Here is a 57277-nt window from a genome sequence, read left to right as displayed (position 1 = left end):
CGGCGTTCTCGACGACGAGGAGGTTCCGGTACGCGGGCTCGGCGAGGTCGTCGAAGGTCTGCGGCGGGGCGAGCTTCCTGTCGGCGAAGTATTTCTTGTCGTAGTTGACGCAGATGTCGCCGCTGTCGACCGGCGTGACCCGGTGCTTGTCCTTGTCGAGCCGGACGGCCTCGGGGACCCGCTCCAGGCCCTCGGCCTCGTACGGGGTGAACAGGTCGTTGTCGAGGGCCCGGGAGAGCGTGGTGTTGTCGACGCCGAAGAACACGTCGCCCTGCGGGGAGCCCTTGGTGAGGATCTCCTTGTTGAGCGCCTCGACTGCGTCCCCGCTCTTCAGCACCTTGACCGTGTACCCGGTCTCCTCGGTGAACTCCTTGAGCACGGCCGGCGAGGCGTTGAAGGAGTCGTGGCTGACGAGCGTCACGGTCTTGGAGCCGCCGGCGCCGGTTCCGGCGGAGTCGTCCCCGGACGACCCGCCGCAGGCCGCGAGCGTGCTCACACCGAGGGCCGCGGCCAGCGCGGTGACGGTGATCTTCTTGGTGGTGCTCACTGATTCCTCCTGGGCATGACCAGGAAGAGACGCGGCCCTGCCCGGCTGCGGAATCTCTCGATCCGGTAGCCGGGCAGGGCGCAACAGCTTGAGTCTCGTCCGAACTTCCTACCCGGAATGACCCGGGCGAGGTTCAGAGGGTCTGCGGTCTGACGGTCACCGCACTCTCAGCGCTGTGGCGCTCCCCTGTCGGAATATGCAGATGTTCGGGCCAGCGTACAGGGACCCGTCGGACGCACCGCAGGGACCGGGGCGGTTCCTGCGGAGGGCGGCCCGGCACTAACGCTCGGAGGCTGCGAGCTGGCCGCAGGCCCCGTCGATCTCCTGACCACGGGTGTCCCGGACGGTGACCGGGACGCCGTGGGCGGCGATGGCATCGATGAAGGCCTTCTCGTCCTCGGGCCGGGAGGCCGTCCACTTGGAGCCCGGGGTCGGGTTCAGCGGGATCAGGTTGACGTGCACCCGCTTGCCCTTCAGGAGCCGCCCGAGCAGGTCACCGCGCCATGCCTGGTCGTTGATGTCCCGGATCAGGGCGTACTCGATCGAGATGCGGCGGCCGGACTTCTCCGCGTACTCCCAGGCCGCGTCCAGGACCTCCCGGACCTTCCAGCGGGTGTTGACGGGGACGAGGGTGTCGCGCAGTTCGTCGTCCGGCGCGTGCAGGGAGACGGCGAGACGGCACTTGAAGCCCTCGTCGGCGAAGCGCAGCATCGCCGGGACGAGGCCGACCGTGGAGACGGTGATCCCGCGCTGCGACAGGCCGAGCCCGTCGGGCTCCGGATCGGTGAGCCTGCGGATGGCGCCGACCACCCGCTTGTAGTTGGCGAGCGGCTCGCCCATGCCCATGAACACGATGTTGGACAGCCGGGCCGTGCCTCCGGGGACCTCGCCGTCACGGAGGGCCCGCATGCCGTCCACGATCTGGTGCACGATCTCGGCGGTGGACAGGTTCCGGTCGAGACCCGCCTGTCCCGTGGCGCAGAACGGGCAGTTCATCCCGCAGCCGGCCTGCGAGGAGATGCACATCGTCACCCGGTCCGGATAGCGCATCAGCACCGACTCGACGAGCGTGCCGTCGTGGAGCCGCCACAGCGTCTTGCGGGTGGCGTCGTCATCACAGGAGACGTGCCGGACCACGGACATCAGGTCGGGCAGGAGCTCCGACGCGAGCCTCTCGCGCGCGGCGGCGGGAATGTCGGTCCACTGCTCCGGGTCGTGCGCGTAGCGCGCGAAGTAGTGCTGCGACAGCTGCTTCGCCCGGAACGGCTTCTCGCCGATCGCGGCGACGGCGTCCTTCCGCTCGGCGGGCGTGAGGTCGGCGAGGTGCCGCGGGGGCTTCTTGGCTCCGCGGGGGGCTACGAAAGTGAGTTCTCCGGGCTTGGGCATGGTCGTACCAGTGTCGCAGATCGACTCGGGTGACCCGGGTGCCCGTCACCGGGCGGCGGGGCCCGGGCGGCGGATGGGGCGGAACCGGCCGGGCGCCGGGAGTGCCGTCTCCCGTACGCAACGACCGCGCCGGGTGTGTGCCCGACGAACCGGCCGGCGACGCGCCGGGACCAGGTCCGGGCCCGGAGCGAAACCGGGCACGGACCGACAAGGGGCCCGCACCGACAGGGGCTCCCGGACAGGGGGGCACGGACCCGTCGCGGGCGGTGGGTGGGGAGACGGTGAGGATCGCCGACGGCCACACCGGGCGGGGCCGGCCTCCGCGACGCCGTCAGCAGCGCAAGGCGGCCACGGGGCGGTCTCGTCCCCCGGCAGGTGCGGATCCCGGCCCCGGTGGCCCGGTCCGCGTCAGCCGGGAGGCGGCAGCGCGTCGTAGACCGCGGCGAGGTCGGCGGGGATGTCCGTGCCGTCGTCGACGTAGGTGCGGCCGTTGTGGACCAGCACGCGGGTCAGCCCGTCCATGACCGGCGGCCCGGTGGGCCGGGTCGGCAGCCGGGAGAAGTCGACCTCGCCGAGGGCTGCCCGCAGTTCGGCGAGGGCCGCCGGGGTCATCCGGCCGGGACGGTTCTTCTTCCCGGGTGCGACCAGGAGGTACGTACCGTCGTCGTGGACGACGACCGAATGGTGTCGCCCGTCGATACCGCCGCTCTCGGTGAGCGTGACGAGCGCGGACGCCCGGTCGGGCGTCGTCGCCGACGGGGTGGGGCGGGGCGGGCCGCTGGTCGCCGGGGGCACGGGGGCACTCGGCGCGGGCCGTTCCGCGCCGGCCGGGGTGCCCGTCCCGGACGGACGGGGTTCCACGGCCCCGTCGTCCCCTCCTCCGCACCCGGTGACGCACACGAGTACGAGCAGCAGAGCCGCTCCGCCGGCCTTCCGCCCCATGGTCCCCCCTCGCCCCGCGGTCTCCCGCGTCCCGGGCCCAGCATGCAGGGTCCGGAGCCCCGCCGGACAGACCGCGGCGGGACACGGGTCTCACGGCGCCGCCGGAACCGGACACGGCGGAGGGCCCGCCGCCCCAGGGGACGACGAGCCCCTCCGACCGGAACTCCCCGGGTCAGCCCGAGCCGACGAACACCACGAACAGCAGCCACACCACCGGCGCCGTGGGCAGCAGCGAGTCCAGCCGGTCCATGATGCCCCCATGGCCCGGCAGCAGCGTTCCCATGTCCTTGATGCCGAGGTCCCGCTTGATCATCGACTCGCCGAGGTCGCCCAGGGTAGCGCTGACCGCGACCGCGAGGCCGAGGACCAGGCCCTGCCACCAGGTCCCGCCGCCGATCAGCAGCGGCACGCAGAGGGCGCCCGCCGCCATGCCGAACGCCACGGCCCCGAACAGACCCTCGCGGGTCTTCCCGGGGCTGATGCGCGGCGCGAGCTTGTGCTTGCCGAAGCGCCAGCCGATCGCGTACGCGCCGGTGTCACTCACGACCGTGAGCAGGAGGAACGTGAAGACCCGCTGCGGGCCGTCCTCCGCGGTGAGCATCATCGCGACGAACGTGGCGAGGAACGGCACGTAGAACGCGGCGAACAGCCCGGCCGTCACGTCCTTGAGGTAGCCCTCGGGCGGCTCGGTCATCCGCCAGACCAGCACCGCCAGGGCTGTGAAGGCGGTGGCGACCCAGGCGCCTTCGGCACCCCGCACGTACCCGGCCACGACCATCGCCGCGCCGCCCACCGCCAACGGCACCAGGGGCGCCTTGATGCCCTTGCGCTCCTGGAGGCGGGAGGTGAGCTCCCACAGGCCGACGACCACGGCGACGGCGATCACACCGACGAACACGGCCTTGACGACGAACAGCGCCGCGACGATGACCGCACCGAGCCCGACGCCGACCCCTATGGCAGCCCGAAGATCGCGGCCTGCGCGCTTCTTCTGCGGCGGCTGCGGCTCCGACGGCTGGGAGGCCGCAGACGGCGGCGGGGTGGGCATGGGCTCCTGCGGCATCTCGTCGCGGACCGGGGGGCCACTCAGCCGAGCGGCCCCCCGGTCGCGGTCTTCGCGGTCTGCGGCGTCTCTACCTGCGTCGGGATCGTCCGGCACGATGGGCATGGGCCGAGTCTGCTGGGCGTCAAGCTCATCGTATGCGGGACCCGCCGGGGCAGCCCCCTGGTCGGGCGGGCCCCAGTAGCCGGTACTCGTCGGGGCCCCCCAGGAAGAGTCGTTCATCAGACCTCGAGCAGCTCGGCTTCCTTGTGCTTGAGCAGCTCGTCCACCTGCGCGACGTACTTCGCGGTGGTGTCGTCGAGCTCCTTCTCGGCACGCCGGCCCTCGTCCTCGCCGACCTCGCCGTCCTTGATCAGCTTGTCGATGGCCTCCTTGGCCTTGCGGCGCACGGAGCGGATCGAGATCCGGGAGTCCTCGGCCTTGCCCTTGGCGACCTTGATGAACTCGCGGCGGCGCTCCTCGGTGAGCTCCGGGAACACCACCCGGATGATGTTTCCGTCGTTGCTGGGGTTGACGCCGAGGTCGGAGTCGCGGATCGCCTGCTCGATGTTGCGCAGCGCGCTCTTGTCGAACGGGGTCACCACGGCCATGCGCGGCTCCGGCACCGAGAACGAGGCCAGCTGGTTGATCGGTGTCAGCGCACCGTAGTAGTCGGCCACGATCTTGTTGAACATCGCCGGGTGCGCACGCCCGGTGCGGATCGCGGCGAAGTCCTCCTTGGCGACCACGACGGCCTTCTCCATCTTCTCCTCGGCCTCGAGGAGGGTCTCTTCGATCACCACTTGCTCCTGCGTGTCTTGGTAGTCCCGGCGAGTACGAGCGGCGGCCCCGGTACGCGACCCGTGGTGCGGGTCCGCGGACCGGTACCCGTCACACGTACGAGACCGGCGAAACTTGGCGGCGCGTCCTCCCTGCACGGTGTCCGACCGGCAGGGCTTTGTCCATCCCGGGGCGGTGCCCCGGGTCAGGCCCGGGTGCCCTGGTCGCTCACGAGCGTGCCGATCTTCTCACCCCGGACGGCCCGCGCGATATTGCCCGCGGCGAGCAGTTCGAAGACGAGGATCGGCAGCGAGTTGTCGCGGCAGAGGGTGATGGCGGTGGCGTCGGCGACCTTGAGGTCGCGGGCGAGCACCTCGCCGTACTCCAGCGCGTCGAACTTCACCGCGTCCGGGTTGGTCTTGGGGTCGGAGTCGTAGACCCCGTCGACACCGTTCTTGCCCATGAGCAGGGCCTGGGCGTCGATCTCCAGGGCACGCTGGGCGGCGGTGGTGTCGGTGGAGAAGTAGGGCATGCCCATACCGGCACCGAAGATCACGACGCGCCCCTTCTCGAGGTGGCGCACCGCCCGCAACGGGATGTAGGGCTCCGCGACCTGGCCCATGGTGATGGCGGTCTGGACGCGGGAGTCGATCCCCTCCTTCTCCAGGAAGTCCTGGAGGGCGAGGCAGTTCATGACCGTGCCGAGCATGCCCATGTAGTCGGAGCGCGCCCGGTCCATGCCGCGCACCTGGAGTTCGGCCCCGCGGAAGAAGTTGCCGCCGCCGATGACCACCGCGATCTGTGCGCCGTCACGGACGACCGCGGCGATCTCCCGCGCGATGGCGTGTACGACGTCGGGGTCGACGCCCAGGCCGGTGCCGCCGGAGAACGCTTCCCCGGACAGCTTCAGCATGAAGCGGCCGGCTTTCTGGCCGGTGTGGTCGCTCTTGTCGTCGGCGGCCGGATTGGCGTCCGCGCCCTTGTTCATGGAGATCTCCTCGTGCACATACGAAGAAGGCCATTGCCGGTGGGTGCTGGTGTCCCTGCGGCAATGGCCTCCTCGTCAGATCTGCGGTCGTCCGGCGTTCACGCGGCCGACGACTGCTGGAAAACCCTATCGGGCTCCCGTGTCGATCGCGTACCGGCTCAGATGCCGACCTTGATGCGCGAGAAGCGCTTCAGGGCGACACCGGCCTCGTCCAGGATCTGCTGGACGGACTTCTTGTTGTCCAGCGCGTACGGCTGGCCCAGGAGGGTGGCGTCCTTGAAGAAGCCGTTGAGGCGGCCCTCGACGATCTTCGGCAGGGCGGCCTCGGGCTTGCCCTCGGCGCGGGTGGTCTCCTCGGCGACGCGGCGCTCGGACTCGACGACCTCGGCCGGGACGTCCTCGCGGGACAGGTACTTCGGCGCGAAGGCGGCGATGTGCTGGGCGACGCCCTTGGCGACCTCGGCGTTCGGCTTGTCCAGCTCGACGAGGACACCGATCTGCGGGGGCAGGTCGGGCATCGTGCGGTGCATGTACGCCGTCACGTAGGCACCGGAGAACTGCGCGAAGCGGTCCAGGACGATCTTCTCGCCGAGGTTGGCGTTGGCCTCGTCGACGTACGCCTGAACGGTCTTGCCGGGCTCGATCTCGGAGGCGAGCAGGGCCTCGATGTCGGCCGGGCCGGTGGCGGCGACGTGGGCGGCGAGCGCATTCGCGACGGCCTGGAACTTGTCGCCCTTGGCGACGAAGTCCGTCTCGCACTTCAGCTCGACGATGACACCGGAGGTGTTGTCGTCGGCGATGAGGGAGACGACGGCGCCGTTCTCGGCGGAGCGGCCCTCGCGCTTGGCGACGCCCTTCTGGCCCTTGATGCGCAGGGCCTCGACGGCCTTGTCGACGTTGCCGTCGGCCTCGTCGAGCGCCTTCTTGCAGTCCATCATGCCCGCGCCGGTGAGCTCGCGGAGCTTCTTAACGTCAGCGGCGGTGTAGTTCGCCATGTCTGTGAATCTCTCTGAAGTCGAAGAGCTGAGGTCGAACGATCTACGGGCCGACGGCGGGGGCTTCATGGGCCCCCGCCGTCGGATACCGGAACCTGGTGTCAGGCCTTGTCGGCGTCCGCGGCCGGAGCCTCGGCAGCGGCCTCGGCCGGCTTCTCGGCCTCGGCGGCCGGGGTCTCGTCGGCCTTCTTCTCGCCCTCGAGCAGGTCGCGCTCCCACTCGGCCAGCGGCTCGCCCGCGGCCTTGTCGCCCGGCTTCGAGTCACCGGTCGCGACGCCGGAACGGGCGATGAGGCCCTCGGCGACGGCGTCGGCGATCACGCGGGTGAGCAGGGTGACGGAGCGGATCGCGTCGTCGTTGCCCGGGATCTTGTAGTCGACCTCGTCCGGGTCGCAGTTGGTGTCGAGGATCGCGACGACCGGGATGTGGAGCTTGCGCGCCTCACCGACGGCGATGTGCTCCTTCTTGGTGTCGACGATCCAGACGGCGCTCGGCACCTTCTGCATCTCGCGGATGCCACCGAGGGTCTTCTCCAGCTTGGCCTTCTCGCGGGAGAGGACCAGAAGCTCCTTCTTGGTGAGACCGGAGGCGGCGACGTCCTCGAAGTCGATCGCCTCGAGCTCCTTCAGACGCTGAAGGCGCTTGTAGACGGTGGAGAAGTTGGTGAGCATGCCGCCGAGCCAGCGCTGGTTGACGTAGGGCATGCCGACGCGGGTCGCCTGCTCGGCGATGGCCTCCTGCGCCTGCTTCTTCGTGCCGACGAACATGATGGAGCCGCCGTGCGCGACGGTCTCCTTGACGAACTCGTAGGCGCGGTCGATGTACGACAGCGACTGGAGCAGGTCGATGATGTAGATGCCGTTGCGCTCGGTGAAGATGAAGCGCTTCATCTTCGGGTTCCAGCGACGGGTCTGGTGACCGAAGTGGACGCCGCTCTCCAGCAGCTCCCGCATCGTGACGACGGCCATGGCCGTATCTCCTTGAGTTTCTCGGTTGTGTCCTGACGCCCCGACGCGCCGTGCCGCAAGGGACCGAGAGGCGCGGCCACCGACCGAGGATGAGGGTGGTGGCGGGGCGTGCGAAGTCGACCCGGGTGACCCGGATCGCCAGAAGAAGTGTACGGGACCGCCGAGGTGCCGGGTGACGGCGATGTCCACAACGGGTCGGCCGTCCACAGATCCGGACCATGATCAGCGCGGAGGGGGTCTGCCGGGGGACCGTCGACGTCATGAATCGCGGACGACGAGTCGTGACGACGGCGCTGGCGGCGGTGCTGCCGGTGGCGATGTCCCCGGTGCCGGCGTGGGCGGCGGTCTGGCCGGTGGGCCCACCCCGCCCCGCGCTGGTACGGGGCTGGGAACCGCCGCCCTCCACGTACGGGCGGGGCCACCGCGGGGTGGACCTGGCGGCTCCCCCGGGCACCGAGGTGCGTGCCGCCGCGCCGGGGCGGGTGTCCTTCGCGGGACCGGTGGCGGGGCGCGGTGTGCTGTCGATCGAGCTGACGGGGACGGGCGACCCGCCGCTGCGCACGACCTACGAGCCGGTGCGCTCCCTGGTCCCACCGGGGGCGGTGGTGGCCGAGGGGCAGGTCGTGGCGGTGGTGGCGGGCTCCTCGCACTGTCCGCGCGAGTGTCTGCACTGGGGGCTGCGGCGGGGTGAGGCGTACCTCGACCCGCTCTCCCTCCTGCCCGCGTCGGCCTTGCTCCGTGGCCCGTCCCGGCTGCTTCCGGTGTTCGGAGTGCCCCTGCCGCCGACGGCTCCGGGGGCGGTCGTACCGGGGCTCGACGAGGCATCGGCGGCTCCGTCCCGGGCCGGCGCGGACACGGTCCAGGCCCTGGTGCTCGCGACGGCGGCGATCTTCTCGCACCGGGCGATTCGTCTCGGGCGCCGGTCTGATCCGCAGCGGCGGGAGCGTGGGCGTGGGCACGACCCTGGAAAGGGAAAGGGAAAGGGAAAGGGAAAGGGAAAGGGAAAGGGAGCGGGGATCGGAAACGTGCGAGGCACGGGACACGTCGCAGCGGGCGGAGGCGTGTGCGGGTCCGGGAGCCCGAGGTTCCGGGGGTGGCGCCGAACCGGCAGGCGCGGGGGCCTCAGGTGTGCGGGGGCCGGGTCGGACGGGAAGCCGTGGAGGTGGAGACGCGACTGCCGGGGTGCGGGCCGGCCGGCGCGGGCTCCGGGCCGGGCCCACGGTCACGAGGCCGCTCCAGGGGCCGCCCATCGGGTCGGTGGCCGCTGCGGGAGTTTCGCCCCGGGGCGCGCCCGGAAGGGCCCGAGGGGCCGTACCGGGCGGCTCACTCGTCGAGCGGGCCGTCCGAGCCCCGGCGGAATGGGCGAAGCGCTCCCGGGGCGGAGACGACGGTACCGGCGGGACCGAGCCGGAGGCTGCCAATGCTCCCGGGGATCTCGACGGTCCCGTAGGGCTCGGGTGACGGGGCGCGCGGCAGGGTCCCGGAGCGGCAGCGCCCCGTGCGCACAGTCCCGATCCGACCAAGCACTCGAGCGGGCCGGACTCCGAGCGGGCCGGAGCCGTCCGCGCACGGGGTCCGGAGTGGGGCTCAGTCCCCCAGCACCCCTCGGAGCGCCATCGAGACCGCGGCCTCGGCGATGGAGGAGGGGTCCTCGGCGGCGCCCAGTTCGATACGGCGCACCGCCGCGTCCACGACCCCCTGGAGGAGCATGGCAGCGAGGCGGGGCTGCCGGTGTCCCAGGTCCCCCAGCGCCTCCACGATCATGGCGATCAGCCCACCGTGCGCGGCGCGGATCTTCTCCCTGGCGCCGTCGTCCAGTTCGCCGGCCGAGATCGCGACGACCGCACGGTGGCGCCGGTCGCCGACGAGTTCCAGCTGGCTCCGCACATACGCCTCGACCTTGCCCTCGGCGGTGTCCGAGCCCGCCATGGCGGCTTCGACCTCCGCCGCCCAGACCGGGAAGTCGACGGCGCACAGCTCTTCGACCACCGCGGCACGGGAGCGGAAGTACTCGTACACGGAGGACCTGGCCAGTCCCGTGCGCTCGGCGAGGGCGGGGAAGGTCAGCGCCTCCGTCCCGCCTTCGGACAGCAGGGAACGCGCGGCGTCCAGCAGGGCGGCACGCTGCATGGTCCGGTGCTCGGCCACGGAGGCCGCTCGAATCCTTGGCACGGGACCACTTTACGGCGGCGGCGGCGCGCACGGGCGGGGCAGTGACGGTTCGGCACAGCGCCGCCGCCCGCTCCCCGGGCCGCCCCGGCCCGTCGGCCTCACCGGGCGACGTCGGCCAACTTCGCCCTGAGCTGCAGTACGGACTTGGTGTGGATCTGGCTGACCCGGCTCTCGGTGACGCCCAGGACATTGCCGATCTCGGCCAGGGTCAGGCCCTCGTAGTAGTAGAGGGTGACGACGGTCTTCTCCCGGTCGGGAAGCGTGTTGATCGCTCGGGCGAGGAGACGCCGCAGCTCGCGGTCCTCGGCCACCTCCACCGGGTTGTCGGCGGCGGTGTCCTCCAGGGTGTCCATGAGGCTGAGCCGGTCGCCGCCCTCACCCCCGACGTGGAGCAGTTCCTCCAGTGCGACGACGTTCGCCAGGGACAACTGGCTGAAGACGGAGTGGAGGTCCTCGAGCGAGATGCCCATCTCCGCGGCGACCTCGCTCTCGGAGGGGGTGCGCCGCAGTTGTGCCTCCAGCGTGGCGTACGCCCGCTCGACGTTGCGGGCCTTCTGCCGCACCGAGCGAGGGATCCAGTCCAGCGCCCTCAGCTCGTCGATCATGGCGCCCCGGATGCGGGTGATCGCGTACGTCTCGAACTTGATGGAGCGCTCGATGTCGAACTTCTCAATCGCGTCGATGAGTCCGAAGACGCCGGAGGAGACGAAGTCCGCCTGCTCGACGTTGGAGGGCAGTCCGACGCTCACCCGGCCCGCGACGTACTTCACCAACGGCGAGTAGTGCAGGATCAGCTGCTCCCGCAACCGGTCGTCGCCGGTGGCCTTGTACGACCGCCACAGCTCTTCGAGCGACGAGGGCGCGGGCGGCCGCACGGAACCACGGGCAGCGGGGGGAACTGCCGCGTGGTCAGACCCGGAGGTGTGCTGGGGCATGCGTTGCCTTTGAGCCGTTCTGCTGTGGGGCGTGTCGGGACGGGTTGTCTGGGCCGGTGGCTGGGCGGTGAACCTGGTGAGCGTAGCGTGACTGGGGGATCGCGGTGCGCGAACGGCGGCGGATCGCGCCTCGGTGGGTGTGTACCGTCGGCCACATCTTCGAACGAGAGCCGGAGCAGCGGGCGCCGGCCCTCGCGGTCCCGCCGAAGTGCCGCCGGGGCCATCGGGCTCACCCTTTCACCCGAATGCCCCGGATCAAGCACCGCCTCGCCGTGCGTTCGAGCCCGTTGTTGCGGCTGCGGCCAACTGCCAGCGGTCGCCTCGGCGTTCGACGAAGCCCAGGGAGTGCAGCTCGTACAGTCTCGCGAGGGCGTCGTCGGGCGTGGTGCCGGCCCGCTCGGCGACCTTCCGGCCGTCGAGGGCGCCGTCGGCCGGAAGAGCCTCCAGGACCCGTGCGCAGTCGCGGCCGAGCAGATCCCGCGGAAGGACGGGACCGCGGCGGGCGGGGGCGAGTTCGCCGATGTCGCCGACCATTTCGACCACTTCGTCGGCGTCGGTGACCAGCACCGCGCCGGTGCGCAGCAGTTCGTGCACCCCCGCGGAGAGTCCGCTGGTCACCGGGCCGGGAACGCCCATGGTGATGCGGCCGAGGCGCTCCGCGGCCCGTGCCGTGGCGAGTGAACCGCTCCGGTACTCGGCCTCCACGACGACCGTGCCTCGGGACAGGGCCGCGATGACCCGGTTCCGCAGCACGAACCTGCTGCGGGTGGGATGGGCTCCGGGCGGCAACTCCGCTATCACCAGACCCTGTTCGACCACGCGGCGGAGCAACTCCGCATTGCCGCGGGGATAGACGGTGTCCACCCCGCAGGCCAGTACCGCGACCGTCGCGCCCGCCGCGGACAGTGCGCCTCGGTGGGCGGCGGCGTCGACCCCGTACGCGGCGCCGGAGACGACCACCCAGCCCCGCTCGGCGAGACCCGAGGCGAGGCTCCCCGAGACATGCACCCCGTAAGGGGTGCACGCTCTCGCACCCACCACGGCGACCGAGCGCAGGGCCCATATCCGCAGGTCGGGGAGGCCCCGGACCCAGAGCCCCACCGGCCGCGCGTCCTGGAGGTCGTCCAGTTGACCCGGCCACTCCGGATCCCCCGGACACAGGAACCGTCCGCCCAGTTCGGCCACCCGCTCGAGGTCGCGCTCCGGACATGCCGCCGCTGCCCGCATCCGGTAGCCCTCCATCCGCTGCCGCCCACCACCGGGGAGGTTCCCCGCGCCCGGGGTGGGCGCTGTGAGGCGGGCCATGAGTTCCACCGGGCCGAGCCGGCTCAGCCATCTCCCCGCGTGTTCGTCACCCGGTTCGACGACCCTCGTCAACGCGGCACGCGCCCTGCGTTCCTCCTCGCCCGCACCGGCGGTCACGATCCGACTCCCCTCGCCGCGCACGGGCGCCGGTCCGGCACGCGCCCACGCACGGGGCTCACCGCTCGGCCCCGAATCCCGTCGGGACGCCCCGTGCGACGCCCGTGCGCAGTTGGAGCGCCAGGTCCACATCGCGGGCGCCGGGCCGGTCGTGGCCCGCCAGATCGGCGATCGTCCAGGCGACCCTGAGCACACGGTCCATGCCCCGCGCGGTGAGCAGTCCCCGCTCCATGTCCCGCTCGGCCGCGGCGAGCGCGCCGGGAGCGGTGTGCCAGCGGGTGCGCAGCTCATGCCCGGGCACTTCGCTGTTCGCGTGCCACGGGGTGCCGTCCAGCCGGGCGGACGCCCTGTCCCGCGCCTCCCGGACCCGGGCCGCGACGTCCGCGGACGGCTCACCCCGGCCGCCCCCGCCGAGCAGGTCGGCCCGGCTGACGGGCTCCACCTCGACGCGCAGGTCGACCCGGTCGAGCAGCGGTCCCGAGAGCCGCGCCTGGTACCGCCGGATCAGCGAGGCCGGGCAGTCGCATCCCGAGCCGTGCAGGGTGTGGCGCCCGCACGGGCAGGGGTTGGCCGCCAGCACCATGAGGAACCGGGCGGGCAGCCGGACCACCCCGGCGCTCCGCGCGACGATCACATGGCCCGATTCGAGGGGCTGGCGGAGGGCGTCGAGCGCCTTGCCGGAGAACTCGGGGGCCTCGTCCAGGAACAGGACGCCCCGGTGCGCCAGGGACACGGCACCCGGTCTCGGCACGCCCTGACCACCGCCCACGAGGGACTGCATCGTCGCCGAGTGGTGCGGAGCGCAGTAGGGCGGTGTGCGCACCAGGGGCTCGCCGGGCGGCAGGATGCCCGCGACCGAATGCACGGCGGTCACCTCGAGGGACTCCTTGCGGGTGAGCGGCGGGAGCACGGACGCGAGCCGCTCCGCCAGCATCGTCTTCCCCGCGCCCGGAGGGCCCTGGAGCAGCAGGTGGTGCCCCCCGGCCGCGGCGACCTCGACGGCCGTGCGCGCACCGTGCTGACCGGCCACGTCCGCCAGGTCCGGAAGGGAGCACCCGCCCCGCCCCGGACCGGCGGCGAGCCCCGTGCCCACCGCTGCGCCGGGGACCGTGAGGCCGGCGAGCACGGGGTCGGGCCGGCCGTGGCCGTCGGGCTCCTCCTCCGGCACCGGCTCGTCGTTCAGCACCCCGATGAGCTGGCGCAGACTGCGCACCCCGAGGACCGAGACGCCCGGGACGAGCGAGGCCTCTCCCGCGGTCCGCTCGGGCACGACGACCTGCCGGTACCCCGCCTCCGCCGCGGCGAGCACCGCGGGCAGGACGCCCCGCACGGGCCGCACCCTGCCGTCGAGACCCAGCTCGCCGAGGAGCACGAGATCCGCGATGGCCCTGGGATCGATGCGCTCGGCGGCGCCGAGGACGGCGCAGGCGACGGCCAGGTCGAAACCGCTGCCGCTCTTGGGCACGGAGGCCGGGCTGAGCCCGACGGTGAGCTTCTTCTGCGGCCACTCGGCATCGGAGTTGACGACGGCGGCCCGGACCCGGTCCCGGCTCTCCACCAGGCTCTTGTCCGGGAGCCCCACCAGGGCGAAGGCCGCCACTCCCGGCTCCAGGTCCGCCTGGACCTCAACGACCACGCCCTCGACCCCCACCAGCGCCACCGAGCAGGTGCGTGCGAAACCCATCAGGCCACTCCCGCCACATGCTCGACCTGGGGCGCTCCCCGCCGGGGCAGCACGACCCCGACGATGTCGATCCGCACCCCGCCCGGGGGCGGTGACCCCCCGTGCCGCTCCAGCCAGCAGGCGGCCAGGTGTCTCAGCCGGTCCGCCTTGGCCGATGTGATCGCGGCCATCGGATGCTCGAAGGGCATCCGCCCGTCCGGGCCGCCCCTGCGGGTCTTCACCTCGCAGACGACCACCGTGTCGCCGTCCCGGGCGACGATGTCGATCTCCCCGGCCCGCCCGCACCGCCAGTTCCTGGCGAGTACGGCCATCCCGGCCGCAGCCAGCAGCCGCGCGGCCAGCTCCTCGCCGTACCGCCCCAGTGCGCTCTTCGCGTTCATCCCGGCACCACCTCCGGCACCGAACTCTGACGCCTGCGGTCCCGGCGGGTGGATCTTGGTGGAAAACCGGCCCGATGTGGAAAACCTCGACGCCCCTTCGGGTGGAGGTCAGCCCTGGGGAAGCTCCAGATCGCTCTTGTTCAGCTCCTCGATGTTCACGTCCTTGAACGTGAGCACCCGGACCTGCTTGACGAACCTGGCCGGCCGGTACATGTCCCACACCCAGGCATCCGCCATGGAGACCTCGAAGAAGACCTCACCTTGCACCGAGTGGACCTGCATCTCGTAATCATTGGTGAGGTAGAAGCGGCGCTCGGTCTCGATCACGTATTTGAACAGACCGACGACGTCGCGGTACTCCCGGTAGAGCTTCAGCTCCATCTCGGTCTCGTACTTCTCGAGGTCCTCGGCGCTCATGGCATGTTCCCCTTCAGCCGTGCGTCCCCCTATTGTGCGCCAGCCCCCCGCGTCCCTAGACGATTTCCCGGGCCAGGACCACAGGCGCACTCGGAGGCCCCTCGTCGAGCAGCGTACGCAGCAGCTCGGCGAGCCTGGTCGGATACACCGTCTCACGCGCCGCCGACAGTTCGGCGGAGGTCCACCACCTCAGCCCCGCGACACTGCGCTGCTCCAGCCGGGTCAGGCCGGTCAGGCTGGTCGCCGTCTGCCGGGTACGTGCCAGGTAGTACCACTCGTCCTGGTCCCAGCGCCGTCCGTCGAACGGGAAGGAGCACTCCCGCTGCCAGATCACCGGCCCCAGCTCGACGTCCGTGATTCCCGTCTCCTCGGCCAGCTCGCGCAGCGCGGCCTCCTCGCGGGACTCCGTCCCCTCGACCCCGCCGCCCGGTGTGAACCACCAGTCGTCGTCCGGATCGTCCGGTTCGAAGCCGTGGAGCAGCAGGACGCGGTCGTCGGGATCGAGCAGGATCACCCGGGAGACCCGGCGCAGGGTGCGCCCGGCCGCACCGGCGGTCGCCCCTGACGTCCTCCCGTCCGCGACCGCCCCCGGCGCCGGACCGCCCGCAGGCGTCCCCCGGCCCGTTCCGGCCGACGGCCCCTCAGACATCCGCGGTCGCCCCGCTCCGCCCGGCGGGCCGCTTCCGCCGACCCGCGAGTTTCGCGAGCGGTCCGTAGGCGGCCCCGCCCAGGATCAGCACGGCGCCGAGCGCCACCGACCCGAGGACCGGCCGGACCGGCCCCGGCTCGGAGATCCCGCCGGGCAGGGCGGCGAAGCTCCGCGGCCGTTCCAGGACCTCGCCGAGCGGCCAGGCGACGGCGTCGAGCCGGGCGCTCACCGCCCCGATCGGCACGGTGCCCTGGCCGGCCTCCTGGAGGTGCGAACGGGAGTCCACGGAGGTCCTGCGCTCGTCACCGAGGAGGAAGAGTTTCCCCTCCGGCACGGACACGGTGAAGCCCAGCGGTGACGCGGGCTCATCACCGCGCAGATACGGTTCCTCGACGGCCTTGCCGTTGACGGTCATCCGGCCGTCGGATTCGCAGCACGCGACCTTGTCGCCGCCGACCCCGACCACACGCTTCACCATCGGGGCATCGGCCCACAGCTCGTCGGTGAAGACGACGACGTCGCCGCGCCGGACCTCCGAGCCGTCGATGCGCTGCGCCAGCACCCGGTCCCCCGGCTCCACGGTCGGTGACATCGAGTCCGTGGGAACCGTGTACGGCTGGTAGAGCAGCGCCCCCCAGACGAATCCGCCGAGGAAGAGCACACAACCGACGGCCACGGCGAGCCCCGACAGCACACTGCCGAGGCGGCCGTGGCCGCTGCCCGTACGTCCTGTTCCGCCCATCGCAGCGCTCCCTGCCTCCCAGGACCGACGATCGCTGATCCGAGCGGCACCCTACCCGTCGGTTCGCCCGCGGGTCAGCCTCCTCCGGCGGACGAGCACGATCGGCAACGCGCCGGCCACCGCGAGTGCGCCCGGCGCGACGGTTCCGCCGATCACCGCCGCCGAGTTCAGCCCGGGCTGGTCGAAGGTGTCCGGAACGGGCAGCGTGGACCAGCGGTTGAACGGCCAAGCGACCACGACGGCCCTCCCGACGACGTCCTCGTTGCTGACCGTGCCGTTGTACGGCAGCTCCTGGTGGTAACGCGAGTCCAGGGAGTTGTCGCGGTTGTCGCCCATCACCCAGATCCGGCCCTCGGGCACGCGGATCGGACCGAACGGCTTGTCGTCGCAGGGAGTGCTGCCGGGTCGGATGTACGACGTCTCGTCCAGGGCCTTGCCGTTGACCATGACCTTGCCTCCCTTCTTGCAGGAGACGGTGTCACCGCCGACCGCGATGACGCGCTTGATCAGGTCCTTCTCCTCCGACGAGGGCATCAGGCCGATGAAGCTCAGGAACTGCTGCACCACGTTGGGCTCGGGAGCCTGGGTGTCGTCCAACCAGCCGCCCGGGTCGTGGAAGACGACGACCTCGCCACGCTCCGGTTCGGAACCGAACCAGGGCGTCAGCTTGTCGACCAGCACCCGGTCGCCCCGCTGCAGCGTGTTCATCATCGAGTCCGACGGGATCGAGAATGCCTGCACCAGGAACGTCTTGATCAGCAGCGCCAGGACCAGCGCGATGCCGACGAGGAGCGGCAGCTCCTTCCAGAAGGACCGCTGCTTCCTCGCCCCGGTACCGGACGAGCCGTCGCCGTCCGCCGGGTCACCGTCTCCCGAACCGCCGCCGCCCTGCGGGGGAAGGCCGCCGGAGCCGCTGGAACCGGGGGAAGGCTTCACGTACCGCTCGGGCCGATCCTCGGGCTCCTCGTGTCCGGATCGTGCGCCCACGGCCAAATCCCCCACATCCACTCCTCACTCCGTGCGACCGCCCGCGCCGGAGACGGCGCAGGCCCACTACTCCCATAACGAGCGGGAGTTCCGCAGGGCTCGGGAGCAGGACCAGTCCTTTGTGATCCTGGGAGGACACACTATGCGACGCTCCGTGTGCGGTCGCCGTCCCGGCGCGCGCATCGGGGACCGAGGCGTACGTTCCCCTCTCCTCCAGTTTGCGCCAGTGGTCGAGCGGCCAGGCGATGACCACGGCGCGCCCGACGACCTCGTCCTCCGAGACGGTGCCGCTGTACTCCTCGTCGAGGTGGAACCGGGAGTCGGCCGAGTTCGACCGGTGGTCGCCCATCACGAAGAGCCGGCCCTCGGGTACCTGCACGTCGAACGGCAGCTTCGAGGGGGCGTTGCCGGGGCGCAGATACGGCTCGTTCAGCGGGACACCGTTGACCGTGACCCTGCCCTTCTGGTCGCAGCACTTGACCGAGTCACCGCCGACGGCGACGACCCGCTTGATCAGGTCCTGCTCGTCGTCGCTCGGCAGCAGGCCGATGAAGGCCAGCACGTCCTTGACCTGCTTGACGCCGACCGGGTCGTCCCTGCGCGGCGTCTGCTCGTCCTGGAGCCAGCCGCCGGGGTCCTGGAAGACGACGACATCGCCGCGCTCGGGCTTGGAGCCGAACCAGGGCGTCAGCTTGTCGACCAGCACCCGGTCGTCGATCCGGATCGTCTGCTCCATCGAACCCGAGGGGATGACGAACGCCTGCACCAGGAAGGTCTTGAGGACGAGGGCGATCATCAGCGCCACCGTGATGAGAAGGGGGATCTCCTTGACGGCGGAGCGCCGGCGCCGTCTCTTCACCTTCTTGGCGAGCCTGCGCCGCTCCGCACGCCCGGGCAGCGTACGGCCGCCGTCGGTGGGCCGGGTGCCGGTGGGCAGCCGGGTGTCGGCCCGGTGGCTCGCGCGCCGCCCGCGGCTACCCATGGGCACCGTCCGGCGCGGTCACGCGGTCGAAGGCGGTCGTCGAGGGCAGCGTGGACCAGCGGCCGAGCGGCCAACCGATCCAGTCCGCGCGCCCGACCACCCGGTCGACAGGGACCGTTCCCCCGCCGGGCTCGCCCAGGTGGTCGCGGGAGTCACGCGACTTGCTGCGGTGGTCGCCCATGACCCACAGGGTGCCCTGCGGCACGACGATGTCGAAGGGCACATGGGACGGTGCGTCACCGGCGTACAGATAGCCCTCGTCGACCGGTACGCCGTTCACCTGGAGTCTTCCCTTCCTGTCGCAGCAGACCACGCGGTCGCCGCCCACGCCCACCACACGTTTGACGAAATCGGTGTCGGACGGTTCCGCGAGCCCGAGGGAGGCGAGTCCCTCCCGCGCCGCCGCGCTGACCGGGTTCTCCTCCACGCCCTCCGGCACGAAGGACCCGGTGCCGTCGAACACGATCACGTCGCCGCGCCGCGGCTCGGACCCGAACCGGTACGCGAGCTTGTTCACCAGCACGCGGTCGCCGACCTCGAGGGCCGGCTGCATGGAGGTGCTCGGGATCAGGAACGGCTGCACCACGAAATGGCTGAGGAGCAGCAGGAACACGGCGCAGACGCCGCCCAGCACACCGGCTCGCCGCCAGGGCAGCCGCCGGGAAACGCGCGCGGAGCGCGACCGCTCTCCGGTGCCGGACCCATCGGTCTCGGGGGCGGAGGAGCGGTCGCGCTCCGTGTGCAGTGCTTCGGTGTCCATCGGGGCCAGATGCTATCCGGCCGCCGTAAGAACCGTATGAGGCCTCAGCAGGGCACGGGTGTGAGCCGTGGCTCAGTTCTCGCGCTTCTCCTTGATCTTCGCGGCCTTGCCGCGCAGCTCGCGCAGGTAGTAGAGCTTGGCGCGGCGGACGTCACCGCGGGTGACGAGCTCGATCTTCTCGAAGATCGGGCTGTGCACCGGGAAGGTGCGCTCGACGCCGACGGAGAAGGAGACCTTGCGGACCGTGAAGGTCTCGCTGACGCCCGAACCCTGGCGGCGGATGACGACACCCTTGAACTGCTGGATACGGGAGCGGTTGCCCTCGATGACGCGAACGTGGACGTTCACGGTGTCGCCGGGACGGAAGGCGGGGAGGTCGGTCCGCAGCGAGGCGGCGTTGACGGCGTCGAGCACGTGCGACATGTTGTCTGCTTTCTTCGCCGATGCCACAGGTCATCGGCGGTATCCGGAGTGATGTTCGAGGAGCCGCGGCGTCGGGGCGGGCGTCGTGTCCCCCTGTGGCAGGGGCGCACGCCGGACGTACGGCAGCGGCTATTCTTCCACGGCCTCCGGCCTGCGCCAAAATCGCCCGTCGGGTGACGGCGCCCAGCCCAGGATGGAGAGGATCTCCCGGTCCTTCTTGTCGAACGCGGAAGGGTCGCAGCGCTCGATCAGGTCCGGCCGGTGCAGGGCGGTCCGGCGGAAGGCCTCGTCCCGTCGCCATCGGGCGATCCGGCCGTGGTGGCCGCTGAGCAGCACGTCCGGGACACCGCGGCCGCGCCAGAGCGGCGGCTTGGTGTAGACGGGCCCCTCCACGAGGTCGGCCATGGCGCCGGGTGCGAAGGAGTCGTCGCGGTGCGACTCCGCGTTGCCGAGGACCCCGGGCAGCAGCCGTGCGACTGCCTCCGTCATGACGAGGACTGCGGCCTCGCCGCCTGCCAGCACGTAGTCGCCGATGGAGACCTCGTGGACGGGTATGCGGGTCGCGTACTCGTCGACGACGCGGCGGTCGATGCCCTCGTACCGGGCCGGAGTGAAGATCAGCCACGGCCGCTCGGAGAGCTCCACCGCGAGCTCCTGGGTGAACGGCCGGCCGCTGGGGGTCGGTACGACCAGCGCGGGTTCGTGGGCGCCTGCCTCGTAGCCGGAGGCGAGGACCTCGTCCAGCGCGTCCCCCCAGGGCTCGGTCTTCATGACCATGCCCGGTCCGCCGCCGTAGGGGGTGTCGTCGACGGTGCTGTGCCGGTCGTACGTCCAGTCCCGAAGGTCGTGGACGTGGACGCCGAGCTGACCGCGTGCCCGGGCCTTGCCGACGAGCGAGACGTTCAGCGGCTCCAGGTACTCGGGGAAGATCGTGACGACGTCGAGCCGCATCAGTTCCCGTCCTCGGTGTCCGCGTCCCGCTGCGAGGCGATCTCCGCGCGTTCGTCGACGAGTCCGGGGGGTGGGTCGATGACGGCCCGCTGTCCTGCGAGGTCGATCTCGGTGACGATCTCCTCGACGAACGGGATCATGACCTCGCTGCCGTCCGGACGCTCGACGATGAAGAGGTCCTGCGACGGCAGATGGGAGATCTCCGTGATCCGCCCGATCTCCGTGCCGTCCGCGAGTACCACGTCCAGGTCCATGAGCTGGTGGTCGTAGTACTCGTCGGGCTCTTCCGGCCGCTCCTCCGGATCGACGTCGGCGATCAGCAGGGTGTTGCGCAGGGCCTCGGCGCCGTTGCGGTCCCGGACGCCCTCGAAGCGCAGCAGCAGCCGTCCGCTGTGCACCCGGCCCGTCTCGATGGTCAACGGGCCCGTGGAGGCCGGATCGGTGGCCAGTACGGCTCCGGGGGCGAGCCGCAGTTCCGGCTCGTCGGTACGTACTTCGACGGTGACCTCGCCCTTGATGCCGTGGGCGCGGCCGATCCGTGCGACTACCAACTGCACGCTCAAAGCTCCTGTCGTACGACGACGGGCCGGGGCGGGCCGGTAGGCCCTCCCCGGCCCGCGCCGGTGATCAACTGCTCAGCGGACCTGGTCCACGTCGACGAGGTCGACACGGATACCACGGCCGCCGATGGCGCCCACGACGGTGCGCAGGGCGCGCGCGGTGCGGCCGTTGCGGCCGATCACCTTACCGAGATCGTCGGGGTGCACCCGGACCTCGAGCACCTGGCCGCGACGCAGATTGCGTGAGGCGACCTGCACGTCCTCGGGGTTGTCGACGATGCCCTTCACGAGGTGCTCGAGAGCCTCCTCGAGCATGCTCAGGCCTCGGTGGACTCGGCGGGAGCCTCAGCCTCGTCCGCCTTCTTCTCGGTCTTCTTCGACTTCTGGGTGATGGCCTCACCCTTGCCCTCTTCACCCTCGAGAGCCTTGGCGAACTCGTCGAAGGAGCGGCGCTTCTCCTCCTTCGTGGCCGGGGCGAGGAGCGGCTTCTCCGGGGCGGGCAGGCCCTTGTGCTTCTGCCAGTCGCCGGTGAGCTTCAGGATCGCGAGGACCGGCTCGGTCGGCTGGGCGCCGACGGACAGCCAGTACTGGGCACGCTCCGAGTCGACCTCGATGCGCGACGGGTTGTACGTCGGGTGGTACAGACCGATCTCCTCGATGGCCCGGCCGTCACGGCGGGTACGGGAGTCGGCGACGACGATGCGGTAGTGAGGCGAACGGATCTTGCCCAGACGCTTCAGCTTGATCTTGACTGCCACGGGAGTGGGATCTCCTGGTATTGACGTGGTTGGGCACAACGAGATGCCGCGTGGGGTTGCGGTACCCGATGGCCCGATGGACGCGTCAGCCGGAGGAGAGAGGGGTCCTGTGCGACTGTCGAGTACAGCTAGACATTGTGCCACACGGATCCCGGCCGGCTGACCCGAGGCTGTGGGACCCCGGGCCGGGCCGACCGGTCACCCCCGGGTGCGGTCGTGTGAGGTGCCCCGCTCAGCTCGCCGCCGCCACCGGTTCGGGGATGCGGAACGGCTTGCCGCAGCCGCCGCAGACGATCGGCGCCTGCGCGAGGACCGAGGGGACCACGCGGACGTTTCTCCCGCAGTCGCAGACCGCCTTGACCCGGACGCCGCCCCCGGACGAGCCGTGGCGGGCCGCCGGGCCGCGGAAGGTCCGCTTGGTGTCGGATGCCGTGGCGACCGTGTGCGCGGCGAGGGCGCGCTGCAGTCTCTCGATGGTGGACCGGTACCGCCGCTTGGCATCGGGGGTCAGGACGACCAGCGAGAAGCCGCTGCTGGGGTGCGGCTCCTCCGGGTGGTCCAGGCCCATCTCCTCGGCGATCGCCAGGAAGCGGCGGTTGTGGTAGCGGCCGGCGCGCGAGGTGTCGCGGACGCCCCGGGCGGCGGCAATGCCGTGGACTGCCTCGTGGAGCAGTCGCTCGAAGGAGAGTTCGTGCCCGCAGGCCGACGACGACTCTCCGATCAGTGACTCTGGCGCGGCAAGATCGGGCAGCTCGGGGTGGTGCCGCTGAATGTCGGCCCACGCCTGTGCCAGCTCTGCGGCGAGAACAGGTGGTGTCGTGCTCACGTCGTGACAACGAGCCGGACGCCCCGCGGGTTCCATTCCGGGGCATCCCAAATAATTTGCACGTACCCGTCAGTTGCCGTTGATGCGTCCTGACGAGGGCGGGTGCGCTGATCTGCGGAGAAGCCTCGCAGCTCACAACAAGCTGGTACGTACTCACGCGTCCATGCGGCGATGCCGACACCGGGCGAGCCGATGTGCGGCGCGGGGCCGCGCGCCGGGACCGTGCGCCGGAGCGCCCGGGGATGCGGCACCACCCGGGATCGCCGGGCGGGTCCGTACACGGTCCGCGGCATTCCCGGCGGCTCGGACAGCCGGCCCCTGCGGTGGGCCGTGCGGCCCGGTCGGCGCCCGCGACGATCGCGAGCGTACCGGGAACGCCTTCGGACCCGGGCGCCGACCCGTCCACGGCCGGCCGGCACCGCACCGCCACCGGCCGGTCCGCGGATCGGCCCGCGGCCGTGGGACGGATCGCCGTCTGCCCTGCTGGTGCACGGGCCGCCGTCCGCGACCTCGGCAGCGTCGATCGGTCCTGTCACCGGCGGGGAAGCCCTCCGCCCGCGGTGGAGCGACGGGCGGTGGTCCTGCCTGGCGGGAATCCCGGGGGGGCTGCACTCTGGATGCGGAACGGTCCGGGCGCGGGGGCGCACGACCGGGGCGTCCAAGACATTGCGGTGCGACCTCTGGACGTACCGAGCGAAGCGCAGTTCCCTGGCATACGGGGGGCGCGAGCGATACGACACGGGGGCTGTCCAGCAGGGCAAGGCTGACCTCTTGGCGGATTGGGGCGCTTTTCGATGACACCTACGCTCGTCCCGCACCACCCTCGTACGTCCTCAGTGCTCCCGGCGGACGCCGGGATGCGCGCCCGTGACTGGGCCGAGATCCAGGAACGGATGCTGGTGCCGCTCTACGAGGCGGTGTACGAGCACCTGGAGGTCGGGGCCGGCACCCGCGTACTGGGCCTCGGCTGCGGCTCTGGCCTGGCCCTGCTGATGGCCGCGACGCGCGGCGCGAGTGTGACCGGAGTCGACACGGACCGGGCGAGGATGGCGCTGGCGCGCGAGCGGCTCGCTCCCGAGCCCGAGCCAGGCGGCTCCGGAGACGCACCGTCGGGGCGGCTGGTCGAGGGCGGGCCGGAGGAGGCCGCCGATCCCCGGCGCCCCCGGTTCAGCATGATCACGGTTTTTCAGCCGATCGGGTGTACGGCCGGCGACTCCGACGGATTGGTCCCGGCATTGGAAGCAGTGGTTCCGCTGGCTGAGCGCGGCAGCCCCGTGGTGCTGGCGGGCTGGGGCCCGCCCGAGCGGTGCGCCACCTCGGCGGTGCTGCGGGTGGCGAGCAGGCTCACCGAGCGGCTGCGTGCGGACGGCGGCTGGCGTCAGACCCTCCGGGACGACCTGGAGGACGTGGCGACCAGGGCGGGGATGCGCCCGGACGGCTCGGGAAGGGTGTCGTGCCCCTTCGGCTACGCCGACCTGGACAGCGCCGTGCGCGGCCTGATGTCGACCGGCCTGTTCGACGCGGCGGTACGGGCGACGGACCCGGCGCAGGTGGAGAAGGAGGTCAAGGAGGCGCTCCATCCGCATGTGCGGGCCGACGGGACGGTGTGGATGCCGAACGTCTTCCGGTACCTGATAGCGCGTACGCCGTGAGGTGAGATACCGGCGCCGCAGGGCCCCCGCGAGGCGCCGGGCCGTTCGCCCTGCGTGCACGTGGTCCCCCTGCCGCACCCGCACCGCGGTTCCGCGAGGACGGCTCGGGCCCGGGCCCCCGGAACCCCCGGCGGGCCCCGGGCGCTTCCGTCCGCGCGACGGCGGCTCAGTGGCCGTTCGTGTCCTTCTTGAGCCGGGGGATGCCGGCGGCCCGGTACGCCTCCTCCTCGTCCAGCGTCTCGCTGGCGAGCAGTGCCTCGGCCAGCGCGTCCAACCGGTCGCGGTTCTCGCGGAGCTGCCGGCAGGCGCTCTCGTAGCATTCCTCGGCGATCCGGCGCATCTCGTGGTCGACCGCGTCCAGCGTCGCCGGGGCGGCGGTGAGCCCGTACGGCTCCTGCCCGTCCCCCGACACGGCGGTGAACCGACCGACGCGCTCGCTCATGCCCCAGCGTCCGACCATGCCCCTGACCAGCCGGGTGACCTGCTCCAGATCGTTCTCCGATCCGGTGGTGATGATCCCGAAGACGACGTGCTCCGCCGCCATGCCGCCGAGCGCCCCGATGATCCTTCCGCGCAGGTACTCCTCGGTGTACGCGTACTTGTCGGCGTCCGGGGTGGAGAGCGTGACGCCCAGCGCCCGGCCGCGCGGAACGATCGTGACCTTGCGGACGGGGTCGGCGCCCGGCTGGAGCATGCCGAGCAGGGCATGGCCGCTCTCGTGGTACGCCGTCCTGCGGCGCTCGCCCTCGGGCATCACGAGCGCGCGCTCCGCGCCGAGCTGGACCTTCTCCAGCGCGTCGGAGAGATCGCGCTGGGTCACCTGGCCCTGCCGCCGTTTGACCGCGAGCAGCGCGGCCTCGTTGGCGAGGTTGGCCAGTTCGGCACCGGTCATGCCCGGTGTCGTACGGGCCACCTGGACCAGGTCGACGCTCGGTGCCAGCGGGATGTCCCGGGTGTGAATCCTGAGGATCGCCTCCCGGCCCGCCCGGTCGGGCGGGCTGACGTGCACGATCCGGTCGAAGCGGCCGGGGCGGGTGAGGGCCGGGTCGAGGACGTCGGCGCGGTTGGTGGCGGCGATGACGACGACGCCCTCCGAGCCGGTGAAGCCGTCCATCTCGGTCAGGATCTGGTTGAGGGTCTGCTCGCGCTCGTCGTGGCCGCCGATGCTGGCGCCGCCGCCGCGCACCCGCCCGATGGTGTCGATCTCGTCGATGAAGACGATGGCCGGGGCGACCTTGCGGGCCTCGGCGAAGAGCTCGCGGACGCGGGAGGCCCCGACGCCCACGATCATCTCGATGAACTCCGAAGCGGAGGCCGAGAAGAACGGCACCCCGGCCTCGCCCGCCACGGCCCGGGCGAGCAGCGTCTTGCCGGTGCCGGGCGGACCGGCGAGCAGGACCCCGCCGGGCATCCGTGCGCCCATGGCCCGGTAGACCTGGGGGTTCTTGAGGAAGTCGACGACGTCGTCGAGCTCGCCCTGGACCTCGTCGATCCCCGCCACGTCGGCGAAGGTGGTGCGTCTGTGGGGTTCCAGTTCCACGGGACGGGGCGGCGCCTTGCGGCCCAGGGGGCCGCCGAGGCGTGGCCCCAGGCGTCTCGCGAGGGCCACCCAGAGCAGCACGAGGATCACGATCGGCGCGAGCGAGAGCAGCAGATTGGTCAGCAGGCTGCGCTGGACGACGACCGGTTCGGCCGTCACGGTCACGCCCTTCTGGCTCAGCTGCTGCCAGAGGTCGTCCTCCGCGAACTCGGGCCGCTGGGTCCGGAAGGTGGTGTAGTCGCCCCCGCCGCCGGGGATCGGCTGCCCGGTCCTCAGCTCGCCCTCGATGGTGTCGCCCTTGGCGTAGATCTTGGTGACGTTACCGGCCTCGACCTGCCTGCTGAACTCCGTGTACGAGATCGTCGGCTCGTCGCCCTTGGTGAAGTACGACAGGATCCCGTAGGCGACGAGGAAGAGGACCACGGCGGTCGCGACGAGCCCGAGCCAGCCACCGGGCGGCTTCTTGCGCGGCGGCGTGGGTGGCGGTGCCCCCTCCGACCGCCAGGGCTGGTCGGTGCGATCGCGCGGGGGTACGGAATTGGCCACGGCCTGCCCTCCGGTCCCTCGGCTGCTCCAGATCTCTGCCCATGACCGCACACAACGGGCCGCGCTGCCACCCGGGGCGGAGCCGGGGCGGCCTGGGCGGCCCGGCCCCCGAGGGGCCCGGCACGGGCGAGGGGCCCCGCGATCGGGTGATCGCGGGGCCCCTCGCCCGTGCTCGTGGGCGGACCCCCGGTCCGGACGTCCCGGACGTCAGCCCATGAACTTCTTGAACTCCTCGGGGAGCTCGAAGTCCTGGGCGCCCTGGCCGCCCGCCGGCAGCCCGAACGGGCTGCCCTGACCGGACTGCTCGCGGCGGGCCTGGGCGGCCTGCTCCTCGGCCTTGCGCTTCATCGGGTTGCCCGAGCGCTGCTTGCCCTTGGCCTGCTTCTGCTTCTTCTTCTGACGGCCCGGTCCGCCGCCCATGCCGGGGATACCGGGCATCCCGGGCATCCCGCCGCCCTGGGCCATGCGCGACATCATCTTGCGGGCCTCGAAGAACCGCTCCACCAGGTTCTTCACGGCGCTGACGTCGACACCCGAACCGCGGGCGATGCGGGCCCGGCGCGAGCCGTTGATGATCGTCGGGTCGGTGCGCTCGCCGGGCGTCATCGACTTGATGATCGCCGCCGTACGGTCGACGTCGCGCTCGTCGATGTTGTTGATCTGGTCCTTGATCTGGCCCATGCCCGGCAGCATCCCGAGCAGCTTGGAGATGGAGCCCATCTTCCTGACCTGCTCCATCTGGGCAAGGAAGTCGTCGAGCGTGAACTCCTTGGGGCCCTTCGCCAGCTTGGCCGCCATCTTCTCGGCCTCGGCCTGGCTGAAGGTCTGCTCGGCCTTCTCGATCAGCGACAGCATGTCGCCCATGCCGAGGATGCGGGACGCCATGCGATCCGGGTGGAACGCGTCGAACTCGTCCAGCTTCTCGCCGTTCGAGGCGAACATGATCTGCTTGCCGGTGACGTGCGCGATGGAGAGCGCGGCACCACCGCGGGCGTCGCCGTCCAGCTTGGAGAGCACCACGCCGTCGAAGCCGACGCCGTCGCGGAAGGCCTCCGCGGTGTTGACCGCGTCCTGTCCGATCATCGCGTCGACGACGAAGAGGACCTCGTCGGGGACGACCGCGTCACGGATGTCCGCGGCCTGCTGCATCATCTCCTGGTCGATACCGAGCCGGCCGGCGGTGTCGACGATGACGATGTCGTGGACCTTCGACTTGGCGTACTCGATCGACTCCTTGGCGACCTGGACCGGGTCGCCCACGCCGTTGCCGGGCTGGGGCGCGAAGACGCCGACGCCGGCGCGCTCGGCGACGACGGCCAGCTGGTTCACGGCGTTGGGGCGCTGCAGGTCGCAGGCGACGAGCAGCGGGGAGTGGCCCTGGCTCTTCAGCCAGAGACCGAGCTTGCCGGCCAGGGTGGTCTTTCCGGCGCCCTGGAGACCCGCCAGCATGATCACGGTGGGCGGCTGCTTGGCGAAGCGCAGCCGGCGGGTCTCGCCGCCGAGGATGCCGATGAGCTCCTCGTTGACGATCTTGATGACCTGCTGGGCGGGGTTCAGCGCCTGGGACACCTCGGCGCCGAGGGCGCGCTCCTTGACCTGCTTGATGAAGGCGCGCACGACGGGCAGCGCCACATCGGCCTCGAGCAGCGCGATACGGATCTCACGTGCCGTGGCGTCGATGTCGGCCTCGGACAGGCGGCCCTTGCCCCGGAGGTTCTTGAATGTCGCTGCAAGGCGGTCGGAGAGGGTGTCGAACACGGTGGTCGCGGATCCTCAGGTCTCGGGGGCGGGCGGACAGATGTCACCCAAGGGTATCCGGCCGCGTGGGATGGGGTCTGCCCCCTGGGCACGCGGCCGGACGTATCCCTCGCCCGGGTCCGGGGCGTTCACGCGGTCCGCAGCGCGGCCTCCAGTGTCCGCGCCACGTCCACGGCCTCCTCGGGAGGCAGCGGGGCTCCCCCGGGACCTGTGACGTAGAACGCGTCGACGGCGTTCGCGCCGAGGGTCGAGACCCGTGCGCTGCGCACGCTGACCGCCGCCGACTCCAGGGCGTGGCCGATGCGGTGCAGCAGCCCCGGGGCGTCCTGGGCGCGCACCTCGATGACCGTGGCCAGCCGGGAGGCCGCCGGGGCGACGGTGACCCTCGGTGGCGGGGCCTTGACCCCGCGCCGGCGGGGATACGCGGCGTCCCGCTCGGCGAGCCGGGCGGCCACGTCCAGGGACCCGTCGAGGGCCCGCACGAGATCGGAGCGCAGCCGGGCGGCCTGCGGGAGTGAGCCGTAGGCGGCGGCGACCCGCCAGTTCAGCATCAGGACCGTCCCCGGGCCCACCTCGTCGGGGAGCTCGACGGCGCGCAGGTCGGCGGCGCGGACGGTGAGCCGGTGGAGGGCGAGCACGCCCGCGACGGCGGGCAGTACGGCGGGCTGGTCGGGCACGGCGATGAGGAGTTCCACACCGACGGGCTCGGGTTCGCCGTCCGGCTGCTGGCTCTCGGCCTGCGCGGCGTGCAGGGCCAGTACCGGTCCGCCGGTGCGCAGCGCCTCGACGGCGAGCCGCTCCTGTTCAGCGCTCGGAGCGACCGGCTCCGGTTCCTCGGGACTCTCCCCCGCAAGGACGCCCGCGACCCGTTTGACCAGGTCGGCGACGAGTGATCCCCGCCAGGCCGACCAGGCCGCCGGCCCGGTCGCGAGGGCGTCGGCCTCGGTGAGAGCGTGCAGCAGCTCCAGTGTGCCGGGCGAGCCGACGACGTCCGCGACCGCCCGCACGGTCGCCGGGTCCTCCAGATCACGGCGGGTGGCGGTCTCGATGAGCAGCAGATGGTGGCGCACCAGGGTGGCGATCACGGCCACGTCCTGCTTGTCGAAGCCGATGCGGGCGGCGACGTCGCGCGCGATGGTCTCGCCGGCCACCGAGTGGTCGCCGGGCCAGCCCTTGCCGATGTCGTGGAGCAGGGCCGCGACGAGGAGCAGGTCGGGGCGGCCGACACGGCGGGTGAGCGCGGAGGCGCGGACGGCGGCCTCGACGAGGTGTCGGTCGACGGTCCAGGTGTGGACGGGGTTGCGCTGAGGCCGGCAGCGTACCCGCTCCCAGTCGGGCAGCAGCCGGGTGATCAGGCCCTCGGCCTCCAGCGCCTCCCACACGGCGACGGTCGGTTCGCCCGCTCCGAGCAGGGTGACGAGTTCCTCCCGTGCCTCGGCGGGCCAGGGCACGGGGAGCGGCTTGGTGGCGGCGGCCAGGTGGCGTACGGCGTGGAGGGAGAGCGGGACACCGGACTGGGCCGCTGCCGCCGCCGCGCGCAGGGGCAGCACCGGGTCCCGCTCCGGCCTCGCGGAGCGGGCGATGACGGCCTCGCCGTCCATCTCGACGACGCCCTCGGCCAGCGGGGTGCGCTCGGCCTCGGGGCGGCGGCCGCCCCAGATGTTCCGCAGCCGCGGGCGCGCGGACCGGGCCTTGAGCACCCGGTTGACCTCGCGCCAGGTGACGTCGGCGGCGTACGAGACGGTCCGCGCGGCCTCGTACACCTGGCGCAGCAGCGCGTCGGCGTCCAGCAGACCGAGTGCCTGCGCCACCTGGTCCTGCTCCTGGAGGGCGAGCCGGTCGGTGGCCCGTCCGGTGGTGAGATGGAGTGCGTCGCGGGTGTCGAGAAGGGTGCGGCGGGCCTCGGCCAGGCCCTCGCGGGGGGCGTCGGCCAGCCAGGAGGCGGCGACGGCGCGCAGGGCGGTGGCGTCGCGCAGCCCGCCCCGGGCCTCCTTGAGGTCGGGCTCCAGCAGGAACTGCAGCTCGCCCTGGCGTTCGGCGCGTTCGCGGCAGAGCTCGCCGAGTTCGGGGAGCCGCTTCGGCGCCTGGTTGCGCCAGTCGGCGAGGACGGCCGTGCGCAGCCCGGCGACCATCCCGAGATCGCCGGCGACGGCGCGGGCGTCGAGCAGCCCCAGCTGCACCTTGATGTCCTCGCCCGCGGTGCGGCGGGCCTCGGCCGGGGTCCGGACCGAGTGGTCGAGGGCCAGCCCGAGATCCCAGACCGGGTACCAGATCCGGTCGGCGAGCGAGGCGAGCGCGCCCGGTTCGGCGCCGCCGTCGTGCAGCAGGAGGAGGTCCAGGTCGCTGCGCGGTGAGAGCTCGCCGCGCCCGTAGCCGCCGACGGCGACGAGGGCGGCGCCGCGCACCCCGGTGTCCTCCTTGGCGGCGGCGAACAGCGCCGCGAGCCAGTCGTCGGTGAGCCGGGCCAGCGCGGCACGGCGCGGCGGCCCGGACTGCGTCTCCTCCTGGAGGAGACGCAGCCGGGCCGCCGCATAGCCGCTGGGTCCCGAGCCCTCGGTTTCCGTGGTCAGATCGACGCTCGTCACCCAGAACTCCCGTCTACAGCGCGTCCGGGCCGCGTTCGCCGGTCCGGACCCGGACCGCGGTGTCGACCGGAACGCTCCACACCTTGCCGTCACCGATCTTCCCGGTGCGGGCGGCCTTCACGACCACGTCGATCAGCTGCTCGGCGTCGTCGTCCTCGGCCAGGACCTCGATCCGGATCTTGGGGACGAGGTCGACGGTGTACTCGGCACCCCGGTAGACCTCGGTGTGGCCGCGCTGCCGTCCGTAGCCGCTCGCCTCGGTGACCGTGAGCCCCTGGACACCGAAGGCCTGCAGGGCCTCCTTGATCTCGTCCAGCCGGTGCGGCTTCACGACTGCGGTGATGAGCTTCATGCGTCCACCTTCTTGTTCTGCGGTCCGGCCGCCACGGTCTCGGCGGGTGCGGGGACGGTCTTGCGGGAGCCGGCGCCGCCGCCCGCCCCACTGAAGTCGTACGCGGTCTCGGCGTGCTCGACCTGGTCGATGCCCGAGATCTCGTCGTCCTCGCTGACCCTCATGCCGATCGTCCGGTCGAGGACGAAGGCGAGGACCGCGGAGACGATCAGAGAGTAGGCCAGGACCGCGAAGACACCGACGGCCTGCTTGCCGAGCTGCTCGAACCCGCCGCCGTAGAAGAGGCCCTTGGCGTCGGACTGCACACCGCCGGTGGCGAAGAAGCCGACGAGCAGCGAGCCGACGACACCGCCGACGAGGTGGACGCCGACGACGTCCAGGGAGTCGTCGTAGCCGAACCGGTACTTCAGGCCGACGGCCATGGCGCAGAGCAGACCGGCGACGGCACCGATGGCGATGGCTCCGAGCGGGGAGCTGGAGCCGCCGGAGGGGGTGATGGCGACGAGGCCCGCGACCGCACCGGAGGCGGCACCGAGGGTGGTGAAGGAGCCGTGGCGGATCTTCTCGTAGCCGAGCCAGGCGAGCATCGCGGCGGCCGTGGCGACCTGGGTGTTGACGAACATGACCGCGCCCACACCGTCGTCGTTGCCGAGCCACGAGCCGGCGTTGAAGCCGAACCAGCCGAACCACAGCAGTGCGGCGCCCAGCATGACCAGGGGCAGGCTGTGCGGCCGCATCGGGTCCTTCTTGAAGCCGACGCGCTTGCCGATCACGAGGATCACGCCGAGGGCCGCGGCGCCGGCGTTGATGTGGACCGCGGTGCCGCCGGCGAAGTCGATGACGCCCATTTCGAACAGCCAGCCGCCCGCACCCCAGACCCAGTGCGCGACCGGGAAGTAGACGACGGTGGCCCACAGGGCGATGAAGAGGGCCCAGGCGGTGAACTTGACCCGGTCGGCGAGGGCGCCGCTGATCAGGGCGGGCGTGATGATCGCGAACATCAGCTGGAAGACGGCGAAGACGTACACCGGGATGGTGTAGCCGTCCCAGAGCTGGTTGACCCCGATGCCGCTCAGGCCGACGAAGTCGGAGGACCAGCCGATGAAGGAGCCGGAGTCGGTGCCGAAGGCGAGGCTGAAGCCGTAGAGCACCCAGAGGATGGTGACGATGCCGAGGCTGATGAAGCTCATCATCAGCATGTTCAGCGTGCTCTTGACGCGGACCATGCCTCCGTAGAAGAAGGCCAGGCCGGGCGTCATCAGCATCACCAGCGCGGAGCAGATGAGCATGAAACCGGTGTTGGCGGCAGACAGCTCGGGGGCGTCTGCGGCAAGTGTGATGCCTGGGGGCATCGGCGTCTCCTCGTCGTCGTGCGGCCTGTGCGGGGCGGGAGCCTGGGCTACCGGCGGCCGGTCCGACTGGATCCGGCTGCCTGGGGAGCGGCCCGTTATGGGGCATGAGGTTGGCGCGCCGCGGTTTCCGCCGATGCCGCACGATGTTTCACCGCAGTGACGAAGAGGGCGGGCGTGTTACACGCCCATGAACTGAAGGGTCACGGGAACATCACGGGCGTACCCTCCCCGGGTGGCACGACCGGCGCGACGGTCACCCGGTTGACCTGGCGTGGGGAGCCGTGTCGGGCGGTAGGGGTGGCCGTCGCGCCGGAGTTCTGTGACGGGCTGCTCAGACCGCTTCGGCGGTCTCCGGCAGCTGTGCGGTGATGAGGTCCGTGAGGTGGGCGACCTCGGGGACGTCGCCGAAGTCCCTGGCCGCCGTGTCGACGGTCTTGCGCAGCCGGGTGTTGACCCGCTCCGAGCGCACCCTCCTGGCGATGTGCAGTGCCTGCTGGGCGAGACCGGTGGCCTGCTCGGGCTCCCGCTTCAGCAGATGCACCGTCGCCATGCCGACGAGGTTGAGTGCATACGAGCGCTGGTGCTCGGCGTCCCCTCCGAAGAGCTCCACGGCGCGCTCCATGACGGGCTCGGCGAGCGAGGCGTACATGGGGCTGCGGCCGGCGACATAGGCGAGGTCCCGGTACGAGTGGGCGTTCTCGCCGTTCAGCTCCGCCTCGGAGAAGAAACGGATCCAGTCCGGCTCGGGCTCGGGGGCCTCGAGCGCGTCGGCGAAGGTGTCCTCGGCCATCCGGACGGCCCGCTTGGTCCTGCTGGGCTGGCCCATGTTGGCGTAGGCGCGGGCCTCCATCGCATACAGCATGGCCTGGGTGCGCGCGGTCGCGCAGTCGCGGCTGCCGTACTGCGCGAGGTGGATGAGCTCCAGCGCGTCCTCGGGCCGACCCAGGTGGATCATCTGGCGGCTCATGGAGGAGAGGATGTACGAGCCGAGGGGCTTGTCCCCCGCCTCCTTGGCCGCGTGGAGGGCGAGCACGAAGTACTTCTGGGCGGTGGGCTGCAGTCCGACGTCGTAGCTCATCCAGCCGGCCAGCTCGGCCAGTTCGGCGGCACAGGTGAACAGCCTCCTGGAGGTGGCCGCCGGCTGCGGCTCCTGGAGCAGCTCCGTCACCTCGTGCAGTTGGCCGACGACGGCCTTGCGGCGCAGCCCGCCGCCGCACTGGGCGTCCCACTGGCGGAACATCGCGGTCGTGGACTCGAGGAGGTCCAGCTCCGGCTCGGAGAGCCGGGCGGGGCGCCGGACGCTCGCGGAGTCCGCCGGCCCCGGGTCGGTGGGCGGGGTGGGCACCAGCCAGCGCTGCAAGGGCTCGACGAGTGCCGGCCCGGCGGAGAGCGCGAGCGACGTCCCGAGGAATCCGCGGCGGGCCAGCATCAGGTCGCTGCGGGAGAACTCGCCGAGCAGCGCCACGGTCTGCGGGCCCGCCCAGGGGAGGTCGACACCGGACACCGAGGGTGACTGGTGTGCCGTGCGCAGCCCCAGGTCCTCGATGGCGACGACGGTGCCGAACCGCTCCGAGAACAGTTCGCTGAGGATGCGCGGGATGGGCTCGCGGGGCTGCTCGCCGTCGAGCCACCTGCGGACGCGCGAGGTGTCGGTGCTGATGTGGTGCGCACCGATCTGCCGGGCCCGGCGGTTGACCTGGCGGGCGAGCTCGCCCTTCGACCAGCCGCTGCGCACGAACCACGAGCCGAGCTGCTCGTTCGGGCGCTTCCCGCCGCCCGTGCCGTCCGCGCCGCCGCCGTTCACAGGTAACGCCCCCATCCGCATGCTGTCCTTGCCTGTCGTGCCGAGTGGTCCTGCCGGAATGCCCTGCCCGGCGGAGCGGTGTCCGAACCCCTAGCAGAATGCCGTGGTTCACGGCTCTGCGTCCGGCGGTCGCCCCTCTTCGAACAGGAAACCGACTTGCCCCCGGCATACCCGCGGAGGCATCCCACTCCGGGCTTCGTGCACCGAAAGTAATCCTACGATCACCGGTCCCGCCATGGCGATTCCAGAAACGCCACCATTCGCCACCCCTTCGAATGAACTCGCCTGCGGCCAGGCGCGATTCACTTGACACACGACGGCCGGGAACGGGCGGAGCGTTGTACGCCGGGGCGCGCGAGACCGGACGCACCACCCCGAGCGACACTTCGCACCGGCGAGTCAGGACGACGACGACTCAGTGTCACCGCAAGACTCCTTCTCGTAACCACCGGCGAGTTCGACCCGTTGGAGGGGGCATGGGCTTCACGATCGGCGGCTCCCGGGTCCGGGAGATCCGGCCCGGCTCACGGCGCCGCGGCCGCGCGACGGAGTGCACGGCTGCGGCCGAGTGCACAGGACTGTGGGGCTGGGACGTGGCCCCGGGCGCACGGGCAGCGGCGGGCCGCTGCTCCTGCGGGGACCCCGGCTGCCCGGCCCCCGGTGCGCACCCCCTGGACTTCGTGCCCGAGGTACCGGCCGGCGCGACCCTCGACGAGGTGGCGACGGCGTGGGCGGAGGTGCCCGGCGCCTCGGTCCTGCTCCCCGTGGGCCGCACGTTCGACGTGCTGGAGGTCTCCGAGACGGCCGGCCGCCGCGCCCTGGTGAGGCTCGAACGGATGGGCGTGCCCCTGGGGCCCGTGGCCGCGACGCCGACGGGCCGCGCCCAGTTCTTCGTGGCCCCGGGCGCCGCCCCCGAACTGCCCCATCTGCTGTACCGGATGGGCTGGGACCACACCGGTCTGGACCTGCGCTGCCTCGGCGCGGGCCACCATGTGACGGCCCCGCCCTCCGACCACGCCGGCCTCGGTCCGTCCCGCTGGCTCCGGCCGCCGGCCCTCGGCTCGTCCGAGACTCCGCCGCAGGCCCGGCTTCTCCTGGGGACACTCGCCTACATCTGCCACCGCTCGACGGCCCTCTGAACGCCGCCGGGGAGTTTCGGGCCGTCCACTCCGGATCCCCGGTACGTCCCGCCCCCTCCCCCTGACCCGGTGCGGCGACCCCTGCGGCGGCCGCACGGAACGGGTCCGCCGCGCCGCGGGAGGGGCGGCGCGGCGGAGAGGCCGGACGGAGGGATCCCTGGACGGCTGATGCCGCCCCGGGCAGGGCTGCCGGGGCGCACGTCGCCCGACGCGGTACCGGCTAGTCGCCGATCAGTGCGTCGACGAAGGCCTCGGGCTCGAAGGGGGCCAGGTCGTCCGGGCCCTCACCGAGGCCGACCAGCTTGACCGGGACACCCAGCTCGCGCTGCACGGAGATGACGATGCCGCCCTTGGCCGTGCCGTCGAGTTTGGTGAGGACGATGCCGGTGATGTCGACGACCTCGGCGAAGACGCGGGCCTGGACCAGGCCGTTCTGCCCGGTCGTGGCATCGAGGACGAGCAGCACCTCGTCCAGCGGGCCGTGCTTCTCGACCACGCGCTTGACCTTGCCGAGCTCGTCCATCAGCCCGGTCTTGGTGTGCAGCCGGCCCGCGGTGTCGATGAGGACCACGTCGGCACCCTCGGCGATGCCCTCCTTGACCGCGTCGTAGGCGATGGAGGCCGGGTCACCGCCCTCCGGCCCTCGCACGGTGCGGGCGCCGACACGCTCGCCCCAGGTCTGCAGCTGGTCGGCGGCCGCGGCGCGGAACGTGTCCGCCGCGCCCAGGACGACGCTGCGCCCGTCCGCGACGAGCACCCGGGCCAGCTTGCCGGTGGTCGTGGTCTTGCCGGTGCCGTTCACGCCGACGACCATCACGACGCCGGGGGTGTCCAGGCCGCTCTCGGTCCGGACCGCGCGGTCCGCGTCCGTACCGATGAGCAGCAGCAGTTCCTCGCGGAGCAGCCCGCGGAGCTCGTCCGGGGTGCGGGTGCCGAGGACCTTCACCCGCTCGCGCAGGTGGTCCACCAGCTCCTGCGTGGCACCGACACCGACGTCGGCGGTGAGGAGGGTGTCCTCGATCTCCTCCCACGTCTCCTCGTCGAGGTGCTCGCGGGACAGCAGGGTGAGCAGCCCCTTGCCCAGGGTGTTCTGGGAGCGGGCCAGGCGGGCGCGCAGCCGCACCAGGCGGCCGGCGGCCGGTTCCGGGATCTCGATCGCGGGAGCCTCGGGCTCGGCGACGACCGGATCCTCGACCGCGGCGGGCTCGGCGACGGCCTCCTCCGCGGTCGGGAGGTCGACCTCCTCGATGGTGCGGCGGGGTTCTTCCCGCGGCGTCTCCGCCTCCTCGCCGACGTGCGGCTCGGCTGGCGGAGCGGTGATGGTCGGCGTGCTCGACGGCGCCGAGGGCGGCAGCTGCTTCTTCCGGCGGCTGCTGACCACGAGCCCGCTGATCGCGCCGACCGCGACCAGGGCGATGACTACAGCAAGGATGACGATTTCCATAACGCCACCCAGTATCGGCCAAGGGCGCCGGGGTCCGGCCCCGCCGGAGGTTCGCACGAGGGGGCCCGCCCATTTTTGGACCTTTTGCCGGAGACGTTACGATGTTCATTCCGGCCTGGCGACGCCCCCCGTGGCCCGGTCGCGGTCGGCGCTCTGCCCGGGGCCGCGCCCCCGGACTCCCCCCATCACCCCGTACGGAGCCATCTTCATGCCGCACGCCTCCGAATCCGAAGGCGCGATAGAGACCCGTGGCCTCGAGCCCGTCCCCGACGGCGAACGCACCGGCCACGTCCGCGAACTCTTCCCGACCTGGGTCGCCGCCAACATCAGCGTCCTGCTGCTGACGATGGGCGCCGGCCTGGTCGTCTTCAACGGGCTCAACCTCTGGCAGGTGCTGATCGTCGGCGTCACGGCCCCGGTCGTCTCGTACGGCATGGTCGGCCTCGTCTCCCTCGCGGGCACACGCGGGGGCGCGCCCGGCATGGCTCTGTCCCGCGCCGTGTTCGGCCAGCGCGGGAACCTCTTCCCGGGCTCGCTCATCTGGGTGGCCCGCTGGGGCTGGGAGACCATCAATGCGGTGACCGGGGCCTACGCCCTGCTGACGGTGCTCGATCTGCTCTTCGGCATCAAGCCCAGCACCGCGCTGATCGTCGTGACGCTCCTCCTCTTCGTCGCCGCGACGTTCCTCGTCTCCGGGCTCGGCATCAACGCGCTGCGGGTGTGCAGCAAGTGGTCCACGTATCTGTTCGGCGGGTTCTCGGTCCTGGTCCTCGGCCATCTGGTGGCCAACACCGACTGGTCGGCCGTGCTGGCCAAGCCGGCCGGTTCGACGGCGATGCTGATCGCGGGCATCGGCACCATCGCCGCCGGAGGGATCAGCTGGGTGCCCTCGGGCCCGGACTTCACTCGGTACCTGCCGCGCACCACCTCCGGCCGTGCCGTGGTCGGATCGACGATCGGCGGCGCCGGGATCGTCGTACTGCCCATGGTGCTGATGGGCGCGGTGATGGCGGTGGCGACGCCGGGCCTGGCCTCCGCCCAGGACCCGGTGTCGTTCATCGGCGAGCTGCTGCCGGCCTGGATCTCGGTGCCGTACCTGCTCATCGCGCTGGTGGGCATGCTGCTCATCAACTCGATGTCGATGTACTCGGCGGGCTTCACCGCCCAGACCCTGGGCATCGGCGTGCCGCGCACCTGGGCCGTCAGCGTGAACGCGGCCATCTCGCTGGTGTTCGGCTTCCTGCTGATGGTGGTGGCGACGAGCTTCATCGGCTCGTTCATCTCGTTCCTGACGCTGCTCGCCGTCGCCTTCTCGGCGTGGATCGGGGTGTTCGGCGTCGACATGCTGCGCGGGCGCGCGTACGACGCGGCGGCACTGATGGACACGGGCCGCACGAGCGGCTACTGGTACCGGGGCGGGTTCGCCTGGCAGGCCATGACGGCGTGGGGTGCCGCCCTGCTGGTGGGCCTGCTGTTCACCGAGGTCGACTGGTTCGGCGGTCCGCTGGCCGGGTCCTGGCTCGGCAGGAACGGACTGGGCTGGGCGGTGACCGTCGTCGTGGCGGGCGCGCTGTACGCGGTGCTGCCGCGCACGGCCGGTCCGGCGGCCGCCGGTGAGCGGGCCGGGGGCACGGCGGAGGAGCCGGCGCGCACGACCGTTTCCATCTGACGCAACGTCAGCTAACGTCCCCCTTCGCCACTCCCACACCCCGGCGGAGGGGGACGCTCGTCATGGCCTTCACAGTCCTGCGGTTCAACCTCGTCGACCCCGGGGCCACACCCGGCTCCCTCGCTGCGCGATACCGCGTCGCCCTGGAGCTGGCGGCGTACGCGGACGAGCACGGGGTCGACACGGTCCAGACCGAGGAGCACCACGGCGTCGCCGACAACTGGCTGCCCTCGCCCCTCACCTTCGCCGGGGCCGTGTTCGGCGCGACGCGCCGGATCGCGGTGACCGTCTCGGCGGTGATCGGCCCGCTGCACGATCCGCTGCGGCTGGCCGAGGACATCGCCGTACTGGACCTGCTGAGCGGCGGGCGGCTGGTCACCGTGACGGGCATCGGCTACCGGCCGGAGGAGTACGCCGCCCACGGTGTGGACTGGCACCGGCGCGGGGCCCTCCAGGACGAACTGCTGGAGACCCTGCTGGCGGCATGGACCGGCGAGGAGTTCACCCACCGCGGGCGCCGGGTGCGGGTCACCCCCCGGCCAGGCACGCAACCGCATCCGCTGCTGCTCGTGGGCGGCTCGTCGAGAGCGGCCGCCCGGCGTGCCGCCCGCCTCGGGCTGCCGTTCTTCCCGAGCGCCCATCTGCCGGGACTGGAGGCGTACTACCACCGGATGCGCGAGGAGTACGGCACCGAGGGGTTCTGCATGATGCCGGCGGCCGAGACCCCGCTGCTGCACGTCTCCGAGGACCCGGACCGGACGTGGGCCGAGTACGGCGGCCACTTCCTGCACGAGGCCCGGACGTACGCCTCGTGGCAGTCCTCCGGCATCCGCTCCGCGGTGCGGTCGTCGGCCACGACGGTGGGCGAGCTGCGGGCGGAGGGCGTCTACCGCGTGCTGACCCCGGAAGAGTGCGTGGGGCTCGGGGCCGAGAACCTGGTGCTCCATCCGCTCTGCGGCGGGATGCCCCCGGAAGAGGGGCGGCGGAGCGTCGGGCTGTTCTGCGAACGGGTACTGCCCCGGCTCAAGGGCTGAGCCGGGGCAGTGCCATGGCCGTGGGGCCGAGAGGAGAGGGGCAGCGGGGTTTTAGCCCATCTCCTCCAACGCCTTGCCCTTCGTCTCCGGCACCCACTTGAGGATGAACGGGATCGAGAGCACGGCGAAGACCGTGTAGATGACGTACGCGCCGGAGAGGTTCCAGTCCGAGAGCGTCGGGAACGTCACGGTGATCAGCCAGTTGGCGATCCACTGGGCCGAGGCGGCGACGCCCAGCGCGGCGGCGCGGATCTTGCCGGGGAACATCTCGCCGAGCAGCACCCACACCACCACGCCCCACGAGAGGGCGAAGAAGAGCACGAAGAAGTTGGCGGCGAAGAGGGCGACGGTGCCCTGCAGGGCCGGCAGCGAGACCTCGCCGCCGACCTCGCTCTTGTACGAGAACGCCCACGCGGCCAGTCCCAGCGAGATCGCCATGCCGGCGGAGCCGATGAGCGCGAGCGGCTTCCGGCCGATCCGGTCGACGAAGATCATCGCGATCACCGTGCCGATGATGTTCACGATCGACGTCTCGAAGGAGTAGAAGAACGAGCTCTCGGGGTTGACGCCGACCGACTGCCACAGCGAGGAGCTGTAGTAGAAGATCACGTTGATGCCGACGAGCTGCTGGAAGACGGACAGCCCGATACCGATCCAGACGATCGGCAGGAAGAGGAACCTGCCACCGAGCAGGTCCCTGAAGGAGGGCTTGCGCTCGTGGCGCATGTTCTCCTCGATCTCCGCGACCCGCTTGTCCAGGTCCACGGCCTTGCCCTCGACGTCGCGGAGCACCTCGCGCGCCTGGACGTGCCGGCCGACGGAGATCAGGTACCGGGGCGACTCGGGGATCACGAGGGACAGCAGCCCGTAGAGGACGGCCGGGACGACCATGATGCCGAGCATCCACTGCCATGCCTCGAGGCCGGCGATCCTGCCGCGCTGCTCGCCGCCCGCGAGGTTGAGGACGCCCAGGTTGACCAGCTGCGAAACGGCGATGCCGGTGACGATGGCGGCCTGCTGGAAGGAGGCGAGCCGGCCGCGGTAGGCGGACGGGGACACTTCGGCGATGTACGCGGGGGCGATGACGGAGGCCATGCCGATGGCGACGCCACCGATGACGCGCCACAGGGCCAGATCCCAGAGGGCGAACGGTAGTGCGGAGCCGATCGCGCTGGCGGTGAACAGTACGGCGGCGATCTGCATGACCCGGATGCGGCCGATGCGGTCGGCGATCCGGCCCGCGGTGGCCGCGCCGATCGCACAGCCGATGAGAGCGGCGGCGATGACCTGCGCGAGCGCTTCGGAGCCCACGTCGAATCGGTCGCGGATGGCCACGACGGCTCCGTTGATCACCGCGCTGTCGTAGCCGAAGAGGAAGCCCCCCATCGCGGCCGACGCCGCGATGAAGATGACATGGCTGAGGTGCTCCGGCCTGGCCTTGCGGCCTTCGGGCGCCTGTGCCTGCGGTGTGCTGGTCACGTGTACTCCTGGGGCCACCCGGCGACGGCGCCGGGGGGTGGGGGACGAGCCCTTCCAGTGGCGCACAACATAACGCCGCCCACCACTTGAAGGTAAAAGCAACGTTGCAGAGACTATGCGTTCAAGTTTCGAAGTCAAGAGCGCGGCACGAAGTCACGTTAACCCCACACAAGGCACAAATGTGTAAAAGTATTGAAGATCAGAGCGTTGATCGATACCGGTAGGGAGTCGTCGAGGGCGAGAGGGACCAGGCCCGGGCCCCGGCCGCTCCCGACGGACGGCAGGGGCTCAGCGAAGCCGCTGGCTGATGACCTTCGAGACGCCGTCGCCCTGCATGGAGACGCCGTAGAGCGCGTCCGCGACCTCCATGGTCCGCTTCTGATGGGTGATCACGATCAGCTGGGAACTCTCCTGGAGCTCCTGCATGATGCGGATCAGCCGCTGCAGGTTGGTGTCGTCGAGCGCGGCCTCGACCTCGTCCATCACGTAGAACGGGCTGGGCCGGGCCTTGAAGATGGACACGAGCATCGCCACGGCGGTCAGCGAGCGCTCGCCGCCGGAGAGCAGGGACAGCCGCTTGACCTTCTTGCCCGGGGGCCGGGCCTCCACGTCCACGCCCGTGGTGAGCATGTTGTCGGGATCGGTCAGGATGAGCCGGCCCTCGCCGCCCGGGAAGAGCCGCGAGAACACACCCTCGAACTCACGCGCGGTGTCCCGGTACGCCTCCGTGAACACCTGCTCGACACGCTCGTCGACCTCCTTCACCACCTGGAGCAGGTCGGCACGGGTCTTCTTCAGGTCTTCGAGCTGTTCGGACAGGAACTTGTGCCGCTCCTCCAGAGCCGCGAACTCCTCCAGGGCGAGCGGATTCACCTTTCCGAGTTGCTGGTACGCCCGTTCGGCGGACTTGAGCCGCTTCTCCTGCTCGGCTCGGACGAACGGCCGCGGCTGGTTGCGCGGGTGACCCGGGTCCTCGGGGAGCTCCTCCCCCTCGGCAGGCGGCGACGGCGGCACGAGCTGGTCCGGACCGTACTCGGTGACCAGCCCGGCCGGTTCTACGCCCAGCTCCTCCAGCGCCCTGGTCTCCAGCTGCTCGATGCGCAGCCGCTTCTCGGCTCCGAGGACCTCGCCGCGGTGCACGGAGTCGGTGAGCTTGTCGAGCTCGCTCTTGAGGTCCCGGCCCGCCGAGCGGGCGGCGGCGAGCTCACGCTCCCGCTCCGTCTTGGCCGCCTCGGCGGCGGCACGTTCCCGCTCGGCCCGGACGACGGACTCCTCGACATGGGCCAGGAGCAGGCCGGCACCCCTCGCGACCGCCTCGGCGACGGCGGCCTCGTGGCGCAGCCTGGCACGGCGCCGCTCGGCGCGCGCCCGGGCCTCCCGCTCGGCGCGCGCGCCGCGGTCCAGCGCGTCGGCCCGACCCGCGAGCCCCTTCACCCGCTCCTCGTGCGTCCGCACCTGGAGCCGGGCCTCCATCTCGGTCTGCCGGGCGTTGGCGCCGTCGGCGGCGAGCCGGTCGCGGGCCGAGGTGTCGGGCTCCTCCTCGACAGGGGTCTCCTCCGCGACGGCCAGCCTCTCCGCCAGTTCCTCGGCCTCGTACAGCGCCTTCTCGAGCGCCTCCTGAGCCCGCGCGGCCGCCGCCGCCGTACGCTCGGCCTCCCCGGCGGCACCGCGGGCCTGACCGGCGAGCCGGCCCAGTTGCTGGGCCACTCCGGCCTTCTCCCGCTCGGCCGCCCGTCTCCGCTCGCCCAACTCCTCGACGAGCGCGGCGCACGCCGTGCGCCGCTCACCGGCCTCGCGCTGCCCCGCGGCGAGTTCGTCGCAGCGGACGGCCAGTTCCTCCAGCTCGGCGGCGGCCTCGTCGACCGACGCCTGCACCTCCAGGAGACTGGGCGCGCCCGCGGAGCCCCCCTGAGCGAAGTGGGCACCGAGGACGTCGCCCTCGGCGGTGACGGCCACCAGTCCCGGCTCCGCACGGACCAGGTCCTCGGCGTCCTCCAGGGTCCCGACGACCACCATGTCCCGTACGAGCCTCGCCACGGCGGGCATCAGCTCCTCCGGCCCGCGCACCAGGTCGAGGACCCGGGGCGACCGTGTCCCCCCGTCACCGCCGGCAGCCGGGGAGGGGGCCGCCCCGGGATATGCGTGTCCGGCCGAGACCGCGTGCGGCACGGGCGTGTGCGCCGGGGCACCGGACGTCGAGACGCTCTCGGCGGGCGGGCGCGCGGGGGCGGGGATCCCGGCCGCGGCCGGGCCCGCCGCGGGTGCGCCCGCCCGTCCCGGGGCCGACACCAGCAGGGACGCACGGCCCGCGTCCTGCTTGCGGAGCAGCCGGATGGCCTCGGCCGCCGTGGAGGGGTCCGCGACCGCGACGGCGTCGGCCGCCGCTCCGAGCGCCGCAGCGACCGGGAGTTCGTGGCCGGGCGCGACCGTCAGGAGCTCGGCGGCGGGGCCCAGGAGGCCGGAGAGCCGGTCCCGGGCGCACAGCAGTGCGCCGGTGCCGTCCTTGCGGCGCAGTCCCTGTGCGAGGGCCTCGTGGCGTGCGGCGACGGCGGCCCTCTTGCGTTCGGCGGCCGTCGCGGCTTCCCGGGCGGTCGACAGGGCCGCCTCCGCCTCGGACAGTTCACGCCTCGCCGCGTCGTGCCGGTCCGCGAGCGCGGTGTCGTCCGCCTCCAGCCCGTCGACCTCCGCCTTGAGCTGCTCGTACTCCTCCTGGGCCGCGACTGCCCGTTCGCCCGCCTCGTCACGGGCGGCCGCCAGCCGGTCGATCTCCGCCTGGGCCGAAGCGGCGCGTGAACGCGCGGCGTTGACCTGCCCGTTCAGCCGCGCAAGCCCTTCGCGGCGGTCTGCGATCGCCCGGGCGACGTCCTTCAGCCGGCGTTCCTCGACCGCCAGTTCGCGCTCCAGTTCGGCGCGGTGGGCGACCGTGTCCTCCAGCGCACGCTGCGCCGCCTCCAGCGCGGCCTCCAGCTCCGCCTCCTGTTCGCGGATCCGCGCGGCCTCCCGTTCCATGTCCTCGGGGTCACGGCCGCGCCGTTCCTCCGCGGGCGCCGAGGTGGCGCTCTTCACCCGGGCCTCGGCCAGGGAAACCGTGCCGCGCACCCGCTCGGCCAGTTGCGAGAGTTCGTACCAGGTCTGCTGGGCCCGCTGCAGCCGCGGCGCCAGCCGGCGCACCTCGTCCTCCAGGTCGGCCTCCCGGGCGAGGGCCGCCTTGAGCTCCGCCTCCGCCCCCTCCTTGCGCTCCTTGAGCGCGGCCTCGTCGGCGACCTCGGCCCTGAGCGCCTCGCGCATGCGCACGAGGTCGTCGGCGAGGAGGCGGAGGCGCGCGTCGCGCAGGTCGGCCTGGATGACCGCGGCCCGCCGCGCCACGGCGGCCTGCCGCCCCAGCGGCTTGAGCTGCCGCCGCAGTTCGTCGGTGAGGTCCTGGACACGGGCGAGGTTGGCCTGCATCGCGTCGAGCTTCCGCAGCGCCTTCTCCTTGCGCTTGCGGTGCTTGAGGACACCGGCGGCCTCCTCGATGAACGCCCGGCGTCCCATCGGGTCGGCGTGCAGGACGGAGTCGAGCTGGCCCTGCCCGACGATGACGTGCATCTCCCGTCCGATACCCGAGTCGGAGAGCAGTTCCTGGATGTCCAGCAGCCGGCAGGTGTCCCCGTTGATCTGGTATTCGCTGCCGCCGTTGCGGAACATGATCCGCGTGATCGTGACTTCGGCGTATTCGATGGGCAGTGCGCCGTCGGAATTGTCGATCGTGAGGGAGACCTCCGCGCGGCCGAGCGGCGGCCGCCCGGTCGTCCCGGCGAAAATGACGTCCTCCATCTTCCCGCCGCGCAGGGATTTCGCGCCCTGTTCACCCATGACCCAGGAGAGCGCGTCCACGACGTTGGACTTGCCGGAGCCGTTCGGCCCGACGACGCACGTGATGCCGGGCTCGAAGCGCAGCGTCGTCGCCGAGGCGAAGGATTTGAACCCGCGGAGGGTCAGGGCCTTGAGGTGCACGCCGCCGGACTCTACCTCCCGGTGCCAGGAGATCGCCGCCGGCGCAGGGCCTCCGGCTCGGCACGGGGTGAGCGCGCCGCGGTTTGATCCCTGAATATGCAGGGCACATCAGACGGTAAGCAGTGCGCTACAGAGGGGGAAACAAAGAAAGAAGGGACGCCGAAGCGTCCCTTGCATACATACCTGCCGTGCGAGAGAGTTTCTCACCCGATCCCCACAGGATCTGGGATCAGGTGAGCGCCGGCTCGCCCTTGGGTACGTCGATGTCGATGCCTTCGAGCAACGACTCGCCACGGTGCTGTGCGGCGGCAGCGCTCAGCGCGTCGTTCTCGGACTGGATCCGTACGAGCTCGGACTCCAGGTCCTGGACGCGCTGCTGAAGCCGTCGCATCTCGGCGAGGAGTCGCGGGTCGGAACCGCCGACGTAACCGAGAAGCGCCTTTGCCATGATGGATGGTCCTCCACACTGAGTGACCGACCGATGCGGTGTGGGTCGTGAGGGATTTCGCACCCGCGGTGCTCGGCAGCGCTTGTGCTCACTGCGATTCTTGCTGCCAAACAGCTAGGGTGCGCGGGGCTTCCAGCGTCTCACCAAAAAGTTTGACGGTCAACACGATCACACCCCGTATCGGGGGTCGGCCGCGGGCTCGCGGCCGCGGAACGCGCGGCGGCGGCTCTCCTGCGGGCCCCGGGGGCTCGGAGATCATCGTTACTGGCGCAGCCTGGCACGGCAGGACGGTTATTGGCAACCACCAGCGCGTTTCTTTCGAACACGCATGCTGTGGGCAGTCGAATGAACACATCGTGTGCCCGCGCCGAGGTCTTCCGATCAGCGGATCGCGAATCCGTCGTACCCCCCGCGCGGAACGCCCCAGATTTCGGTGACGCCGGAGACGACACCGGGCGTGTCGGACGACCTCAGCCATTCCAGAAGGCGGTGGCAATTCTCACGTGGCCCCTCCGCGACGATCTGCACCCTGCCGTCGTCGAGATTGAGCGCGAAGCCGCGGAGCCCGCCGATCCCCAGAGCGTTTTCCCTGGTGAACCAGCGGAAGCCCACTCCCTGTACGCGGCCGCGTACCCATGCGGTCATCCGTGCGTGCTCATGCATGCGCGAAACCTACACGGACGCGTACCGGTCAATGCCACTCGGGTCACATCGCCCACTCCCGACATCGCGTACAGTCGCGACGCAACGGACTTCGCCCGTTCGGGCGAGTCCTTCCACTGATCCAGCTGAAGTCGAGACCGGAAGGGCGAGCGGATGGGACGCCACCGCCGGAAGAAGCGGGTTCCCGGGCCCGTACGCACCGGACTGCTCGGGATCGCCGCCGCGGCCGCGGTCGGCACCGTCGCCGTCGCGGCCGGGCTGGTGCCGGGCGGCGACCTGTTCACCACGGGCAGCCAGAAGAACGCCGCGCAGCACGTGCGCGAGGCGGCCACCGGTGACCTCGAGGCCCAAGGCGGCGCCGCCGCGACCCCGTCGCAGCGCACCTCGGCAGAGGCGGCCCCCCGCCCGTCGAAGGGCATGTCCTCGACCACGGGGAAGGAGCGGAAGGTCTCCCCGTCGGCGACCGCGTCCAAGCCGGTGCCGCCGGCGAGGAAGGCACCCTCGGCGAAGCCGCCGACCGCGCCCGGGAGCGCCGAGGCTCCCGACGGCAGGGTCGCGGAGCGGAAGGCGACCCCGGAGCGCCGGGCGGTTCCCGTCCCCGCCAAGCCGCGGCCCGAGGCACCGTCCGGCGAGGCCGCGGCGGAGGCCGAGGTGCTGGCCCTGGTCAACAAGGAGCGCGCCAAGGTGGGCTGCGCCCCGGTGCGGGCGGACGCCTCGCTGGGCCGCCTCGCGGGCCGGTTCAGCTCCGACATGGCTGCGCGCGACTTCTTCGACCACACCGACCCGGAGGGCGACGGCCCCTGGGACCGTGCCGCCCAGGCCGGCGTCGGAGGACTGGGGGCGGAGAACATCGCCCGCGGCCAGGCCGACGCCCGGACCGTCATGAACGCCTGGATGAACAGCGACGGCCACCGCGCGAACATCCTCAACTGCGAGTACCGGACGCTGGGCGTGGGGGTCTCCTTCGCCCAGGGCGGCCCGTGGTGGACCCAGGACTTCGGCTTCTGAGGTTTCCGCGGGTCAGCGACCCACGCACGCCCCCGGGCCGCCCCGAGGCCGTCATCGGCCACCGGGGCGGCCCGGACCGCGTCCACGGCACCGCGGGTCCGGCCCGGCGGCGCGGGTCCGTCCGCCGCCACCTGGTGCGGAGCGCTCGCCGTGAGTGAGCGCTTCCCGGGCGTAAGGTGTCGGCCATGGACGACTCCATCGCCTTCGACGTGTTCGACCGGCAGTGCCCGTCGCGCGGCACCCTGGAGCATGTGACCGGGCGGTGGGGCAGCCTGACGCTGGGCGCGCTGTACGAGAGCGGGTCCCGCTTCAACGAGCTGCGGCGGCGCGTCGACGGGGTCAGCGAGAAGATGCTCTCGCAGACGCTGCACGCGCTGGAACGGGACGGTCTCGTCCACCGCGACGCGCAGCCCACCAATCCGCCGCGGGTCGACTACGAACTGACCCCGCTCGGCCGGGAGGTCGCGGAGCGGCTGCTCGTTCTGATCCGGCTCGTGGAGGGGCGGATGCCGGAGGTGCTGGCCGCCCGCGGACGCTACGACGCGACGCGCGGCAACGAGCGGGCGGGCCGCGGCGGGCGCTGACAGCGCGGGCAGTAGTAGCTGGAGCGGTTCATCCAGGGGCGGCGGCGCATCGCCGTACCGCAGCGTCGGCAGGGCTCGTCCTCGCGCCCGTACGCGTCGAGCGACCGGTCGAAGTACCCGGATTCGCCGTTCACGTTGACGTAGAGGCTGTCGAAACTGGTGCCGCCGACGGCGAGGGCGGCGTTCATCACGTCCCGCACATGACCGAGGAGTTCGGCGGAGCGGGGCCGGGTCAGAGCGGCCGTGGGCCGGTCGTAGTGGATTCTGGCCCGCCACAGGGCCTCGTCGGCGTAGATGTTGCCCACACCGCTGATCAGGGACTGGTCGAGAAGGGCCCTCTTGATCGTCGTACGGCGCAGGCGGAGCGCCGTGTGGAAGGCCGCGTCGTCGAACTCGGGGTCGAGGGGGTCCCGGGCGATGTGCGCGATCGCGTCCGGCAGCCCGTCCGGGGTGGTGTCGTGGAGGGAGAGTCCGCCGAAGGTGCGCTGGTCGACGAAGCGGAGTTCGGTGCCGAGGCCGTCCTCGAAACGGATGCGGATCCGCAGGTGCTTCTCGTCCGCCGCCGCCTCCGGCTGCACGAGCAGCTGCCCGCTCATGCCGAGGTGTCCGAGGACGGCGCTGCCGCTGTCCTCCAGCGGCAGCCAGAGGTACTTGCCGCGCCGCCTGGCGGTTCCGATCCGCTGCCCCCGGAGCCTCGCCGCGAAGTCGCCCCCGCCGCCGAGGTGCCGGCGCACGGCCCGCGGGTGCAGGACGTCCACGCCGCCCACGGTCCGCCCGGAGACCCACTGCTCGAGTCCCCGCCGGACGACTTCCACCTCGGGCAACTCGGGCACGTATCTCCTCCGGACCTCGACCGACTCGACGTCCGCAGCGTACCTCCGCGCCGCGTCCCGGCGAGCCGCGGGCCCTCCCCGCCCCGGCGGCCGGTCCGGGCGGGAGGAGCGCCTTCGGGAAGAGAAAGGGAAGGGAAGGACCCCGCCGCGCGGGCGCGGCGGGGTCCGGAAGCGAAGCGTCAGGCGGTGGCGCGGGATGAAGGGGTGTCGGCGGCCCCTTCGGCCTCCGCGGCCTCCGCGGCCTTCGCCGCCGCCGCGCGTTCGTCGGCGGCGGCGCGGATCGCACGCCACGCGGACTCCGCCGCCTGCTGTTCCGCTTCCTTCTTGCTGCGGCCGGTGCCGGTGCCGTACGAGACACCACCGACGCGGGCGGCAGCAGTGAAGGTCTTCTCGTGGTCCGGACCCGTCTCGGAGACCAGGTACTCGGGCACCCCGAGCCCCTCGGCGGCCGTCAGTTCCTGGAGACTGGTCTTCCAGTCCAGGCCGGCACCGAGGTTCGAGGACTTCTCGATCAGCGGGTCGAAGAGCCGGTGCACCAGCTCGGACGCCGCGTCGAGGCCCTGGTCGAGATAGACCGCGCCGATCACCGCTTCCAGGGTGTCGGCGAGGATGGAGGCCTTGTCCCGCCCGCCCGTGCCCTCTTCGCCCCGGCCGAGGCGGATGAAGGACCCGAGATCGAGGCCGCGGCCGACCTGCGCCAGCGCACGCGAATTGACCACCGCGGCCCGCAGTTTGGCCAGTTGGCCCTCGGGCAGGTCGGGGTGGGTGCGGTACAGCGTGTCCGTGACCACCAGTCCGAGCACCGAGTCCCCGAGGAACTCCAGCCGCTCGTTGGTGGGCAGACCGCCGTTCTCGTACGCGTACGAGCGGTGGGTCAGCGCACGCACCAGAAGGGCGGACTCGAGCTGATACCCGAGCCGCCCTTCCAGAAGCGTGTGGGACGAGGCCGAACTGATGCTGTCAGACATCGCGCCTCTCACCAGCCGCTCAGACCTCGAGGACCTGGCGCTTGTTGTAGGTGCCGCAGCTCGGGCACGCGATGTGCTGCTGCTTCGGCTCCTGGCAACGCTCACACGAAACCAGGGTGGGGACCGCAGCCTTCCACTGCGACCGGCGGTGGCGCGTGTTGCTGCGCGACATCTTCCGCTTCGGAACAGCCACGGCTACTTCTCCTGCTTCTCGTCGACGCGTGCTGATCGAGGCGCGTCGCCGCTCTTCTTGTCCTTCTCACCGGTTCCGAGTGAATCGGCGAGTCCCTGCAGTGCCGCCCAACGGATGTCGACGGCGTCGTGGTGGTGGTCCGGATCGGCGTTCAGGTCGGCCCCGCAGTCGGAGCAGAGCCCTGCACAGTCCTCCCGGCACACCGGCTGCATCGGCAGTGCGAGCACCACCGCGTCACGCAGCACGGGCTCGAGGTCGAACAGTCCGTCCTCGAGGAAGATCACGTCCTCGTCCTCGGCGTCGTCGCCGGGCTCCGGCTCCTTGGCACGGCCCCGGTCGTCGGCGTCGGGGTACGAGAACATCTCCTGGAAGTCCGCCACGACCTCATGGCGCAACGGCTCCAGACACCTTACGCACTCCCCCTCGGCCGTGGCACGGGCGGTGCCTGTGACGAGCACCCCTTCCATGACGGACTCGAGGCGGAGCTCCAGCTCCACGGGCGCGCCCTCGGGCACACCGATGACCCCTTCGACGCCGAGGACCGCCGGCGCCGCGGGCGCCGGGACGGAACGGGAGAGCCGCTGGAGCGCACCGGGCCGCCGGCCCAGCTCGTGCGTGTCGAACACGAGGGGGTTGCGGTGGTCGAGGCGGGCGTTCAGGGCTCTTCCTGCTTTCGGATCGAGTGTGGGAGGCCACGAATCCAGCGCAGCATCAATCCACGCTCGCGCGACCGAAGAGCCAGGATACTGGACCGCTCGCTCCAGGCCCAATCCGGTCCTTACCGGTTCAGCGGCCCTGCTCGTAGCGCCGCAGCTGCTCCATGTCGATCATGCTGGTGTCGAAGAAGCTCGTCTCGTCCAGCGGGGCGGGCTGGGCGTGGCCCTGATGGGCCTGCTGCGGCTGCTGCTGGGCGCCGTAGCCTCCGGCGTACGGGTCCTGGGCGTACCCCTGGGCGTACGCCGGGTCGTAGCCCTGCTGCTGTCCGTAGCCCATCGCGTACGGGTCCTGCTGGTACCCGTACACGTCCTGCTGCTGGACCTGGGCCGCCGCGGGCTGGTAGCCGTAGGGGTCGGCCTGCGACGGGATCTGGGGCTGCGGGGCCTGCGGCTGCTGCGCCCGGGGCTCCGGGTCGGCCAGTTCCGCGAGCCCGGCGAGGTAGTCGGCGTCGCTGGTGTGCCGCACGGTCCCGGCTGCCTCCTGTGCGGCCATGTGCGCGCCGAGCTCGTCCGTCGCGATCCGGCCGTGCAGCTTCTGCCGCCCCCTGCCGACCGCCTCCAGCGTCTTGGACAGCACCGCCTCGAAGGCGCCCAGTTTGGCGTCGACGTAGTCGTCCGCGCGCCGGATCAGCGTCTGCGGGTCCGCGCTGTACTCGGGGGCGTCGTCGTCGGCCGGGTCGACGTAGCCCTGGTCGTCCGGGCCGTGGCCGCGGCCGAGCAGCTTCTCGCGCCCCCGGTCGACGGAGCCGATGGTCTTGTTGAGGACGACCTCGAAGTTGGCGAGCTTGGAGTCGACGTAGTCGTCGGCCTCGGCGCGGATCTCCTCGGCCTCCTGGCGGGCCTCGGCGAGGATCCGGTCGGCCTCCTCCTGGGACTGCCGGGCGATGTGGGTGCCGGAGACCAGCGAGCCGCGCTCGGAGTGGGCGGCCTGGATGATCCGCTCGGCCTCCTGGCGGGCCTGCTCGACCATCTGTTCCCGGTCGCCGATCAGTTCCTGGGCCTGGGCGAGCGAGCCGGGCAGTGCCTGCCGCACCTCTTCGAGCATCGCGAGCAGTTCGGCGCGGTTGACCACGCAGGAGGCCGACATGGGCATGGACCGGGCGTTCCCGACCGCCTCGACGATCTCGTCGAGCTTCTTCTGCACGTCCACCTTGTGCTCGCCACTCTCTACAGTCACTACAGCCGATTTGGAGCCGGACGCAACGACTGTACGGGCAGTCGGCGCCGGTCCGACACCGGATGACGGCACGTCAGGAAGCAGCCGAGCGTGCCGCCTCCCATGTCACTTCTTCGGGAGCCGCCCGGTCAGCGCCTCCAGGACGACCGGCGGCACCAGGTGGGAGACGTCGCCACCCCAGGCCGCGACTTCCTTGACCAGCGAGGACGACAGGAAGCTGTAGGTGGGACTGGTCGGCACGAAGAGCGTCTCGACACCCGACAGGCCGTTGTTCATCTGGGCCATCTGCAGCTCGTAGTCGAAGTCGCTGACCGCCCGCAGGCCCTTGACGATGGCGGGGATGTCCCGCTCCTTGCAGTAGTCGACGAGCAGGCCGTGGTAGGCCTCGACCTCGACGTTGCCGTACTCGGCGGTGACATCGCGGATCAGCCCGATCCGCTCGTCGACGGTGAACAGTCCCTGCTTGGACTGGTTGATCATCACCACCACGTGCACGACGTCGTACAGCTTGGAGGCGCGGGCGATGATGTCGAGGTGTCCATTGGTGATGGGGTCGAACGACCCCGGACAGACGGCGCGGCGCAACTGAAGTCCCTCGCTCTCCGGTCCGGTCATGGTGCGTCTTCGCACGTAGAGGCGGCGCGACCGTACCAAAGCGTCCCCTCGCCGTAGCGACGGGCCCGCAACGGTTCGATCCCGTCGGGCCAGGCGAACTCACCGCCCCTGGTGCTGCGCTCCACGGTGACGACGGCGCCCTCCGCGAGCCAGCCTCCCGCACGGAGTGTGAGGAGAATCTCCCGAAGATCGTCGTCGGTGACGGCGTACGGCGGATCGAGGAACACCACGTCGTACGGGTCCGCCGGTGGCGGTCCCTGCACGACCTGCTCGGCCCGGCCGGCGCGGACCTCGGCTCCCGGCAGGGCCAGGGTCCGGACGTTCTCCCTGACCGTGCGGGCGGCGCGGGCGTCGGCCTCGACGAGCAGGGCGTGGGAGGCACCACGGGACAGCGCCTCCAGACCGACGGCACCCGAGCCCGCGTAGAGATCCGCCACGCGCAGTCCCGGGAAGCCGCCGAGCAGCGACTCCCAGGTGGAGAAAAGGCCCTCGCGCGCCCGGTCGGAGGTGGGGCGGGTGCCGTTGCCCGGCGGCACGGCCAGGCGGCGTCCGCCGGCCGCGCCGGCGATCACGCGGGTCATCTGGGTCCTTCGCGGAAGACGGTGCTCGATCGGTTCGAGCGGCCTGGTCGTGGCCGTCGGACCGATCCGGTCACCTCCACGATATGGGCTCCGCGCGGCCGCGGACCCCCGCCCGTCCCCGGGCCCGGTACGGCAGCAGCGCCACGGGCCGGCGCAGGGCAGCCGCCTTCGTACCCCGGCGCCTGTGGCACGGGGAGGAGGGTGCTCGGGCCCGAGCCGCGGCTCAGCCCTTGTCCAGGTACTGCTCGCGGTCCTTGTCCAGCAGGGCGTCCAGCGCCGTCCGCAGCTCCGGTAGTCCCTCCAGCTCCGGGTCGGCTCCGACGACGGACACCGCCTCGTCGCGGGCCGCGGCGATGATCTCCTCGTCCTCGATGACCGCGAGGACCCGGAGCGAGGAGCGCACTCCCGACTGGGCCTGGCCCAGCACATCGCCCTCGCGGCGCTGTTCGAGGTCGATACGGGAGAGCTCGAAGCCGTCCAGGGTGGCGGCGACCGCACCGAGCCGGGCGCGTGCGGGGCTCGCCTCGGGCATCTCCGTGACGAGCAGGCAGAGTCCGGGGGCCGAGCCGCGGCCGACCCGGCCGCGCAGCTGGTGGAGCTGGGAGACGCCGAACCGGTCTGCGTCCATGATCACCATCGCGGTGGCGTTCGGTACGTTCACACCGACCTCGATGACGGTCGTGGCGACGAGGACGTCCGCCTCGCCCGCGGCGAAGCGCCGCATCACGGCGTCCTTGTCGTCGGGCGCCATGCGGCCGTGCAGCACCTCCACCCGCAGGCCCTTCAACGGTCCGGCCGTCAGCTGCCCGGCCACGTCCAGCACGGCCAGCGGCGGCCGTTTCTCCGCCTCGTCCTCCGGCGACTTCCGCCGGGCCTCCGCGGAGGTGTCTAGGTCGTCGCCGATGCGGGGGCAGACGACGTACGCCTGGTGACCGGTCTCGACCTCCTCGCGCACCCGCTCCCAGGCCCGCGCCAGGAAGTGCGGCTTGTCCGCGGCGGGGACCACGTGCGAGGCGATCGGCGAGCGCCCGGCGGGCAGCTGGTCCAGCACGGACGTCTCCAGGTCGCCGAAGACCGTCATGGCGACCGTGCGGGGGATCGGGGTGGCGGTCATGACCAGCAGATGCGGCGGCTGTCTGCCCTTGCCGCGCAGGGCGTCGCGCTGCTCGACGCCGAATCGGTGCTGCTCGTCCACGACGACCAGGCCCAGGTCGTGGAACTGCACCTTGTCCTCGATCAGTGCGTGGGTGCCGATGACGATCCCCGCCTCGCCGGTGGCGAGGTCGAGCAGCGCGCGGCGGCGGGCTGCCGCGCCCATGGAGCCGGTGAGCAGCACGACCTTGGTGGCGCGCTCGGCGCCGCCGAGCATCCCGCCCTCGGCGAGGTCGCCCATCATCTCGACGACGGAGCGGTGGTGCTGCTGGGCCAGGACCTCGGTGGGCGCCAGCATCGCCGCCTGCCCTCCCGCGTCCACGACGGCGAGCATGGCGCGCAGGGCGACCATGGTCTTGCCGCTGCCGACCTCGCCCTGGAGCAGCCGGTGCATCGGATGCTCCGTGGCCAGGTCGCCGAAGATCTCGGCGGAGACCTTGCGCTGCCCCTCGGTGAGGGTGAACGGCAGCCGTGCGTCGAAGGCGTCCAGCAGCCCGTCCGGCACCGGCCGGCGGGCGACGGCGGGGAGCTGCGCGTCCGCGTACCGCCGCCGGGCGAGGGCGACTTGGAGGACGAATGCCTCGTCCCACTTGAGCCGCTGCCTCGCGTCCTCCACGTCGGCCTTGGTCTGCGGACGGTGGATCTTCAGCAGGGCCTGCGGGAGGGGGACGAATCCACGGCCCTCGCGCAGCGTGGCCGGAAGCGGGTCCACCGCCTCCGTCGCGTGCGGGAGGACGGCGTCGACGGCCTTGGCGATCTTCCAGGACTCCAGGCCCTTGCAGGCCGGGTAGATCGGGATGAGCCTTCCGGCGAAGGCGCTGACGGCCCCCTCGCCGCTCTCGGCGTCGAGCCGTTCGTACGTCGGGTGGGCGAGCTGCAGCTTGCGGTTGAAAACGGAGACCTTGCCCGCGAACATGGCGCGGGTGCCGGGCAGCAGATCCTTGTGGGGCCGGTGCACGCCGCGCCCGAAGAACACCAGTTGGAGCCGTCCGCTGCCGTCGGTGATGGTGACCTCCAGCCGCCGGCCGCGCCCGCCGTTGAACGTGAGCACACGGGCGTCGGCGACCTGGGCGACGACGGTCACGTGCTCGTCCAGCGGCAGCTCGGCGAGCCGGGTCAGCTGCCCGCGCTCCTCGTACCGGCGCGGATAGTGGTGCAGCAGATCACCGACGGTGCGCAGGTCGAGGTTCTCGGCCATGACCTTGGCGGTCGCGGGGCCGAGCGTCTTGGTCAGCGGTTCGTCCAGCACGCCGTCCATTGCACACCACGGCACCGACAACCGTCGCGCGCCCGCGGGAACGGCGCGTTCCGCGGCGCGTGCGGCGCGCCGCGGAACACCGGGGAGGTGCGGCGGGCCGCCGCCGGGGCCGGCTCCCCGCGGACCGTCCGAAACTTCACGGAGCCACCTTCCGTGGACGGGCGGTCACTCCACGCCGACCAGGAGCGGGGCTCCCGCGCCCCCGTGGTAGATCACCGTGTCCACCGCCAGGTGTCCCGCGCGCACGTGCGCCTCCAGCCGCTCGCCGAGCTCCGGCGGGGCGTCCTCGGGGAGGACCAGGGTGACGAGTTCACCCCCGGCCGAGAGCATGCGGTCCAGAACCGTTTCGGCGGTGGCTGCGAGGTCCGCGCCGATCACCGCCACGTCGCCCTCGATGAGCCCCAGCACGTCCCCCGCCTGGCAGACACCGGCGGACGTGAAGGACTGCCGTTCGGCGACGGCCAGTTCGCCGTAGCGCGTCGCGCCCGCCGCCGAGGTCATGGCGACGACGTCCTCGTCGAAGCGCCGCCCGGGCTCGTGGACGGCGAGCGCGGCGATGCCCTGGACCGCCGAGCGGGTCGGGATGAGGGCGACCCGGACGCCCTCGGCGCGGGCCTGTTCGGCCGCGGCGGCAGCGGTGTGCCGCAGTTCGGCGTCGTTCGGGAGGAGCACGACCTCGCGGGCGTGCGCCCGCCGGATCGCGTCGACGAGCTCACCGCTGGCGGGCGGTTCGCCGGGCCGCGCGAGCACCGTGGTCGCGCCGACGTCCGCGCACAGCCCGGCCAGCCCCTCCCCGGGGACCACGGCGACGACGGCCCGCTGGACCCGCTCGCGCGGCTCGGGGTGCCCGGCCGCGGCGAAGTGGGTGATCCGGATCCGGTACGGCCTGCCCGCCTCCACTCCGGCCTCCACCGCCGCACCCGCGTCGTCGACGTGCACATGGACGTTCCACAGCCCGTCTCCGCCGACCACGACCAGCGAGTCGCCGAGCGCGTCGAGCCGGGACCGCAGCCGGGCCACGGCGGTGTCGTCGGCCTCCAGCAGGTAGATCACCTCGAAGGCCGGACCTCCGTCGGCGCACGGTTCTGCCGCCGTCGTCACGGCCGGGTGGGCGCGCACGGCGGGCCGTACCGACGCCTCCCCCGTCACCGCCTCGGCCAGCGCGCCCAGCACCGCCACCAGACCCTGTCCGCCCGCGTCCACGACCCCGGCCCGGCCCAGTACCTCGAGCTGTCCCGGTGTCTGCGCCAGAGCCCGGCGCGCACCCGAGTACGCGGCCGCGACCGCCGCCGCGTCGTCGCCGTCCGCCGTGCCGTGCGCGGCCTGCGCGGCGGCGGAGGCGACGCTCAGGATCGTGCCCTCCACGGGGTGCGCCACCGCCTCGCGGGCGGACTCAGCGGCCCGCCGGAGCGCCTCGGCGGCCCCGCCGCCCCGCTCCCCGAGCACCTCGGCCATGCCGCGCAGCAACTGCGCCAGGATGGTCCCGGAGTTGCCCCTCGCCCCGATCAGCGCCCCGTGCGCCATGGCCCGCACGGTGTCGGCGAGAGCGGGGGCGGCCGAGCCGGTCTCGTACGCGGCGAAGACCGCCTCCACGGCGGTGGCCGCGGACTCGACGGTCAGATAGAGGTTGGTGCCGGTGTCACCGTCCGCCACCGGATAGACGTTGATCGCGTCGATCTCCTCGCGCTCCCGGCCCAGTGCGTCCAGGGCGAGCGAGCACCAGGTGCGGACCGCCAGGGCATCGAGGGGCTGGGGCAACGAGGTCCTCCTTCGGCGGTCCCTCCACGCCGCGGTGGCGGACGTGGGCGGGGAGGCTGGATGCACCGCAGGGTAGACCCGGGCCGGGCCCGCACCCGGGGTGGGGGCGTGGGTGCCCGTGGTAGTTTCGTTCTACGGGCGCAGCCGTTGTATGCTGCTCCGGTTGCCCGATGAGAATCGGGCCATTCCCCCGGCAAGCCACTTCAGACCACTGATTCCGGCACGCCGGATTTCACTGTAAGTGCATCTGAAGTCTTTGGAGTGACCCGTGGCTGCCAACTGCGACGTCTGCGGCAAGGGGCCGGGCTTCGGCAACAACATCTCCCACTCGCACCGCCGTACGTCCCGTCGCTGGAACCCGAACATCCAGCGCGTGCGTGCCGTGGTCGGTCGGACGCCGAAGCGGCTCAACGTCTGCACCTCGTGCATCAAGGCCGGCAAGGTCTCGCGCTAAGTGATGCTCCCCGCGTTCGTGCGGGGATGATCCCGCCGACGTCTCGTCGTAGCGCAGCCCTCCGGTTGCCTTGAAAGCCGGTCCACCTCTCGGTGGGCCGGCTTTTCGCCGTGCGCCGCTGACGACGCCCGGGCCGACGCGTGGGGGGCGGCGGGCCCGGGGGCGGCGGGCGGCCCGCCGGGGGCGGTGCCCCGCGGGGGCGGCGGGGGCGGTCGCGCCGCCC

52 protein-coding genes, 1 pseudogene and 1 riboswitch (1 of these 54 running past the window's edge) are annotated in these 57277 nt (G+C 72.0%); of the genes and pseudogenes, 8 read left to right on the top strand and 45 right to left on the bottom strand.

Going from position 1 to position 57277, the window contains the following annotated elements; genetic code table 11:
- From AB0J10_RS18915 to rpsB, 8 genes are all read right to left on the bottom strand, one after another.
- On the bottom strand, positions 1-547 hold the start of the coding sequence (locus tag AB0J10_RS18915; RefSeq protein WP_363062921.1) for a thiamine ABC transporter substrate-binding protein. The gene continues 551 nt to the left of window position 1, outside the view; 547 of the gene's 1098 nt are visible here — the first part of the coding sequence; the start codon lies at positions 545-547; the stop codon falls past the left edge of the window.
- Between the two features lie 87 nt (positions 548-634).
- A riboswitch (TPP riboswitch) is annotated at positions 635-745 on the bottom strand.
- A gap of 81 nt (positions 746-826) precedes the next feature.
- Positions 827-1933, bottom strand: a complete 1107-nt coding sequence (gene rlmN, locus AB0J10_RS18910; RefSeq protein ID WP_363062919.1) for a 23S rRNA (adenine(2503)-C(2))-methyltransferase RlmN — start codon at positions 1931-1933, stop codon at positions 827-829.
- Positions 1934-2341: 408 nt separating this feature from the next.
- Positions 2342-2875 carry a hypothetical protein gene (locus AB0J10_RS18905; RefSeq protein WP_363062917.1) on the bottom strand — a complete coding sequence of 178 codons (534 nt, stop codon included), beginning with the start codon at positions 2873-2875 and terminating at the stop codon, positions 2342-2344.
- Positions 2876-3047: 172 nt separating this feature from the next.
- Positions 3048-4160, bottom strand: a complete 1113-nt coding sequence (locus AB0J10_RS18900; protein ID WP_363062915.1) for a phosphatidate cytidylyltransferase — start codon at positions 4158-4160, stop codon at positions 3048-3050.
- Positions 4160-4717, bottom strand: a complete 558-nt coding sequence (gene frr / locus AB0J10_RS18895; protein ID WP_026165253.1) for a ribosome recycling factor — start codon at positions 4715-4717, stop codon at positions 4160-4162. Before frr ends, AB0J10_RS18900 begins: the two co-directional genes overlap by 1 nt.
- 185 nt (positions 4718-4902) lie before the next feature.
- On the bottom strand, positions 4903-5685 hold the full coding sequence (pyrH, locus tag AB0J10_RS18890; protein WP_363062912.1) for a UMP kinase: 783 nt from the start codon (positions 5683-5685) through the stop codon (positions 4903-4905).
- Between the two features lie 158 nt (positions 5686-5843).
- Entirely contained in the window at positions 5844-6680 is an 837-nt protein-coding gene (gene tsf / locus AB0J10_RS18885; RefSeq protein ID WP_093653570.1) for a translation elongation factor Ts, read from the bottom strand.
- 101 nt (positions 6681-6781) lie between these two features.
- Positions 6782-7648 (bottom strand): 30S ribosomal protein S2, encoded by an 867-nt coding sequence (rpsB, locus tag AB0J10_RS18880; protein WP_363062910.1) that lies wholly within the window; start codon positions 7646-7648, stop codon positions 6782-6784.
- A 218-nt stretch (positions 7649-7866) separates the two neighbouring features.
- Between rpsB and AB0J10_RS18875 the strand changes: the two are divergent.
- Positions 7867-8295 (top strand): annotated as a pseudogene (locus tag AB0J10_RS18875) (M23 family metallopeptidase); the annotation flags it as partial.
- Positions 8296-9235: 940 nt separating this feature from the next.
- On the opposite strand, the gene AB0J10_RS18870 reads toward AB0J10_RS18875, so the two are convergent.
- The 17 genes from AB0J10_RS18870 to AB0J10_RS18790 form a co-directional block, all read right to left on the bottom strand.
- Positions 9236-9796 carry a helix-turn-helix domain-containing protein gene (locus AB0J10_RS18870; RefSeq protein ID WP_363063113.1) on the bottom strand — a complete coding sequence of 187 codons (561 nt, stop codon included), beginning with the start codon at positions 9794-9796 and terminating at the stop codon, positions 9236-9238.
- A 122-nt stretch (positions 9797-9918) separates the two neighbouring features.
- Positions 9919-10755: an RNA polymerase sigma factor WhiG gene (gene whiG, locus AB0J10_RS18865; RefSeq protein ID WP_269728155.1), complete on the bottom strand. Its 837-nt coding sequence runs from the start codon at positions 10753-10755 to the stop codon at positions 9919-9921.
- A 255-nt stretch (positions 10756-11010) separates the two neighbouring features.
- Entirely contained in the window at positions 11011-12177 is a 1167-nt protein-coding gene (gene dprA, locus AB0J10_RS18860; protein ID WP_363062908.1) for a DNA-processing protein DprA, read from the bottom strand.
- Between the two features lie 58 nt (positions 12178-12235).
- Complete coding sequence (locus AB0J10_RS18855; protein WP_363062906.1) at positions 12236-13861, bottom strand: YifB family Mg chelatase-like AAA ATPase; 1626 nt, start codon at positions 13859-13861, stop codon at positions 12236-12238.
- The gene (locus AB0J10_RS18850) at positions 13861-14241 is read right to left on the bottom strand and encodes a YraN family protein (protein WP_363062904.1); all 381 of its coding nucleotides are present in this window, start codon (positions 14239-14241) and stop codon (positions 13861-13863) included. Before AB0J10_RS18850 ends, AB0J10_RS18855 begins: the two co-directional genes overlap by 1 nt.
- 108 nt (positions 14242-14349) lie before the next feature.
- Positions 14350-14658 carry a DUF2469 domain-containing protein gene (locus AB0J10_RS18845; RefSeq protein WP_017947641.1) on the bottom strand — a complete coding sequence of 103 codons (309 nt, stop codon included), beginning with the start codon at positions 14656-14658 and terminating at the stop codon, positions 14350-14352.
- 55 nt (positions 14659-14713) lie between these two features.
- On the bottom strand, positions 14714-15307 hold the full coding sequence (locus AB0J10_RS18840; protein WP_363062902.1) for an NUDIX hydrolase: 594 nt from the start codon (positions 15305-15307) through the stop codon (positions 14714-14716).
- Entirely contained in the window at positions 15300-16049 is a 750-nt protein-coding gene (lepB, locus tag AB0J10_RS18835; RefSeq protein WP_363062900.1) for a signal peptidase I, read from the bottom strand. The genes AB0J10_RS18840 and lepB (AB0J10_RS18835) overlap by 8 nt, the downstream gene beginning before the upstream one ends.
- 51 nt (positions 16050-16100) lie before the next feature.
- The gene (gene lepB / locus AB0J10_RS18830) at positions 16101-16985 is read right to left on the bottom strand and encodes a signal peptidase I (protein WP_363062898.1); all 885 of its coding nucleotides are present in this window, start codon (positions 16983-16985) and stop codon (positions 16101-16103) included.
- Positions 16912-18018: a signal peptidase I gene (gene lepB / locus AB0J10_RS18825; RefSeq protein WP_363062896.1), complete on the bottom strand. Its 1107-nt coding sequence runs from the start codon at positions 18016-18018 to the stop codon at positions 16912-16914. The genes lepB (AB0J10_RS18830) and lepB (AB0J10_RS18825) overlap by 74 nt, the downstream gene beginning before the upstream one ends.
- The gene (gene lepB / locus AB0J10_RS18820) at positions 18011-18778 is read right to left on the bottom strand and encodes a signal peptidase I (RefSeq protein ID WP_363062894.1); all 768 of its coding nucleotides are present in this window, start codon (positions 18776-18778) and stop codon (positions 18011-18013) included. The genes lepB (AB0J10_RS18825) and lepB (AB0J10_RS18820) overlap by 8 nt, the downstream gene beginning before the upstream one ends.
- Positions 18779-18850: 72 nt before the next feature.
- Positions 18851-19201: a 50S ribosomal protein L19 gene (gene rplS / locus AB0J10_RS18815; protein WP_017947635.1), complete on the bottom strand. Its 351-nt coding sequence runs from the start codon at positions 19199-19201 to the stop codon at positions 18851-18853.
- 129 nt (positions 19202-19330) lie between these two features.
- Positions 19331-20152: a tRNA (guanosine(37)-N1)-methyltransferase TrmD gene (trmD, locus tag AB0J10_RS18810; protein ID WP_363062892.1), complete on the bottom strand. Its 822-nt coding sequence runs from the start codon at positions 20150-20152 to the stop codon at positions 19331-19333.
- Positions 20152-20709, bottom strand: a complete 558-nt coding sequence (rimM, locus tag AB0J10_RS18805) for a ribosome maturation factor RimM (RefSeq protein WP_363062890.1) — start codon at positions 20707-20709, stop codon at positions 20152-20154. The genes trmD and rimM overlap by 1 nt, the downstream gene beginning before the upstream one ends.
- Before the next feature lie 78 nt (positions 20710-20787).
- On the bottom strand, positions 20788-21027 hold the full coding sequence (locus AB0J10_RS18800) for an RNA-binding protein (protein WP_266383839.1): 240 nt from the start codon (positions 21025-21027) through the stop codon (positions 20788-20790).
- 2 nt (positions 21028-21029) lie between these two features.
- Positions 21030-21470 carry a 30S ribosomal protein S16 gene (gene rpsP / locus AB0J10_RS18795; protein ID WP_018891857.1) on the bottom strand — a complete coding sequence of 147 codons (441 nt, stop codon included), beginning with the start codon at positions 21468-21470 and terminating at the stop codon, positions 21030-21032.
- A 232-nt stretch (positions 21471-21702) separates the two neighbouring features.
- Positions 21703-22296, bottom strand: coding sequence for a hypothetical protein (locus AB0J10_RS18790; RefSeq protein WP_363062887.1), 594 nt, complete (start codon positions 22294-22296; stop codon positions 21703-21705).
- Positions 22297-23090: 794 nt separating this feature from the next.
- Between AB0J10_RS18790 and AB0J10_RS18785 the strand changes: the two genes are divergently transcribed.
- The gene (locus AB0J10_RS18785; protein ID WP_363062885.1) at positions 23091-23948 is read left to right on the top strand and encodes a methyltransferase domain-containing protein; all 858 of its coding nucleotides are present in this window, start codon (positions 23091-23093) and stop codon (positions 23946-23948) included.
- 166 nt (positions 23949-24114) lie between these two features.
- Here AB0J10_RS18785 and ftsH read toward each other — a convergent pair whose 3' ends face one another.
- From ftsH to AB0J10_RS18755, 6 genes are all read right to left on the bottom strand, one after another.
- A complete protein-coding gene (ftsH, locus tag AB0J10_RS18780) occupies positions 24115-26034 on the bottom strand; it encodes an ATP-dependent zinc metalloprotease FtsH (RefSeq protein WP_363062883.1) in 1920 nt (639 codons plus the stop codon).
- 207 nt (positions 26035-26241) lie between these two features.
- Positions 26242-27792, bottom strand: a complete 1551-nt coding sequence (gene ffh, locus AB0J10_RS18775; RefSeq protein ID WP_363062881.1) for a signal recognition particle protein — start codon at positions 27790-27792, stop codon at positions 26242-26244.
- Between the two features lie 128 nt (positions 27793-27920).
- Positions 27921-30377 carry a [protein-PII] uridylyltransferase gene (locus tag AB0J10_RS18770; RefSeq protein ID WP_363062879.1) on the bottom strand — a complete coding sequence of 819 codons (2457 nt, stop codon included), beginning with the start codon at positions 30375-30377 and terminating at the stop codon, positions 27921-27923.
- Between the two features lie 13 nt (positions 30378-30390).
- A complete protein-coding gene (locus AB0J10_RS18765; protein ID WP_093653550.1) occupies positions 30391-30729 on the bottom strand; it encodes a P-II family nitrogen regulator in 339 nt (112 codons plus the stop codon).
- Positions 30726-32081: an ammonium transporter gene (locus AB0J10_RS18760; protein WP_363062877.1), complete on the bottom strand. Its 1356-nt coding sequence runs from the start codon at positions 32079-32081 to the stop codon at positions 30726-30728. The genes AB0J10_RS18765 and AB0J10_RS18760 overlap by 4 nt, the downstream gene beginning before the upstream one ends.
- A 331-nt stretch (positions 32082-32412) precedes the next feature.
- The gene (locus tag AB0J10_RS18755; protein ID WP_363063111.1) at positions 32413-33885 is read right to left on the bottom strand and encodes a hypothetical protein; all 1473 of its coding nucleotides are present in this window, start codon (positions 33883-33885) and stop codon (positions 32413-32415) included.
- Between the two features lie 476 nt (positions 33886-34361).
- Between AB0J10_RS18755 and AB0J10_RS18750 the strand changes: the two genes are divergently transcribed.
- A complete protein-coding gene (locus tag AB0J10_RS18750) occupies positions 34362-35024 on the top strand; it encodes a bifunctional DNA primase/polymerase (RefSeq protein ID WP_363062875.1) in 663 nt (220 codons plus the stop codon).
- A 220-nt stretch (positions 35025-35244) separates the two neighbouring features.
- Here the strand turns inward: AB0J10_RS18750 and ftsY are convergent, their stop codons facing one another.
- Positions 35245-36468, bottom strand: coding sequence for a signal recognition particle-docking protein FtsY (gene ftsY / locus AB0J10_RS18745; RefSeq protein WP_363062873.1), 1224 nt, complete (start codon positions 36466-36468; stop codon positions 35245-35247).
- A 208-nt stretch (positions 36469-36676) separates the two neighbouring features.
- On the opposite strand from ftsY, the gene AB0J10_RS18740 reads away from it, so the two are divergent.
- Positions 36677-38137, top strand: a complete 1461-nt coding sequence (locus AB0J10_RS18740; protein WP_363062871.1) for a cytosine permease — start codon at positions 36677-36679, stop codon at positions 38135-38137.
- 62 nt (positions 38138-38199) lie between these two features.
- A complete protein-coding gene (locus AB0J10_RS18735; RefSeq protein WP_363062869.1) occupies positions 38200-39171 on the top strand; it encodes an LLM class flavin-dependent oxidoreductase in 972 nt (323 codons plus the stop codon).
- Between the two features lie 51 nt (positions 39172-39222).
- Here the strand turns inward: AB0J10_RS18735 and AB0J10_RS18730 are convergent, their stop codons facing one another.
- The 4 genes from AB0J10_RS18730 to AB0J10_RS18715 form a co-directional block, all read right to left on the bottom strand.
- Positions 39223-40650 carry a sugar porter family MFS transporter gene (locus tag AB0J10_RS18730; protein WP_363062867.1) on the bottom strand — a complete coding sequence of 476 codons (1428 nt, stop codon included), beginning with the start codon at positions 40648-40650 and terminating at the stop codon, positions 39223-39225.
- A gap of 288 nt (positions 40651-40938) precedes the next feature.
- On the bottom strand, positions 40939-44646 hold the full coding sequence (locus tag AB0J10_RS18725) for an AAA family ATPase (RefSeq protein ID WP_363062865.1): 3708 nt from the start codon (positions 44644-44646) through the stop codon (positions 40939-40941).
- A 229-nt stretch (positions 44647-44875) separates the two neighbouring features.
- Complete coding sequence (locus tag AB0J10_RS18720; protein WP_269728178.1) at positions 44876-45094, bottom strand: hypothetical protein; 219 nt, start codon at positions 45092-45094, stop codon at positions 44876-44878.
- A gap of 381 nt (positions 45095-45475) precedes the next feature.
- On the bottom strand, positions 45476-45757 hold the full coding sequence (locus AB0J10_RS18715; protein ID WP_363062863.1) for an acylphosphatase: 282 nt from the start codon (positions 45755-45757) through the stop codon (positions 45476-45478).
- 153 nt (positions 45758-45910) lie between these two features.
- On the opposite strand from AB0J10_RS18715, the gene AB0J10_RS18710 reads away from it, so the two are divergent.
- Together AB0J10_RS18710 and AB0J10_RS18705 are read left to right on the top strand one after the other, a co-directional pair.
- Positions 45911-46765: a CAP domain-containing protein gene (locus AB0J10_RS18710; RefSeq protein WP_363062861.1), complete on the top strand. Its 855-nt coding sequence runs from the start codon at positions 45911-45913 to the stop codon at positions 46763-46765.
- A 185-nt stretch (positions 46766-46950) separates the two neighbouring features.
- Positions 46951-47349, top strand: coding sequence for a helix-turn-helix domain-containing protein (locus tag AB0J10_RS18705; protein WP_363062859.1), 399 nt, complete (start codon positions 46951-46953; stop codon positions 47347-47349).
- Here the strand turns inward: AB0J10_RS18705 and mutM are convergent.
- From mutM to AB0J10_RS18660, 9 genes are all read right to left on the bottom strand, one after another.
- Positions 47301-48182, bottom strand: a complete 882-nt coding sequence (gene mutM, locus AB0J10_RS18700) for a bifunctional DNA-formamidopyrimidine glycosylase/DNA-(apurinic or apyrimidinic site) lyase (protein WP_363062857.1) — start codon at positions 48180-48182, stop codon at positions 47301-47303. The two genes, AB0J10_RS18705 and mutM, sit on opposite strands and share 49 nt — an antisense overlap.
- A gap of 179 nt (positions 48183-48361) precedes the next feature.
- Complete coding sequence (gene rnc / locus AB0J10_RS18695) at positions 48362-49150, bottom strand: ribonuclease III (RefSeq protein ID WP_363062855.1); 789 nt, start codon at positions 49148-49150, stop codon at positions 48362-48364.
- A gap of 19 nt (positions 49151-49169) precedes the next feature.
- Complete coding sequence (gene rpmF, locus AB0J10_RS18690; protein ID WP_026165248.1) at positions 49170-49343, bottom strand: 50S ribosomal protein L32; 174 nt, start codon at positions 49341-49343, stop codon at positions 49170-49172.
- A gap of 2 nt (positions 49344-49345) precedes the next feature.
- Positions 49346-49969 (bottom strand): DUF177 domain-containing protein, encoded by a 624-nt coding sequence (locus AB0J10_RS18685; protein ID WP_363062853.1) that lies wholly within the window; start codon positions 49967-49969, stop codon positions 49346-49348.
- Positions 49970-50129: 160 nt separating this feature from the next.
- Positions 50130-51209 (bottom strand): ATP synthase F0 subunit B, encoded by a 1080-nt coding sequence (locus tag AB0J10_RS18680; RefSeq protein WP_363063109.1) that lies wholly within the window; start codon positions 51207-51209, stop codon positions 50130-50132.
- 132 nt (positions 51210-51341) lie between these two features.
- Positions 51342-51851, bottom strand: coding sequence for a pantetheine-phosphate adenylyltransferase (coaD, locus tag AB0J10_RS18675; protein ID WP_363062851.1), 510 nt, complete (start codon positions 51849-51851; stop codon positions 51342-51344).
- A complete protein-coding gene (rsmD, locus tag AB0J10_RS18670; RefSeq protein ID WP_363062849.1) occupies positions 51848-52432 on the bottom strand; it encodes a 16S rRNA (guanine(966)-N(2))-methyltransferase RsmD in 585 nt (194 codons plus the stop codon). Before rsmD ends, coaD begins: the two co-directional genes overlap by 4 nt.
- 223 nt (positions 52433-52655) lie before the next feature.
- Positions 52656-54842 (bottom strand): ATP-dependent DNA helicase RecG, encoded by a 2187-nt coding sequence (recG, locus tag AB0J10_RS18665; RefSeq protein ID WP_363062847.1) that lies wholly within the window; start codon positions 54840-54842, stop codon positions 52656-52658.
- Between the two features lie 165 nt (positions 54843-55007).
- The gene (locus AB0J10_RS18660) at positions 55008-56600 is read right to left on the bottom strand and encodes a DAK2 domain-containing protein (protein ID WP_363062845.1); all 1593 of its coding nucleotides are present in this window, start codon (positions 56598-56600) and stop codon (positions 55008-55010) included.
- Between the two features lie 268 nt (positions 56601-56868).
- Here AB0J10_RS18660 and rpmB point away from each other — a divergent pair, with 268 nt between their 5' ends.
- Complete coding sequence (gene rpmB / locus AB0J10_RS18655; RefSeq protein WP_003957616.1) at positions 56869-57054, top strand: 50S ribosomal protein L28; 186 nt, start codon at positions 56869-56871, stop codon at positions 57052-57054.
- Positions 57055-57277 lie beyond the last annotated feature (223 nt).

The organism is Streptomyces sp. NPDC049887, assembly GCF_040656535.1.
In the GTDB taxonomy this organism is placed as follows: Bacteria; Actinomycetota; Actinomycetes; order Streptomycetales; family Streptomycetaceae; genus Streptomyces.
This window is presented reverse-complemented; position numbering and strand designations above follow the sequence as displayed.

Coding starts and splice junctions, on each gene's coding strand:
- AB0J10_RS18905 (WP_363062917.1), bottom strand. CDS start 2,875: ATGGGGCGGAAGGCCGGCGGAGCGGCTCTGCTGCTCGTACTCGTGTGC.
- AB0J10_RS18720 (WP_269728178.1), bottom strand. CDS start 45,094: ATGGCAAAGGCGCTTCTCGGTTACGTCGGCGGTTCCGACCCGCGACTC.
- ftsY (WP_363062873.1), bottom strand. CDS start 36,468: ATGGAAATCGTCATCCTTGCTGTAGTCATCGCCCTGGTCGCGGTCGGC.
- AB0J10_RS18785 (WP_363062885.1), top strand. CDS start 23,091: ATGACACCTACGCTCGTCCCGCACCACCCTCGTACGTCCTCAGTGCTC.
- rnc (WP_363062855.1), bottom strand. CDS start 49,150: ATGTCTGACAGCATCAGTTCGGCCTCGTCCCACACGCTTCTGGAAGGG.
- AB0J10_RS18715 (WP_363062863.1), bottom strand. CDS start 45,757: ATGCATGAGCACGCACGGATGACCGCATGGGTACGCGGCCGCGTACAG.
- AB0J10_RS18900 (WP_363062915.1), bottom strand. CDS start 4,160: ATGAACGACTCTTCCTGGGGGGCCCCGACGAGTACCGGCTACTGGGGC.
- AB0J10_RS18840 (WP_363062902.1), bottom strand. CDS start 15,307: ATGTCTGAGGGGCCGTCGGCCGGAACGGGCCGGGGGACGCCTGCGGGC.
- lepB (WP_363062896.1), bottom strand. CDS start 18,018: ATGGGTAGCCGCGGGCGGCGCGCGAGCCACCGGGCCGACACCCGGCTG.
- coaD (WP_363062851.1), bottom strand. CDS start 51,851: ATGACCGGACCGGAGAGCGAGGGACTTCAGTTGCGCCGCGCCGTCTGT.
- trmD (WP_363062892.1), bottom strand. CDS start 20,152: ATGCGGCTCGACGTCGTCACGATCTTCCCCGAGTACCTGGAGCCGCTG.
- AB0J10_RS18850 (WP_363062904.1), bottom strand. CDS start 14,241: ATGAACGCGAAGAGCGCACTGGGGCGGTACGGCGAGGAGCTGGCCGCG.
- recG (WP_363062847.1), bottom strand. CDS start 54,842: ATGGACGGCGTGCTGGACGAACCGCTGACCAAGACGCTCGGCCCCGCG.
- lepB (WP_363062894.1), bottom strand. CDS start 18,778: ATGGACACCGAAGCACTGCACACGGAGCGCGACCGCTCCTCCGCCCCC.
- rlmN (WP_363062919.1), bottom strand. CDS start 1,933: ATGCCCAAGCCCGGAGAACTCACTTTCGTAGCCCCCCGCGGAGCCAAG.
- rpsB (WP_363062910.1), bottom strand. CDS start 7,648: ATGGCCGTCGTCACGATGCGGGAGCTGCTGGAGAGCGGCGTCCACTTC.
- AB0J10_RS18705 (WP_363062859.1), top strand. CDS start 46,951: ATGGACGACTCCATCGCCTTCGACGTGTTCGACCGGCAGTGCCCGTCG.
- AB0J10_RS18750 (WP_363062875.1), top strand. CDS start 34,362: ATGGGCTTCACGATCGGCGGCTCCCGGGTCCGGGAGATCCGGCCCGGC.
- rplS (WP_017947635.1), bottom strand. CDS start 19,201: ATGTCGCACGTGCTCGACGCCGTCAACGCCGCCTCGCTGCGGACCGAC.
- AB0J10_RS18735 (WP_363062869.1), top strand. CDS start 38,200: ATGGCCTTCACAGTCCTGCGGTTCAACCTCGTCGACCCCGGGGCCACA.
- pyrH (WP_363062912.1), bottom strand. CDS start 5,685: ATGAACAAGGGCGCGGACGCCAATCCGGCCGCCGACGACAAGAGCGAC.
- AB0J10_RS18740 (WP_363062871.1), top strand. CDS start 36,677: ATGCCGCACGCCTCCGAATCCGAAGGCGCGATAGAGACCCGTGGCCTC.
- tsf (WP_093653570.1), bottom strand. CDS start 6,680: ATGGCGAACTACACCGCCGCTGACGTTAAGAAGCTCCGCGAGCTCACC.
- lepB (WP_363062900.1), bottom strand. CDS start 16,049: ATGGGCGGAACAGGACGTACGGGCAGCGGCCACGGCCGCCTCGGCAGT.
- AB0J10_RS18765 (WP_093653550.1), bottom strand. CDS start 30,729: ATGAAGCTCATCACCGCAGTCGTGAAGCCGCACCGGCTGGACGAGATC.
- whiG (WP_269728155.1), bottom strand. CDS start 10,755: ATGCCCCAGCACACCTCCGGGTCTGACCACGCGGCAGTTCCCCCCGCT.
- AB0J10_RS18760 (WP_363062877.1), bottom strand. CDS start 32,081: ATGCCCCCAGGCATCACACTTGCCGCAGACGCCCCCGAGCTGTCTGCC.
- AB0J10_RS18710 (WP_363062861.1), top strand. CDS start 45,911: ATGGGACGCCACCGCCGGAAGAAGCGGGTTCCCGGGCCCGTACGCACC.
- AB0J10_RS18800 (WP_266383839.1), bottom strand. CDS start 21,027: ATGCTCGAGGAGGCTCTCGAGCACCTCGTGAAGGGCATCGTCGACAAC.
- rsmD (WP_363062849.1), bottom strand. CDS start 52,432: ATGACCCGCGTGATCGCCGGCGCGGCCGGCGGACGCCGCCTGGCCGTG.
- AB0J10_RS18845 (WP_017947641.1), bottom strand. CDS start 14,658: ATGAGCGCCGAGGACCTCGAGAAGTACGAGACCGAGATGGAGCTGAAG.
- AB0J10_RS18855 (WP_363062906.1), bottom strand. CDS start 13,861: ATGGGTTTCGCACGCACCTGCTCGGTGGCGCTGGTGGGGGTCGAGGGC.